Below are 55,946 nucleotides of genomic sequence, written 5' to 3' on the forward strand. Positions count from 1 at the left end.
GACTCTCTCGGCCGTCCTCTGCGGGCTGGCAGGTGCGCTATATGTGCCGCAGGTGGGCATCATCAACCCCAGCGAAATGTCGCCCACAAACTCCATTGAGGCCGCCATCTGGGTGGCGCTGGGCGGGCGCGGCACGCTCATTGGCCCGGTGATCGGGGCGGCGCTGGTCAACGGAGCTAAAAGCGTCTTTACCGTGGCGATGCCGGAATACTGGCAGCTGTTCCTCGGCCTGATTTTCATCGCCGTCACGCTGTTCTTGCCGCGCGGCGTGATTGGCCTGTTACGTAAGGGAGAAAAATAATGCAGCCCGCCGAAACCCTCTTTACCCGCCAGCTGCCGGGGGATCGCTTCCGCGACCAGACCGACCCGGTCCTGCAGCTGGAAAACATTACCGTCAGCTTCGATGGCTTTAAAGCCCTGAGCGATCTCTCGCTCAATATTGGCGTGGGCGAGCTGCGTTGCGTAATCGGTCCCAACGGGGCGGGCAAAACCACGCTGATGGATGTGATTACCGGCAAAACGCGCCCCCAGAGCGGGCGGGCCATTTATGATCAATCGACCGATCTCACCACCCTTGAGCCGATGATGATTGCCCGTCAGGGGATCGGGCGTAAGTTTCAAAAACCGACGGTCTTCGAGGCGCTTACCGTCTGGCAAAACCTTGAGCTGGCGATGAAGGGCGATAAAACGGTCTGGGCCAGCCTGCGGGCGCGTCTGAGCAGCGAGCAGGGGGACCGCATCAATGAGATGCTGGCGCTGCTGCGGCTGAACGCCGAGCGGGATCGTCTGGCAGGGCTCCTTTCGCACGGGCAGAAACAGTTTCTGGAGATTGGCATGTTGCTGGTGCAGGATCCGCATCTCCTTTTGCTGGACGAACCCGCCGCCGGCATGACCGATGCGGAAACAGAATACACGGCCGAGCTGTTTCGCACCCTTGCGGGGAAACACTCTCTGATGGTGGTAGAGCATGATATGGGGTTTGTTGAGACCATTGCCGATCACGTCACGGTGTTACATCAGGGGCGGGTCCTGGCGGAAGGATCGCTGCGTGACGTTCAGGCCAACGAACAGGTGATTGAAGTCTATCTTGGCCGCTAAGGAGCCAGCCATGCTACAGGTTAACGAACTGAATCAGTATTACGGCGGTAGTCATATCCTGCGCGGCGTGAGCTTCGAGGCGCATACCGGAGAGGTGACCTGCCTGTTGGGGCGTAACGGGGTGGGGAAAACCACTTTGCTGAAATGCCTGATGGGGCTGGTGCCCGCCCGCACTGGCGAGGTGTTCTGGCAGGGTAAAAAGATCACCAAAGCCTCGCCGCACCAGCGGGTACAGGCCGGGGTGGCCTATGTGCCGCAGGGACGGGAGATCTTCCCCCGCCTGACGGTGGAAGAGAACCTGCTGCTGGGGTTATCGCGCTTTCCGGCGCGTGAAGCGAAGCGGGTGCCAGACGATATCTGGCAGCTTTTCCCCGTTCTGCAGGAGATGAAACATCGCCGCGGCGGCGATCTCTCCGGCGGGCAGCAGCAGCAGCTGGCCATTGGCCGGGCGCTGGCCAGTCGGCCGCAGTTACTTATTCTGGATGAACCCACCGAGGGGATTCAACCTTCGGTAATCAAAGAGATTGGCCAGGTGATCCGCGAGCTGGCGAACCGGGGGGATATGGCCATTTTGCTGGTCGAGCAGTTTTATGATTTTGCCGCCGGGCTGGCGGACAGTTATCTGCTGATGTCGCGGGGAAGCATCATTCAGCGTGGCCGCGGCGAGAATATGGAGCAGGAGGGGGTACGCGGTCTGGTCGCCATTTAAAGGGCGTTGCGCTTAGTGATGTTATATTATAACATCCTCACTCTTTACAACGGAGTGAGGACATAAGAGTGGCTGGAAAGATTGGTAAACTTGCAATGACTTTGGGGGCGCTGTTAATGGGTGGGCAGGCCTGGGCCCATTCGCACGGTCATCAGATGACCGAAGCGGAACAGAAAGCGGCGAACGGCGTATTTGAAGATAAAGATGTGAAAGAGCGCCCGCTCTCCAACTGGGATGGCGTCTGGCAGTCGGTCTATCCGTTCCTGCTGAGCGGTGATTTAGACCCGGTATTCAAAAAGAAAGCGGAAAAAGAGAAGAGCAAATCTTTTGACGAGATTAAAGCCTATTACCGCACGGGTTATGCCACCGACGTAGAGACCATCGGGATTGAAAACAACGTGATGGAGTTCCACACCGGTAAGAACGTGAGCCGCTGCGAATACGTCTCTAACGGTTATAAAATCCTGACCTACGCGTCCGGTAAGAAGGGGGTACGTTATCTGTTCGAGTGTAAGGATGCCAGCAGCAAGGCGCCGAAGTTCGTTCAGTTCAGTGACCACACCATCGGCCCGCGTCAGTCAGCCCATTTCCATATCTTTATGGGCAACACCTCGCATGAAGCGCTGCTGAAAGAGATGGATAACTGGCCAACCTACTATCCGAACGAGATGTACAAAGAGCAGGTGGTTGACGAGATGCTGCACCACTAATTTCTACAAGGCGAGGGGATCCTCGCCTCTGTTTTATACGGTCTCAGGAACGTCACCCTGCCACGCCTTCACGTTCATCCCTCGCAGGATCATCAGCCAGGCAATAACGATCGCCACCATCATGATGGCAAACAGCGACCAGTGCGGCAGATGGGTGAGGATAATCCCGGTGATCATGGGGTTAAAGGCCGCGCCCAGCCAGCCCAGCGCCTGTGCGGAAAAGTAGCTGGCCTTCATCCCCGGCGGCGAGATATTGTCGATCAACATATATTCCCCCGGGGCATAGATAATCTCGCCGACGGTAAAGATCGCCGCCGCCACGCCCCAGTAAATCAGGTTATTGCCCGACACCATAAAGCCTGCCAGCCCCAGCACGAAAAAGAGCGTCCCCAGAGTCATTAGCGGGCGGATATTTTTACCCGTCAGCTTACGGCCAATCAGGTATTGCAAAGAGACCACCATCGCCGCGTTAACCGGCAGGACTACCGCCACCACCTGTTGGGCAAAGTCGCTGTCGTAATCGGCGGCCAGGACATACTGAGAGATACAGCTGGCGAAGGAGCCGCCCACGTAGGAGGCGAGCAGACCAGAGAGGGTATACCAGAACAGCGCCCGGTCTTTCAGCAGTATTGAAGGCTGCCAGGCGACGGGCGCGGATTCGCTGGCAGCGGCTTCGACACGCTGCACCCATAGCTGGATAAAGACCAGCGGCAGCGCGGCGCAGAGCGCCGCCAGCCAGAAGGGCAGTTGCAGGCTGTACATAACCAGCAGGGTGCCAATCGGCGGGCCGATGGTCCAGCCGATGTTAAGAAAGCTGTAATTGAGCGAGAAAATTTTCGCCTTTTGGCCAGGGGTAAGCACATCGGAAAACCAGGCCTTTAGCACGGTGGCGAAGACCGAGTAGGCGCAGTTAATCAGGGCAAAGAAGAGAACTACCAGGGTGACATTATCCACCAACGGAATGGCGATAAAGCCAAAGATAAATGCCGTAATGGAGACCAGCATATAGCGCTTTTTATCAAACTTATCCGCCAGGATGCCAAACCCCATACTGAACACCACGCCGATCGTCAGGGCCACCGTCAGCGCATACCCGATATTCTCCACGCTCATCGCATAGACGCGGGTGAGGTAGATGGTCATGAAAGGTAAGGTCGCGCCGCGTCCAATTGTTAATAACAATGACGAAGCCAGCAGCGCTGCGGTTGAGCGCCTGAGTGATGGTTTCATTATTCCTGCCCGACAATTGCTTATGATTATTTTGTTGTGTCTTATCAGGATTAACACGCCATAAGCGGCTTGTATAGCACCTAATTTATCCCTAAGTGCTTCGCCTGACTGCCAGAATTAATGATCTGTTCTTCACGCTTTTTTTTCGCTACTTTGGTTCTCTTTACAAAAATTTAATAAACAGGGGCAGAGTATGACGCGTAAAGACGGGCTGCTGGCGTTACTGGTGGTGGTCGTATGGGGGCTCAATTTTGTGGTCATCAAAGTTGGGCTGCACAATATGCCGCCCCTGATGCTGGCCGGGCTGCGTTTTCTGCTGGTAGCCTTTCCCGCGCTCTTTTTTGTCGCTCGCCCGCAGGTGCCGTTTCGTCTGCTGCTGGGCTACGGCCTGACCATCAGCTTTGGACAGTTCGCCTTTCTCTTTTGCGCGATTAACTTCGGTATGCCAGCCGGACTCGCCTCGCTGGTCCTTCAGGCCCAGGCTTTCTTCACCATTATTCTGGGGGCCGTAACCTTTGGCGAACGGCTGCAGGGCAAACAGCTGGCAGGGATCACGCTCGCGGTCTTTGGCGTACTGGTACTGGTAGAGTCCAGCCTGAATGGCCAGCACGTAGCGTTACTGGGCTTTATGCTCACCCTGGCGGCCGCCTTTAGCTGGGCCTGCGGAAACATTTTCAATAAAAAAATCATGCTGCTGGCGTCGCGCCCGCCGGTGATGTCGCTGGTGGTATGGAGTGCGCTGATCCCTATTCTGCCCTTTATGGTGGCCTCCTGGCTGCTGGATGGCCCACAGGCGATGCTGCAAAGTCTGGTGAATATCGATCTCACCACCATTTTGTCGTTGGTCTACCTGGCGTTTGTCGCCACCATTGTCGGATACGGCATCTGGGGAACGCTGCTGGGACGTTATGAGACCTGGCGCGTGGCACCGCTGTCGCTGCTGGTTCCTGTGGTAGGGCTGGCCTCTGCGGCGCTGCTGCTGGACGAGAAGCTGAGTGCACTGCAACTGCTGGGGGCGGTATTGATTATGGCGGGGCTTTATATCAACGTCTTTGGGTTTCGCTTTCGCCGGGCGGCGCAGGTAAGGGGCTAAAAAAAAACCCCGCAAGCGCGGGGCAAATACGAATTACAGGTCGTGGTTGTAGTACGGCACGCCTAATTCGTCGGATTTATCGCTGCCAGCGCCCATATGGTTAAAATCGAACGGCGACTGGTCATGTGCAGAAGGCAGGATCATCGCATCGCGATTATTCTGCTGCACAGCGCGGGGAGTTTGCTCCGCAAAGCTCTGGCCGGAGACCAGCACCAACAGGGTGAGGGCGGCGGAGATAAACAATTTCATGATTTCCTCGATACGTCTTGAAAGGCGATTAACAACTACAGTGGTTTAGCGGCATCAAATAACGAGATTCACCGTGCATATTGGTGATGCGATACTTGTGCGGCGGCACGTCGAAATAGTTTTTAAACGTGCGGGTCAGGGTCTGTTGCGATTCAAACCCATAACGCTCCGCCAGATACAAAATCGGCTCGTTGCTCTCTTTAAGCTTCTGGGCGATTTCCGTTAACTTGCGGCTGCGGATGTATTGACCTAATGAATGGCCTGTCTCTTTTTTAAACATCCGTTGCAGGTGCCACTTGGAATAACCTGAACGCTCAGACACCTTCTCAAGTGAGAGCGGCGATTCCAGGTTATCTTCGATCCAGTCCAAAATGCTATGAATTGTAATAGCGTCAGTATTGCGTCTGGACATCGTCATACCTCTTTCTGTTTACGGCAGGATTTTCTTAAGCAAATGCTCAAGAGTTGCCACTTCATCCGCCGTTAAGTTTTTTGTTAGTTCCTGGTGTAATTCTTGCCCTACTAATTGATGACATTGCTCACACATTGCTGCGCCGTCGCTGGTCAACTGCACCAGTACGCCGCGTTTGTCATTCGGGTTAGGGCGTCTTTCAATCCATCCTTTGCAGACCAGTCGATCCATCATGCGCGTCAGGGCGCCAAGATCGACGGATAAGACCTTTTTGAGCTCAACCGGCGTGATACACCCTTCGCAACGCACAGAACAAAGGACTTTGAACTGGGTGGCAGTGATGTCCAGCGGCGACAAATAGTCATTGAGCAAGCGGTCTTTTTTTTGGTTAACCATATAGATAAGGCGACCCAGTGGGATAATTTCGTTGAAGAGATCACTGGTGCTTTTCACAATGGTTGCCCTGGCAAGTAGTTTAATCACGGCAGATATTATTGCTCAGGCAAGTATAAGTCAACTGAATGTATTCCCCGATGCCACGATTTGCTAAAACGTTTCATGAACTTTTTTTTAGCTTTTTCAAATCAATTACATAACTGAAGATTATTTATCACCGGGCGTAAATAGTCAGAATTGGCGCGCCGTAGCCTAAACCCGCTTTAACACCGTATACTTCCAGAGTTGATGAATGGAAAAGGATGACACGCACTATGGTAGAGCTCTTACAAGCCATCGGTCTTGGGCTGGTGGTCCTGCTGCCGCTGGCAAACCCGTTAACGACCGTGGCGCTCTTTCTGGGTCTTGCGGGGGACATGAACAGCGCGGAACGTAACCAACAGTCTCTGATGGCCTCGGTTTACGTCTTTGCAATCATGATGGTGGCTTACTACGCCGGACAGCTGGTGATGAACACCTTTGGGATCTCGATTCCTGGCCTGCGTATCGCCGGGGGCCTGATTGTGGCCTTTATCGGTTTCCGTATGCTCTTTCCGGCGCAAAAAGCGCACGAAAGCCCGGAGGCAAGAAGCAAATCGGAAGAGCTGGAGGATAAACCTGGTGCGAATATCGCCTTTGTTCCCCTGGCGATGCCCAGCACGGCCGGGCCGGGTACCATCGCGATGATCATCAGTTCCGCCTCCACCGTGCGCGATAATACAACCTTTCCTGACTGGGTCATCATGGTGGCCCCACCGCTGATCTTTGCGCTGGTAGGCGTCATTTTATGGGCCAGCCTGCGCAGCTCGGGCGCCATTATGCGCTGGGTAGGTAAGGGCGGGATCGAGGCTATCTCGCGGCTGATGGGCTTCCTGCTGGTCTGTATGGGCGTGCAGTTCATCATTAATGGCGTGCTGGAAATTATTAAGACCTATCACTAATAAAAAAGGGTGGCTTGAGCCACCCTTTTTTTATCCGTGTTGCGGCCGCTCTTCCAGCGACACCGGCCACTTACGAAACACCAGCACTGACCAGATTAACGCCACCAGCGCCGGTATCGCCCCCAGGTAACCGATAGCGGACATCGAAAGATGCAGGCTGATTTGATTTCCAACCAGCGCGCCCGCACCAATGCCGATGTTAAAAATGCCGGAGAAGAGCGACATCGCCACGTCGGTGGCATCTGGCGCCAGCGCCAGCACTTTAACCTGCATGCCCAGGCCGATAATCATGATCGCCACGCCCCAGAAGATGCTCAGAATGGCAAGGTTCGACTCGCTCCCCGACGCCGGTAGCAGCAACAGCAGACACGCCAGCAGCAGGCCAATCGCGCCGCTAACCAGTAACGAGGCGTGGCGATTACCCAGCTTGCCAAACAACACACTGCCAACAATGCCCGCGCTACCCAATATCAGCAGCAGAACGGTGGCAAATCTGGCGCTAAAGCCGGCAACCGTCTGCACAAAAGGTTCGATGTAGCTATAAGCCGTGTAGTGGGCGGTCACCACGACAACGGTCAGCAAATAGATGCTCATCAGCGCCGGGCGACGGAAAAGCAGGGGCAGACTTTTCAGCGAGCCAGAGTGTTCGCTCGGCAGTTTTGGCAGTAATTTAATCAGACACAGCAGGGTGATCAGCGCGCCCATTCCGATGACAAAAAACGTGGTGCGCCAGCCAAAATATTGTCCTACGAGGCGGCCAATCGGCAGCCCAAGCACCATGGCCAACGCGGTGCCCGTTGCCAGCAGGCTCAACGCCTGAGCGCGTTTGCCCGCCGGGGCCAGACGAATGGCCAGCGAAGCAGTGATCGACCAGAAGATGGCATGTGCAAAGGCGATACCGATGCGGCTCACCACCAGCACGGTGAAATTCCACGCCAGAAACGACAGCACGTGACTGGCAATGAACAACACAAAAAGTGCAATCAGCAATTTACGCCGCTCCACCTGACTGGTGAGCAACATAAAGGGTAACGACATCATTGCCACCACCCACGCATAGATGGTCAGCATGATCCCGACCTGCGCGGTTTCCATGCCAAAGCTGCTGGCAATGTCGGAGAGCAGGCCAACGGGCACAAATTCGGTGGTGTTAAATATAAACGCTGCAATCGCAAGCGTAACCACCCGTAGCCACGCGACCCTGCGGGAATCAGTGTTGATTGTCATAATTTTGTCTGGGAATCGTTACGTAAAGAAGAGGAGGCGATCTTAAAACCATCGCTGGTGAAAAGACAATCATTTTGTGACGTAGATCTCAAAATCACCGTTAGAGAAAGGGTGGTGAAATCGGACAATTTCCATGAATATAGGATGCAACATCACATTAACAACCGGAAAAGCGATGCAGAAATATGATTATTATCTGGTAGATGCGTTCAGTGACGGCCCATTTAGTGGTAATCCTGCGGCGGTCTGTCCGCTACCAGACTGGCTGCCGGACGATACGCTCCTCAGGATGGCGCAAGAGCACAATCAGTCAGAAACGGCCTTCTTTGTCTGTCATAAAGAGGGCATCACGCTGCGCTGGTTTACCACCACCACGGAGGTGAATCTTTGCGGCCATGCGACGCTGGCGACGGCATATGTCCTGTTTAATGAACTGGGTTACCCCGATCCCCGCCTCCATTTTGAGACCGCCTCCGGCACGCTAACGGTGACCCGCGACGGCGACTGGCTCACGCTCGATTTCCCGGCCTGTCCGACAGAGAAGCAAACGCCGCCTTCGCAAATGCTGGCCGCGCTGGGGATTGAGCGCTACGTCGAGGCTCGTAAAGGCCGTGCCTGGGTCGTGGTGCTGGAAAATCGACAGCAGGTGGAAGCCGTCACTCCGAATATCAGCGCTATGATCCCCGGTGAACATAAAGTGTGTATTACCGCCCCGGGCGAGGGCGAGTATGACTTTGTCAGCCGTTTCTTTTCACCGGGCGTCGCACTCTGGGAAGATCCGGTCACCGGCTCGGCGCATACCATGCTTATCCCTTACTGGGCGGACAAGTTGGCTAAGACCACTCTGCTGGCGCGACAAGTCTCAGCCCGGGGCGGTGAGGTACGTTGTCAGTTGAACGGCGATCGCGTCATGATGGGCGGGAAGGCGTCGCTGTATATGAAAGGGCAGCTGTTTATTCGTGAATAACAAAGGGGTAACCCAATGAAAGAAATTGCATTTTATCTGGTCGATGCGTTTAGCGATCGCGCTTTTAGTGGCAACCCTGCTGCCGTCTGTCCGCTGGAAAGCTGGCTGCCGGACGACATTCTGTCAAAGATGGCACAGCAGCATAACCAGTCCGAGACGGCCTTTTTTGTCCGCACGGACGCAGGCTTTGAGTTGCGCTGGTTTACCACCCAGGATGAGATTAACCTCTGCGGCCATGCGACGCTTGCCAGCGCGCACGTCATTTTTGAATACCTCGACTACCCGGCAACGGAGATCCTCTTTTCCACCCGCTTTGTTGGCGACCTGAAGGTCTCGCGTAACGGCGACTGGCTCACGCTGGACTTCCCGGCCTGGAGCAGCGACGCGGTCGACAATCCACCCGCGCTGCTGTTTAGTGCGCTCGGTATTCCGGCGTCCAGCGCGGTGCGGGTCGGGCGTGATTATATGGTCGTGCTGGAAAACCAGCAGCAGGTTGAATCCCTGACCCCGGCTATCGAGGCGCTGAAACCACTGGGTAAAATGGTGTGCGTTACTGCGCCAGGCGATGAAGTGGATTTCGTTAGCCGCTTCTTCTGCCCGGGCGAATCGGTGGCAGAAGACCCGGTCACCGGCTCCGCGCACAGTATGCTGATCCCCTGGTGGAGTGAGCAACTCGGCAAAACCCAAATGACCGCACGTCAGGTTTCCGCCCGCGGCGGCGATCTGCGCTGTGAACTCAAGGGAGACCGCGTGCTGATGAGCGGCCAGGCGGCGCTTTATTTGAAAGGCACGGTGTTTCTTCGCTAACATCCCGCGGGCGGCGTGAAATTCCGCCCGCGTTAAAAGCAGCCAATCCCCCTCCCAACGTTTTCCCGGAAAGCGCCTCGCAGTTTTAAGCACGCTTGTTCGCGTTCTTTTTTAGAGGTGTACAGTGTACATGTAAATGGTGTACTGTGTACATAACAAGGCGCGTACGCGAATGACTCACGCGATAGAATTTATCGAGACTCGAACATTCACTCGACAGATAAAAGCGATTGCCACGGATGATGAGCTAAAAAATTTGCAAATAGCCCTCATCGAATATCCCGACCGGGGCGATGTTATTGAAAACACTGGGGGCTTACGCAAGATCAGGATGGCGCTCGGTTCGCAGGGGAAACGTGGATGCGCCCGGGTGATCTACTTTATTCCTAACGTTGAAGTTATTTGGTTCCTGATGGCTTACCTGAAAAGTGAGAAGGAGAGTCTCACTGACGCGGAAAAAGCAGAACTAAAGAAATTAACCAAATTGCTGAAAAATGAGGTATGACATGAGCTTTTATAACGACCTGAAATCTTCTCTTGAAGAGGCGGTCGATATCAAGAATGGGGTAACTGAACCCGCTCGAGTAACCCGCTATGAGATCGCAGATGTCAGGGCCATCAGAGCGCAGTTAAATGTTTCTCAGGCGGAAATGGCAAAAGCGCTGGGCACCAGCGTAGATACCATTAAAAGCTGGGAGTCCAAAAGACGTAATCCTACCGGGCTGGCAGCAAAAGTGCTGGCAGCGATTCAGGCCGATCCGGCGTTTTATGCGGTTCTTGCTGCGCATTAAAGAGTAAAGCCTGCAAGCGCAGGCTTTTTAATGACCTTAACCCAGCGACGCCCCACCGCAGAGCACCCACTCCTGACCGGTGATCGGGGCCGCTTCCTCACTCAGTAGAAAATTCACCGCAGCGGCCACCTCCTGAGGAAGGATCAAGCGACCCATGGGGGGGATCCTGGGTGGGGAAGAGACGCGTCCGGGGTCGCTAAGCATCGGCGTCTGGGTCGCGCCGGGCGCGACCACATTGGCGGTGATACCCCGTGGCGCCAGTTCCGCCGCCCAGCTGCGAATCATCCCTACCAGCGCGGCTTTGGTGGCGACATACTGCGATCGGCCCGCGGCACCCCGGGAGGTCCGGCTGCCGATAGCAACCAGCCGTCCACCGGGGCGCATTTGCGGTACAAAGTGGTTAAAAAGCTGCTCGGCAGCGTGAACATGCAGGCCCCAGAGCCGGGCGCTGATGGTCGGATCCAGTTCGCCGAGCGGGGCGGCGGCCATCATCCCGGCGGCGTGGACAATCGCCTGCGGTACAGGCAGGGTAGCGAGTGCGGCGGCAAGCGCGTTGCTGTCGCTAAGATCCACGCTCACGCAGCGATAGTTCGCATGATCCAGGGGTAAACCGCGCCGGCTCAGGCCGATAACCTGCCAGCCTTCATCAAGCAGGCGCTGCACAATGGCTTCGCCGATTCCTGAGCTTGCACCCGTTACGATGGCACTGGGCATGTCACACCTCCAGCAGGGCGCGCGGCACCTTGAATACCGCTTTGCGCACGGTCATGGATTCGTCTAAGGCGCACAACGCCTGATGCGGCTCGCCGGGCAGGAATACTGCAAAAGCACCGGGAGTTAACCTGATGCTGACCGGGAGCGCAGCGCCGGTGGCGATAAAGAGATCCGGTTTGCGCTCTTCATCCTGCGGCTGCGCCAGCGACTGCATACCTGCGTTGATCATCTCGCTGCCGGCCAGCATAACCTGAATATCCGCCCACTGGTGATGATACTCCGTATGGCGCTGGGTCTGCGGCTGGGTCTGCGCCGGGCCGATATGGCAAAACCATGCGCAACCTTCCGGCTGCCAGCGGCCGTCGTCCCGGGCGGCAAGCGCCGCCAGGGTGCAATCAGCGCGCGTCAGGATGGACAGCAGCGCGGTGGGGAGCCCTGCCAGCGGCAGGGCGTTCAGATGGCCGATAATCACTGTGATGACTCCTTAACCCATTCAGGCGAGACACGCACATATTTGATCGCCTGACGGAAATAGGTGTAAGCGATGTGTAGCGTGCCGTCGGCGCCCTGTTTAATACTGGGATAGGAGAACTCGCGGTTCAGCTTCTCCAGGGAGTTATTCGTCATGCAGTAGCCATCGCCTTCATCAAGATTGCGCTGCCACGCCCAGCTATTTCCGCCGTCGGCCGAAATAGCTACCGTCATCGGTGCGCGCGGGGCACCCCAGAAGGCGGTGCGTTCTCCGGTCGCTTCTGGCTCTTTACGATCATCACCATCGTCGATCTCGTCATACAGTGAGGCGCGACGCTCCAGCGCTCCGGCTGCGCTCATGTGGTTGAACACCAGCGCCAGCTCACCGCTGGCAAGGGTGGTGACCTGGATAGAGGAGTTATTGTTCGGCAGCGCCGTGGGTTCCGGTACAGACCAGCTTTCGCCCTGATCCTGCGACTGGCTGATATAGATATTATCCGCCCAGCGGCTACGGTAGAGCGCCACCAGATGCCCATTTTTCAGCGGCGTAATGTTCATATGGACGCAGCCCAGACTTTGCGGCACCTCGACATCGCGCCAGCTCTTCCCCCGATCGGCAGAGATTTTCACCGCGCTAATATCATCGTTTCCGACCCATTTCTCGCCCGGTCGGGTGCGGCAATAGAAGACCGGCAGCAGCCAGTTACCGTTTTCGAGAACGGTGATGGGCTGGCGGATAAAGGTACCGGGTTTATCCAGCAGAGTAGCAATCTCACCCCAGGTTTGGCCAAGATCATGAGACTGGCGGTAACGCACGATGGCGGTATCCTGGTTACCGGAGATCTGCGCGGTCCACAGCAGCCACAGTACGTTGTCCGGCGCAAGGAATAGCACCGGGTTCTGCTCGGAGCGGCTGGCATCGTCAGAGAGCTTTACCGCCTCGCTCCACTGGTTGCTACCGGGAGCCAGGCGTGACCCCCATACAGAAATATCAGCAATCCCTTCCTGGGTGCCGCCGAACCAGACGCACATCAGCGTGCCATCCGGCAGGGGCAGCAGGTTGGCGGCATGGTTCTGCGGACAGGAAGAGGGCAGCATGGCCGTTTCCACGCGGGCATCCTGCGGCAGCGGGCGAACAATCCCGTCACGGGTTACGGTTACAGACATATCAGACTCCATTATGTTGAACAGGGGCAGGCGCTTTGCGATCCGCTTTATTGGGGATCAAACGGTCGAGAACCATAATCACCGCCGGGGTGACCAGCGCAATATACATATTGTTAATCCCAAACGGATCGCCCAGCAGATACCAGACCGAGGTGACTACGCAGGCGCCAATCAGCCCGGCATTCGCCCCGCGGGCGCTTTTAAAGAACGGGGCGTAGAAGGCGATGATGGCCACAACTGTAATCGACAGACGAATAGCGCGAGTAAAGAACGATAGTTTCAGGACTTCCGGGACCAGCAGCACAAAGATTAACGGCAGGAAGCCAATCAACAACGACAGCCAGCGGGTCGCTTTAAACTCCTGCTCCGGGGTCGGGTTGCGGTAGGGCACGTAGAAATCTTTTACTACCAGCGAGGCGATAGCGAGCGCCACGGTGCTGACGCTGACAAAGATGGAGGCAACAAGTGACGTTGTCACCAGTCCCGCCAGCCACGGATTCATGTCCTGCAGGAAGATAGGCATTGCGTACAGGCTGTTAATCTCCGGATGCAGATACTTCGCCGCCACGCCAATTACCGCAATCGCCAGCGCGATGGGCAGGCAGAAGAAGAAGGCGATCCAGGTGGAACGTTTAGCTGACTTCACATCTTTCGTGGAGGAAATGGCCTGAATCACGAACTGGGTACAGAAAATGGAGCCGATGGTGCCAATCAGCCAGGCGACAATGGTGCTGGCGCCGATATTGCCGTCCCAGGTCCAGTAGTAAGATGGCATCTGTTCAATCATGGGGGTAAAGCCGCCGGTTTTAGACAAGGCGAAGCCCATAATCACCAGGATACCGAAATACTTCAGGGCGCTGTGCAGCAGGGTCACCCACGCCACCCCCTTCATGCCGCCAAAAGCGAAATAGAAGGTACTGACGATGGCGGTGATAAAGGCGGCAACAGGCAAGTTCACCTTCAGTACCGTCGAAATCGCCGCCGCGCCGCTCACGTAGTTACCCACGTTCACCAGCAGCAGGGCGTAGATCATAATGATGGAGATAATGTTTTTGGTGCTGGTGCCGTATTTTTCGGCAATCGCCCCGGAGATGGTGATCTTGCCGGTGCTGTAGATGCGTTTCACCAGCAGCAGCCCAAACAGCGGGAAGCCGATAGCCGCGCCAATCACTGACCAGGAAGCGGCAAAGCCATCTTCAAACGCCGCCTGTGCGGTACCGATCGTGGATTTCGCACCAATGTATTCCGACATCAGCAGGATCCCGACGATAAACGCCGGCATCGCGCGCGAGCCTTCCATAAAATCACCGGTGTTTTTACTGCGTAACCGGAACGTCAGCCAGGTAGTAAACAGAATGTAGACAATCACAATGCCTACGATGATGAGGGTATCTTCAGCGGTAAAGTTGTTCATCTTAGCCTCTCTTCAGGGCGTATGAATCCTGGGCGCAGAGGGCACCCGAATTCTTATGGACGAAAGCAAACGCCGGTTACTGCAGTGACTTCGTCACTATCTGGCGGATCTGTTCTGTTTGTTGCGCATCGAAAGCCACCGCGTAGCGGCTCTCTCCCACCTCTTCACCCATGACCTGCAGCGCTTTTTTCACGGCCGCAGGCGAAAAAGCGACGCTGTACAGTCGGGTACGTAGATCGGTCACGCTCTCCTGGGCCTGCCGCGAGCCCGCGATATCCCCGGCACGAAAACGCGCCCAGATGGCGTTGATCTCGTTCGGCGCCACGTTCGCCAGGCCAGAAATACAGGCGGAGCATCCCTCAACAAAGCCCTGATGAATGAGCGAATCCGGGCCATTCAGCACGTCAAAACCGTCAATATCTTCAACGGCTTTCAGAAAACCGCTCAGGCTCTCATGGCTCCCCGCGCTGTCTTTAATGCCGATAATATTGGGGTGAGCGGCCAGCGCCCGGGCCGTCTCAGGCGCGATGGTGTTGCCGGTTCGCGCCGGGATGTTGTAGATGAACACCGGTACGTTCAGCGCATCGGCAATGGTGGTGTAGTGGGCGATCAATTCAGCCTGGGTGAGCGGAACGAACCACGGAGTGATAACGGAGACCGCGTCCACCCCCAGCGCCTCGACCTGTTTACCCAGACGAATCGTTGCCCGGGTCGAAATTTCGCCAATATGTGCCACCACCGGTGCGCGCCCGGCCACCTCTTCCACGCAGGTGCGGGTGACGGCCACTTTTTCCTCTTCGGTCAGCACAAAGAACTCTCCGTTAGTACCGCCACAAAAGATGCCGTTGCCCGCCGCCAGCTGACGCTGGATCTGACGTTTTAGTCCCGGCAGGTGCAGCGCCCCGTCGTCGGTGAAGGGGGTGACGATCGCCGTCAGCACGCCCTCAATGTTGTTACGCATTACACACTCCTTTGAAGTTAACTGGCTGGAAACAGAGTCTGATAAATTCCTGCGACCTCGGCATGGCTGACCTGGCGCGGGGCATTATTCATCAGACGTTTTACGTTCAGGGCGGCATCGCTCAGAGAGGCGATGTCATCGCGCGGGACTCCCAACGTTTCGAGGTTGTCGGGTAAATTCAGGCGACGTACCAGGGCGGCGAAGTAGTCCACCAGCGCGTGCGACTTCTCTTCCAGCGCCAGGGAGGTGTCGGCGCCGGGAACCAGATCCCAAACCTGCGCAAATTTCTCAACGGCATCCGGACGAACCACGCGCATGCAGGGGGCCAGCAAAATGGCATTCGCCACGCCATGGGGCAGATGGTACGTCCCGCCCAGAGGATAAGAGAGGGCGTGAACCAGATGGGTGCCCGCATGGGCAATGGCGACGCCGCCGTAGTAAGAGGCCCACAACATCTCCAGCTTCGCGGCCAGGTTGTGCGGCTCGGCGCAGGCGGTTTCAATGTTGTTCAACAATTTGCGCAGCCCCGTCAGCGCCGCGTTATCGCTTACCGGGTTGGCCACGGTTGCGGTGAAACACTCAATCAGATGGCAGAGGGCATCAATACCTGTTGAAGAGGCAATATGCGGCGGCATGCTGGTCGTTAACTCCGGCAGCAGCGCGACATAATCTGGCAGCAGCACGGGGGAGATGATGCCAACCTTGGTGCTCTGCTCGGGAATCGCGAGAATCGCGTTTGGCGTTGCCTCGGAACCGGTGCCGGCGCTGGCCGGAATCAGCAACGAGGGGAGGCGAACCTGCGGTTTTTCGCCTGCCAGCAGGGCATCCAGCCCAGGGGAGTGGGGATGACACAGCACCGAAAGCAGTTTGGCCACATCCAGTACGCTGCCGCCACCTACGCCGACCACCAGATCGAAGGCGGTCTCTTTTGTTTCTGCCAGCAGGGCGCGCACGTCGTGGCTGGTGGGCTCCGGTGGCACACTGTCAATCACGCTGAGCTGGCGGCCATCGGCCTCCAGCAGGCTGCGGATGGCGCGGGCGGCGTCGAGACGGGCGATATTGCCGTCGGTGACCATTAATAGACGCGTTTTACCTGCCAGCAGGGGGGCAATAGCGGGGATAGCGCCCGCGCCGCTGATGATCGTACTGTTGATGGTTAACACATGAATCTCCTGTTGCTGTGTCTGTGATTGATTTCGCTCATTACAAGACAATCACAGTCATCGTGTCCTTAAATTTATAATTTATTCACAAACTGAATAACTTGATCTTGCTCACATATAATCAATCATGATTGAATATAATCATTAACAAGAAATACAAACCGGAGTGGGGATGAAAGTGAACAGCAAAAGAGAGGTCGTAGTCATTGCCGATGACTTTACCGGGGCTAACGATGCGGGGGTGAGCCTGGCGTTGCGCGGTAAAAAAGTTAGTGTGGCGTTTCAGACTCCCTTTACCGGTCATGCCGACGCGCTGGTTATTAATAGCGATAGCCGGGCGCTAACGGCATCAGAGGCCGCTGAAAAGGAGGCGGGCTATGGTGCTGAAATGCGCCAGGCACAGTGGCAGGTGAAAAAAATCGACTCCACCCTGCGGGGTAATCCCGGGGCGGAAGTGGAGGCGCTTCTGCAGGCGACCGGCCAGCGTCAGGCGATTATCGCGCCGGCGTTTCCGCAGGCCGGGCGTACCACCGAGCAGGGTGTCTGTCGCGTGTTCGGCCTACCGGTGACGGAAACCGAATTCGCCAGCGACCCCAAAACGCCCGTGCGGCATGCGCAGATTGCCGCAGTGCTGGCAGAGCAGACGGCGCTGTCGAGCCAGGTGGTTACGGCGTCGACCCTGGCCGCCGCCCTGACTGGCGACACCCGATTACTGATTGTGGATGCCCAGAGCGATGACGATCTGGATCAGATCATGGCCGTGGCCGCAGCCTGCGACCCGCGTCCGTTGCTGGTGGGTTCCGCCGGACTGTGTGATGCCCTGGCGCGTCACCTGGCGCGTCCGCGTCCTTTATTGGCGGTGGTTGGCTCGATGAGTGAAATCGCGCAAAAGCAGATTCTGCGAGTACGCCAGCAGCAGAACGTCCGCTCGATCTTTATCGACATCACCGATCTCTTTCGCGACGGAATAAGCGGTTATGCGCAGCAGATTAGTGTGGCGCTGGCGGCTGGAGAACACTGCGTGGTGCACACCTGTTCCGATCACGCCGCGCGTCATCAAATTGACGCGCTGTGCCAACAGTACGGGCTGAGTCGTGCGGCGCTGGGTGAGCAAATCAGCACATTTCTGGGCGCGCTCACGAGCCAGGTGCTGGAGAGCAGTAACCCGGCAGCGTTATATGTCTCCGGGGGGGATGTGGCAATGGCGGTAGCCAGTGCGCTTCACGCCGAAGGGTTTGAAATCACCGGGCAGGTGGCGCGCTGCGTACCCTTCGGTCGGTTTTTAGGTTGTCGCTGGCAGGGGCCAGTCATGACCAAAGCGGGCGGTTTTGGTAGTGAAACCACGCTGCTTGAGGTTCTGCATTTTATCGAGGAGAAGATGAGTGACTAATATCATTGCTGTAACGATGGGCGACCCGGCGGGCATCGGCCCGGAGATCATTATCAAATCCCTGACCGGGGGGGAACTCTCTGGTGCACCGATCGTGGTGGTGGGATGCGCAGTGACGCTGCAGCGCGTACTGGAGAAGGGCATTACACCTGCGGCCGAATTACGGATGATTACCCGCGTCAGCGATGCCCACTTTGGCCCGGCTATCATCAACGTGCTCGACGAACCCCTGGCCGATCCGCAGGCCTTGCAGCCCGGCGTGGTACAGGCTCAGGCCGGCGATCTGGCCTATCGCTGCGTGCGGCGCGCCACCGAGCTGGCGATGGCCGGAGAGGTAAAAGCCATTGCCACCGCTCCGCTAAATAAAGAAGCGCTGCATCTGGCGGGCCATCTCTATCCGGGGCACACCGAGCTGCTGGCACATCTGACCGACAGCAAAGACTACGCGATGGTGCTCTATACCGATCAGCTTAAGGTCATTCACATCACCACCCACATTGCGTTGCGCAAATTCCTTGATACCCTGAACCCGGAAAGGGTAAAAACGGTGATTGGCATTGCCGATACCTTCCTTAAGCGCGTAGGCTACACCAACCCGCGCATCGCCGTGGCAGGGGTGAACCCGCACGCGGGAGAGAATGGTCTTTTTGGCGATGAAGAGATCACTATCGTTGGCCCGGCCGTCGAGGCGATGAAAGCGCAGGGGCTGAATGTCTTTGGACCCTGCCCGCCGGACACGGTCTTTATGCAGTGCCATGAAGGTATGTATGACATGGTGGTGGCGATGTATCACGATCAGGGGCATATTCCCTTGAAACTGCTTGGGTTTTATGATGGTGTCAACATCACCGCCGGGCTGCCGTTTATCCGCACTTCCGCTGACCATGGCACCGCGTTCGACATTGCGTGGACAGGTAAAGCGAAGTCTGAGAGCATGACGGTTTCTATCCAGTTAGCGATGCAAATCACACGGGAATAATATGAAGGGATATAACCGGTTAGAGCAGATAATGGACTACCTGAAGGGGCACAATCTGGTGACGGTTGACCAGCTGGTAGCCGTGACTGACGCCTCCCCGGCGACCATACGTCGGGATTTGATTAAGCTCGATCAGGAGGGGGTTATCAGCCGTACCCACGGCGGCGTAACCCTGAACCGGTTTATTCCTTCCCAGCCCACCACCAGTGAAAAGATGCAGCGCAGCCTGGCTGAAAAACATGCCATCGCCTGCGCGGCGGCGAGCTTCGTTAAGGCCGGCGATGCGGTGGTGCTGGATGCCGGCACCACCATGATTGAACTTGCGCGACAGCTGACGCATTTGCCGCTTCGCGTCATTACCAGCGATCTGCATATCGCGCTGTTTCTTTCAGAGTTTAAGCAGATTGAGGTCACCATTATTGGTGGGCGCATCGATGACTCCAGCCAATCCTGCATTGGCGAACATGGCCGCCGTCTGCTGCAAAACATCTGGCCGGATATTGCGTTTGTCAGCTGTAATGGCTGGGATGTGGAGCGAGGCATAACCTCGCCAACGGAAGAAAAAGCGGCGTTAAAGCGCGATCTGATTGCTAACGCCCGCCGTCGTGTACTGCTGGCAGACAGCTCAAAGTATGGCGCCTGGTCGCTGTTTAACGTTGCGCACCTTCACTCGCTGACCGATATCGTGACCGACCGCCATCTGGATGAAGATGCGCAACAGACGCTAAGTCAGCTCGACGCCACCCTGACGCTGGCACCCTGAGCGTCAGGGCAGGCGAGCAATATTGGCTTTAATGACCTCTACCGACTGGCGGAATTTTTGTTGCTCCTCTTCCGCCAGTTTCAGTTCGATAATCTGCTGAACCCCGCTCTGCGCCAGTACGGCCGGTACGCCAATCGCCACCTCATCGACGCCATATTCCCCCTGCAGAATGCAGGAGATCGCCAGCGCCCGGTGGCTGCCAGTAAAGATATTGCGGCAGATTTCAGCGATGGTTCCGGCGATACCGAACTCGGTGCACCCTTTACGGGCGTAAATCTCAAACCCTTGCTTGCGCACGCGTTCGGCCAGGGCGTCGAAGTCCAGGGTATTGCCGGTATGGCGTTGATAAACTTCGGCGATAGGTGAGCCGTAGACCGATGAGTGCGACCACACCGGGAACTGGGTATCCCCATGTTCACCCAGAATAAAGGCATCGATGCTCTGGGCGCCAATATCCAGCGCTTGCGCAAGGGTGCGGCGCAAACGGGTGGTGTCCAGCCAGACGCCAGTACCGATCACCTGGCTGCGCGGCAGGCCGGAGAGTTGCCACACCTGCCAGGTGATGATGTCGCACGGATTAGTGGCGATCAGGAAAATGCCCTTAAAGCCGCCCGCCATCATCTGCGGCACAATACTTTTGACAATGTTAGCCGTCGCGGTCAGCTCATCGAGCCGGGTCTGGCCGGGCTTTAACGCGCCGCCGGAAACGGTGATCACCGCGATATCCACATCCGCGCAGTCGCTCACTTCGCGGGTGGAAATGGTCATCATCCCCGGCATATAGGCCGCGGCGTCGGCCAGATCCCAGGCGTGCCCCTCGCTGCGTGCCTTATCAAGATCCACCAGCAGTAGCTCTTCGCAGATATTCTGGTTTAACAGGGCGTAAGCGGCGGAGGTGCCGACATTACCGGCGCCGATAATCATCACTTTACGGGCTTTGGTGTGCATTGTTTTTCCTGAGGTTTTAACCGTTAACTGCCTTCAACGTTACGCCGCGGGAACGGGCGGCGCAACGGGCGCGGGTAGCTATAAGTTTAAAATATGAATAACCCGTCATAGTGAAGGGGTAGGGTAGAGAAAAACGACAAAAGGAGCCTGCTATGTATTCCATTACCTCTGAATCACCCGCTCATCCGGACATCGTTACGCTGATTGCCGCGCTTGACCGGTATCAAGGCGAACTCTACCCGGCTGAAAGTAACCACCTGCTCGATTTAACGGCACTGCCCGCCGACAGCCTGATTATGATGGCGATCCGCGATCTGCAGCTACGCGCCGTGGGATGCGGCGCCATTGTGCTGAACGGTGACGGTACCGGCGAGATGAAACGGGTCTATATCGATCCGACGCATCGCGGGCAGCACCTGGGAAATCGATTGCTGGCGGCGCTGGAGGATGAAGCCCTGAGCCGCGGCTGCCATACTCTCCGCCTTGAGACGGGCATTAAGCAGGATGCCGCCATTCGTCTTTATGCCCAGCAGGGATATCAGCTCTGCGAGGCTTTCCCGCCTTACGCCGCCGATCCGCTAAGCCATTTCATGGAGAAGGCGCTGGTGGCTGATGTTCGTTTAGCAGCGCTATAAAAGCCTCCAGTTGCCGGGTCATTGCTCCCCGGCGCCAAACCAGCCAGGTGGTGAGCCAGCGCCAGTTTTCGGCCAACGGCCAGGCCTCGACCTGATGATGTCCGGGCATACTTTCCAGCATCGAGCGCGGCATCAGGGCAATACCCGCCCCGGCAATCACGCAGGCCAGCATGCCGTGATAAGACTCCATCTCGTGAATCCGCCCGGGCGTGGCCCGGTCAGCATGGAACCACCTTTCTAAATGACGGCGATAAGAGCAGTTTGCGCGAAACGCGTAAACGTCCTGACCGCTCACCTCGGTGGCGCGCGCCACTTTTGCATGACCCGCCGGCACCACCAGCATCATCTCTTCCCGGTAGACCGGCATCCCTTCCAGCTCCGGATGCGTTAATGGCCCGTCAACGAAGGCCGCGCTGAGGGTCCCCTCCAGTACGCCGTCGATCATGGTGCCGGAGGGGCCGGTCGCCAGAGCGAACTGTATGCGCGGATAGCGCTGGTTGAATTGCGCCAGCGAGGCGGGAATGCGCACCGCAGCGGTACTCTCCAGCGCCCCCAGAGAAAAAAGTCCCTGAGGTACATCGCCGGCCACCACCATCCGCGCCTCATCCACCAGGGCGAGGATCTGCCTGCTGTAACGTAAAAAATTATGCCCGGCAGGAGAAAGCCGCAGGCGCTGGTTTTCGCGGATAAAGAGCGCCACGCCCAGGTCGGCCTCCAGCTGTTTAATACGGGTGGTGAGGTTAGAAGGGACGCGGTGCACCTTCTGCGCCGCCAGGGTGATGCTCCCCGTCTGAGCTACGGCGTTAAACATTTCCAGCTGCGTTAAATCCATACCATTCTCGATTCGTGAAAAAGGTGGTCAATATTATTCATTTTTCAGAAATAGCAGACCAGGCCACACTTAGGCAACTGTTATTCACTGGAGCACAAGATGAACTACTCCTCAGCTACTCATGCTTTTTCGGTCAATCCGACGACCGGTGAAACCCTTGCCCGCTGGCCGTGGGCCACGACCGCTGATGTTGAGACGGCGATCGCTAATGCTGATGCGGGCTACCGCCAGTGGCGTACCGTACCGCTGGCCGATCGCGCGCAGCTTCTGCGGGATCTCGGCGCGGCACTGCGCCAGCACGGCGAAGAGATGGCCCAGACCATTGTCCGTGAGATGGGGAAACCTCTTGTTCAGGCGCGGGGCGAAGTGGCGAAATCCGCCAGCCTTTGCGACTGGTATGCCGATCACGGTCCGGCGATGCTGAGCCCGGAAGCCACGCAGGTGGAAAAAGCGGTCATTGAGTACCGTCCCCTGGGGCCGATTCTGGCGGTGATGCCGTGGAACTTCCCGCTGTGGCAGGTATTACGCGGCGCGGTACCGATTATTCTTGCCGGTAACAGCTATCTGTTGAAACATGCGCCCAACGTGCTGGGATGCGCGGATCTGATCGCCCGGATATTTACCGCCGCCGGCTTCCCGCAGGGGGTATTCGCCCAGATCAACGCCACCAACGAAGGGGTGAGCCAGGCGATTAACGATCGGCGTATCGCCGCCGTGACCGTCACCGGTAGCGTACGCGCCGGGGCCTCCATCGGCGCCCAGGCCGGGGCGGCGCTGAAAAAATGCGTGCTGGAGCTGGGCGGTTCCGATCCCTTTATCGTGCTTAACGATGCCGATCTGGATCTGGCGGTCAAAGCGGCGGTCGCGGGGCGTTATCAGAACACCGGGCAGGTCTGCGCCGCCGCCAAGCGATTTATTGTGGAAGCGGGCATTGCCGGGGCCTTTACCGAGCGCTTCGTCGCCGCTACCGCCGCACTGAAGATGGGCGCGCCGGAGCAGGAAGAGACCTTTATCGGGCCGATGGCGCGTTATGATCTGCGTGATGAACTGCATCAACAGGTTCAGGCCTCCCTGGCCGAAGGGGCGACGTTGCTGCTGGGCGGCGAGAAAATAGCGGGCGAGGGCAACTATTATGCGCCAACCGTACTGGGTAACGTTACGCCTGCAATGACCGCGTTTCGCCAGGAGCTGTTCGGGCCGGTTGCGGCCATCACCGTGGCGAACGATGCCGCCCATGCCCTGGCGCTGGCTAACGACAGTGATTTTGGCTTGTCGGCAACGGTCTTCACCACCAGCGATGCCACCGCGCAGCAGTTTGCGGATGGGCTGGAGTGCGGCGGGGTGTTTATCAACGGCTTTAGCGCCAGCGATGCCCGCGTGGCGTTCGGTGGGGTGAAAAAGAGCGGCTTCGGTCGCGAGCTGTCCCACTTTGGTCTGCATGAGTTCTGTAACGTGCAGACAGTGTGGAGAGATCGTCTGTAACAAAACCCGGTAAAGGCCTGCGGATCGCAGGCCTTTGTCATGCTGCTGAAATAGTTCTGTCATTTATAAACCGTAGACTCGCTGGCGTCTAACGTCTTGTTACAGAACACAAATATGAACCTAACGCAAATTTTTCGTCCCCTTGTTCAGCGACTCAGGCCACGGCAGTTTGGCCTGCTGGCGGGGATCTTCTGTATTATTGCGCTTTTTTCCGCACTGCAAATCTCCTCTTCCGTGCTGCTTACGTTCTCGCTGAGCGACGCCCAGCGCAACGATCAACGAAATCAACTCGCCCTGACCCAGCAGGAAAAGCTCGACGAGGCGCGTATCGCTCTGCTGTCGGCAAGCGATCTGCTCAACCGTGCCGGGGTCTACTTTATGCAGGACAAAGAGACAGGTTCTGAAGGGAGCTGGCAAAGCCTGATGGACGAGGCACGGAGCGCCCTGGCGGCTTCGGGAAAGGCCTGGGCGAGCTGGCAGGCAATGCAGCCGCGACAGGACGACGCGCTGGTGAGCAGCTATAAACTCTTCTTCGGTGCGATTCAGGAGCAGGCGGAAGGGCTCGTGAAAACGCAGTCCATTGATGCCTTCTTCGCCGTACCGGCCCAGGCATTCCAGGCCGATTTTAACGACAACTATGCGCGCTATCAGCAGACCAGTAGCCAGCTTGCCGCCGAGGGGCGCCAGCGTCTGACCAGTAGCCTGTCGAATCTGCAGACGCTGTTTATGCTGGCTCCGCTATTGCTGGTGGCCATTGCCGTACTGGTCTGGTTTGGCATGTCGCGCTGGGTCATTACACCGCTGCGCGGCCTCATTGGCTGGATCAATCAGCTGGCCGCGGGGGATCTTTCAGGTACGCCGCCTGCGATAAAACAGGTCAACCGGGAGATTTCGCAGCTGGATGACAGCATTCATACCCTGCAATGCGGCCTGCAGCAGTTGGTGAGACAGGTAAGCGACGCCACCACGGCGATGGTGGAGAATATCGGCTCGCTGGCCGAGGGCAACCGGGCGTTATATCACCAGTCCACCCTGCAGGCGCGAGAGCTGAAAGAGGTCACCGCCCATATCGCTACCCTCGAGACGCACGTGGAGGGTAACACCGGCTATGCGAAGCTCGCCAGCTCCCGCGCCGACGAGGCCCGCCAGGTGGCGGCAGGCGGGGATCGCATGATGGCTACCGTTAATGCCTCGATGGCGGCCATCGTCGAGCGCTCGTCTGAAATGCGCGGCATCGTAGCAATGATTGATAACGTCGCGTTTCAGACCAATATTCTGGCGCTCAATGCGGCGATTGAGGCGGCTCACGCCGGCAATCAGGGGCGAGGATTTGCCGTAGTGGCGCGGGAAGTCGGGCTGCTGGCCCGCAAGAGCAGCCACTCGACCCAAACCATCCAGGAGCTGATTAACCGCTCCCTGCAGGGGATCGATGACGGTTCGCAGGCGGTGACCCGGCTGGAAGATAACCTGCAGCAGGTCATGAGCCTGGTGGGGAATCTCTGCAGCCTGTTGAATGATATCTCGGTGGCGACCCTGAGCCAGGGAGAGAGCATTCACCATATGACCCGCCAGCTGCAGGGGTTGAACAACGTGGCGCAGCAAACCGATCTCCTGGTGAACACCGCCACCGAAGCGTCTCAACGCCTGCATGATGAGTCGGGCTTGCTGATTCAGGCGGTTTCGCGTTTTCGACTTCCAGCCTGACGCAATACATTTGCCTCTGGTATACTCCCAGCCCGTTTTTGGGCTGTGAGCAAGGAGTAAGACGTGGCTGCGGTCATCGACAATCAGATGCTGGAAGAGATTCTGGCGCAGGTGCGCCCATTACTGGGGCAGGGTAAGGTAGCCGATTACATCCCGGCGCTGGCCTCGGTAAAGGGCAATAAGCTCGGCATCGCCATCTGCACCCTCGACGGACAGCAGTTTCAGGCCGGTGATGCCACCGAACGCTTCTCAATCCAGTCGATCTCCAAGGTGCTAAGCCTCGTAGCGGCCATGCGCCAGTACGACGAGCACGAGATCTGGCAGCGCGTGGGAAAAGACCCCTCCGGACAGCCCTTCAACTCGCTACTCCAGCTTGAGATGGAACAGGGAAAACCGCGCAATCCCTTCATTAACGCCGGGGCGCTGGTGGTGTGCGATATGCTGCAAAGCCGCCTCAGCGCGCCGCGTCAGCGGATGCTGGAAATTGTGCGCCAGCTCAGCGGCCAGTCGGATATCACCTACGACACCACCGTGGCCCGTTCGGAGTTTGAACACGCGGCGCGCAATGCCGCCATCGCCTGGCTGATGAAGTCGTTTGGCAATTTCCACAACGACGTGACCACCGTTTTGCAAAACTATTTCCACTACTGCGCGCTGCGGATGAACTGCGTAGAGCTGGCGCGCACCTTCCTGTTTCTGGCCCACCAGGGTTCGGCTCCCCATCTGGGGCAGGAGGTGGTGTCACCGCTACAGGCACGGCAGATTAACGCCCTGATGGCGACCAGCGGCATGTATCAAAATGCCGGGGAGTTTGCCTGGCGCGTGGGGCTGCCGGCAAAATCGGGCGTGGGTGGCGGCGTGGTAGCGATTGTTCCCCATGAGATGGCCATTGCCGTCTGGAGCCCCGAACTGGACGAGACGGGTAATTCACTGGCGGGGGTGGCGGCACTGGAGCAGCTCACCCACCGACTGGGGCGTTCTGTATACTAATGACTGATTTCACTCCGCTGTTTACCCGGCTGGCACGTTCGCCGTTTCGTTCCCGTTTTCGTCTGGGAGTGAAAGAGCGACAGTACTGCTGGGATAAAGGGGCAGAAACTATCGATCAGCACGCGGCCGATTTTATTGCCAAACGGTTAGCCCCGGCGCGCCCGGCGAAGGATGGCAAACAGACGCCGATGCGTGGACACCCGGTGTTTATTGCACAGCATGCTACCGCGACCTGCTGTCGGGGCTGTCTTGCCAAATGGCATAATATTCCGGAAGGGGTTGCACTGACCGCCGCGCAGCAGCACTATGTTGTGCAAGTCATTCATTTCTGGCTGGTGCAGGAAATGAACGCAAAACGTTGATGGGTACCGCAGTGTTACCTCTGTGTTATATATTGATGCTAATCTTTTAACACTTCCGCCAGCCGCTAGATCATTGTCTGTCACAAGCAGTGATATGGATAGAGATTGAATGTCAGCTTCTCCTTTCTTCAGATTTGCTTTCTTTGCAAAGAACAACCCGCTACGTAACGCGGTGTGGATCTTTTTGTTGACCACGCTGTTTTACTTTATCGGTGCGAAGTTACGTCTGATTGAAGCGCTGTCTGTCTTCTGGCCGCTTAATGGCGTGATGGCCGGGATTTTTGCCCGCTATATCTACCTCAACCGGTTGCGCTACTACGCCATCTCATACGTGGCGATGCTGGGTTACGATGCCATCACAACCAACTGGGGTATCGCCTCGCTGGTGATCAACCTCTCGAATATGGCGTTTATCGTTACCCTGGCGCTGCTGGTGATCCGCGATAAACGGCTCAATAAAGGTACGCCGGATCCGCTCAACGCCCTGCGCCTGTTTGGCTACTGTCTTGTTGCTGCGCTGTTTTGTGCGTTAATCGGGGCGGCGGGTGCTGTGGGTATTGCCAGCCAGACGTTCTGGCCGTCGGTGGCCGACTGGTTCAGTGAACAGTTCTCTACCGGGGTGCTGATTGTGCCCTGCCTGTTGACCATCCGGTGGCCTGAACTGACTCGTCAGGTTCGCCTGCAAAATTTGATGCCGGTGGCGGCGCTGATCGTCTCGGTCTTCGCCTCTGTCATGATCGGTGGTGCCGGGAGTCTTGCCTTCCCGCTGCCTGCGCTCATCTGGTGCGCGGTACGCTATTCAGTGCCGGCAACCTGTCTGTTGACCTTCGTGACTGGTGCCACAGAGATCACGCTAATCGCCAACTCGATTATTGATATCGCCGTGACGTCGCCCCTTACCACGCCGATGATGTTTTCGGCGCGTCTGGGGGTCGCTACCATGGCGATTTGTCCGGTGATGGTCGCAGTGAGCGTGGCGGCGATCAACTCGCTCATCCGCCAGGTCTCGCTGCGCGCGGACTATGATTTCCTGACCCGTGTTTACTCCCGGTCCGGACTGTACGAAGCGCTGAAACATGAGGAGTCGCACCGGCACCCTCGCTCCCTGACGGTGATGTTGCTGGATATCGATTACTTTAAAAGTATTAACGATAACTATGGTCATGAGTGCGGCGACAGGGTGCTTGCCGAGTTCGCCGAACAGGTGCAAACCACCGTGGGAGAGGATGGCCTGGTGGCGCGAATGGGGGGCGAAGAGTTTGCGGTGGTCGTCAACTCTTCTTCGGCACAGCAGGGCTATGCGCTGGCCGAACGCATCCGGGCCTCTATTGAGCAGCATCCCTTCCACTGGCGTGGGCAGACGCTCTTCATCACGGTCAGCATTGGCCTGGGAAGCGGTAAATCTGAATCCTGGCAACTCACCGAGGTCTTTAATCGCCTGCTGACCGAAGCGGATGATTATCTCTATCGTTCGAAAAAAGCAGGACGAAATCGTACCAGCGGTCGGCTGGACGAAAGGGTTCAGCCTGCCGGGAATACCACCGCGCGTGAACAGGTATAACCGCGCAGACCAGTCTGGCTGCGGGGTTTATATCCTTGTTTAACAGATAAATATCTTGCTACGTATTTTTAACGCCAATAATATAACAGGGTGATTGTATCGGAAAAAACGTGTGATGAACGGAACTGACCAAATCAGTAAGCCCCCCCGCATACCAGGAAGTCGGTTCGTCAAACGCATGTACTTGATGCGGATCCTTGGCACCTTTCTTTGCTTTATCCCTATCTGCTCCGTCTTGTTAGAGCAACACCGCTCCGGCTGGCTAATTGGCCTGCTGGCGCTGAATGCCTTTGTCTGGCCAACTCTCGCCTGGATGCGCTCACGTCACTCCGCAACGCCGCTTACAACCGAGCACCAGAACCTGATACTCGATGCAGGGGCCGGCGGTTTCTGGATTGCGATGATGGCCGCCAATCCGCTTCCTTCGGTGACCATTGCCACCATCCTGCTGGCGGATCGCCTTTCAGCAGGCGGTGTACCCTTAATGAAAAAGGCGCTGGGGCTGATGGTGGCCGTATTTCTGGCGACGTGGTTGACTCAAGGTATGGCACTGGTTGCTGAGGTGTCTCAACGTACCATGTACGCCACGCTGCCGCTGATCGCCGTCTATTCCCTGGCGCTGAGCGTGCTGACCGACAGCATTGCCATTCGCCTGCGCCTGAAATCCCGTGAGCTGGAACGCATCGCGATGATGGATCCGCTGCTGGATATCGCTAATCGCCGCCTGCTGGAAACACGCATCGATCATGAACTGAACAAGCTGCGTAAAAGCTGTCATGAATCGGCGCTGATGTTTATCGACATTGATAACTTCAAAGAGGTGAATGACCGTTTCGGCCACAAGGTAGGGGATATGCTTTTGGTGACAGTGTCACATATTCTGCATGTTGCTACCCGGACAACCGACACTCCCGCGCGGCTGGGCGGGGATGAGTTCGTCATTTTACTCCCTGACACCTCCCTCGAAGAGGCCCGGAGCGTGGCTACCCGTATTATGGATGCCGCTGCTATTATTGATGAAGTTGCCGATGAGCCGGTGCTGTGTACCGTAAGTATCGGTATTGCCAGCGCCACGAGAGAGATGAAGAGTGTCACTGACTGGTTACAGGCTGCAGACACCGCGCTCTATCAGGCGAAACGGGAAGGTAAAAACCGCATTTTTGCCCATTGATTCACTGCAAGATGCGCTAAGCTTTTAAAAAGGACGCCCTCCGGAGACGACATGAAACCACCCATATTCCCTGCCAACGAAGCGGAGCGTCTTTCATCGCTGCGCGATTCAGGTCTCCTTGAGGCCAATTTACACCCAACCTGCGATCGATTGACCAGGCTGGCGAAACGGTTATTTGATGTGCCCATGGCGATGGTGAATCTGGTGAGCGAGCATACCGTCCTGGTGAAGTCGGCCGTGGGCATGTCCGAGGCTGCCCAGCCACGGAACATCTCTTTTTGCGGGCATACCATTCTTTCATCCTCGGCGCTGATCGTGCCCGACACTCTGAAAGATGAACGTTTCCTCGATAACCCCCTGGTAACCGATGACCCGCCGGTCCGCTTTTATGCCGGTTATCCTCTCAGCCTGCCGAACGGGGCGGTCGTGGGTGCTTTGTGCCTGCTGGACAACCGGCCGCGACAGTTTAGCGAGCAGGATATCGCCAGTCTGCGTGACCTGGCGGCGCTGGCAGAAGTGGAGTTTTCAGCCGTGAGTTCGGCCATCACCGACGACCTGACCGGGCTCTATAACCGCCGTGGCTTCCACCATATGGCGACCTGGGGTATCAATAACGCACGTCGTCGCGCCGAACCCCTGACCCTGGCCTGGCTCGATCTGGATCGTTTTAAGCAGATCAACGATCGTTATGGTCATGCGGATGGCGATGCGGCCCTGAAGGCCATGGCCGATTTGCTGAAAGCCACCTTCCGGGAGGCCGACGTGCTGGCGCGCTATGGTGGAGATGAGTTCGCCATTCTCTTTACCAACAGTGATGAGAAGGGCGCATGGATTGCAATGCAGTTTCTAACGGAACAGGCGGCAGTCTGGAATGAGCACGCCCAGCACCCGTGGGCGCTCTCCTTCTCGTGGGGGGTGAGCGAGTTTGATCACGATCGCGATGACCTGCATAGCTGGTTACGCACCGCCGATGAGAAGATGTACTCCATGAAACAGCAGCGCGGTACCGGGCGCGTATCATAAGTAAATCCTCTTGTGTTAATAAAACGTTAAGAGCAAGCTGATGTGGTTGATTATGGAGAAAATAATGACCACATCACTCGCTATTTCACCTCTCTCGCGTGAACAGATCCTTACGCATCTTCCCGCTTTAGCCGACATTCTGCACAACTGTGTACAGGGTGGCGCATCGGTAAGCTTTATGTTGCCCTTTACCCAGGATCAGGCCTGCGATTTTTGGCGCGGCGTTGCCGATAGCGTGGGGCGTGGCGAACGCGTTGTACTGGCCGCGGCCCGCGCCGATGGCGAACTGATCGGTACGGTGCAGCTCATTACCGACCAGCCGCCAAACCAACCCCATCGCGCGGATGTCGCCAAGTTGCTGGTCCATGAAAATGCGCGTCGTCTCGGGGCCGGTCTACAGCTGATGCAGGCGCTCGAGCAGCACGCTCGTTCCCACAATAAAAGCGTGCTGGTGCTGGATACCGCCACCGGCAGCGGGGCGGAAACCTTCTATACCCGTACCGGCTGGCAAAAAGTGGGCGAGATCCCGCGCTATGCGCTGATGCCTGGCGGCGAAATGACGGCGACCTCGGTGTTCTACAAATTTTTATAGTCTTTAGCAAAACTGCTACAAGCTTTGATCAAAACGGGGGTTAGTGGTCGTAAAGTTTTGGTAAGTTATTACACCAATCTTATCAGGCTGTATGACTAATCATAAAAGGAACCCCCTAGTGAACACACTCAACCGTCGTGATTTCCCCGGTGCCCTCTACCCTGAACGTATCATCCAGTTTGGTGAGGGCAACTTCCTGCGCGCGTTTATCGACTGGCAGATTGACCAGCTAAACGAGCATACCGACCTCAATGCCGGCATTGCGATTGTGCGTCCGATTAAAAGTGATTTCCCTCCGTCACTCAGCACTCAGGACGGTCTGTATACCACCATCATTCGCGGCCTGAATGAGCAGGGTGAAGCCGTGAGCGACGCGCGCCTTATCCGCTCTGTTAACCGCGAGATCAGCGTCTACGAGCAGTACGATGAATTCCTGAAGCTGGCGCACAACCCGGAGATGCGCTTTGTCTTTTCAAACACCACCGAAGCGGGGATCAGTTACCACGCCGGAGATCGCTTCGACGACGCGCCTGCCGTCAGCTACCCGGCCAAACTGACCCGTCTGTTATTTGAGCGTTTCAGCCATTTTAACGGCGCCAGCGATAAAGGCTGGGTGATTATTCCTTGTGAACTGATTGACTATAACGGCGAGGCGCTGCGTGAGCTGGTGCTGCGTTATGCCCAGGAGTGGGCGCTGCCGGCGGCCTTTACTCAATGGCTGAACGAGTCCAATAGCTTCTGTTCCACCCTGGTTGACCGTATCGTCACGGGCTATCCGCGTGACGAAGTGGCGGCGCTCGAGAAATCTCTGGGTTATCACGACGCCTTCCTCGACACCGCCGAACACTTTTACCTGTTTGTGATTCAGGGGCCTAAATCTCTGGCCGCCGAGCTGCGTCTCAACCAGTTGCCGCTTAATGTGCTGATTGTGGATGACATCAAACCCTATAAAGAGCGCAAAGTGGCCATTCTGAACGGGGCGCATACCGCGCTGGTGCCGGTGGCCTTCCAGGCCGGGCTGGATACCGTTGGCGAAGCGATGAATGATGCGCAGATCTGCGCCTTTGTTGAGAAAGCCATTTACCAGGAGATTATCCCGGTGCTGGATCTGCCGCGCGATGAGCTGGAGTCATTCGCCCGCGCGGTGACGGGGCGTTTCCGCAATCCGTACATTAAGCATCAACTGCTGTCGATTGCGCTCAACGGCATGACCAAATACCGCACCCGTATTCTGCCGCAGTTGCTGGCAGGGCAGCAGGCGAGCGGTAAACTCCCGGCGCGCCTGACCTTTGCGCTGGCTGCGCTGATTGCCTTCTACCGTGGTGAACGTAACGGCGAATCCTACCCGGTGCAGGATGATGCCCACTGGCTGACCCGTTTCCAGCAGCTCTGGGCTCAGCATCGTGATAAGCAGATCGCAACCAGCCAACTGGTCACTGCGGTTCTGAGCGTGAGCGAACACTGGGAGCAGGACCTGACGCAGGTGAAAGGTCTGGTCGAGCAGGTGACGCTGGACCTGGATGCGATTTTGCACCAGGGGATGCGTGCGGCGGTGGAGCCACTGTGCTAATTCTTCTGCCTTAACTGGGGTCAGTTTGGATATCGAAAATTATTGTACGTTAAGGTTTTTTTTTGTACACCTGAGCTGTGGTATGGGGACTAGGTTGACAGGCAGTGTTGAGCGAAAAACGGACGCTGGCGTTCTTTGTAAAAATCCGGTTTATGTCGTGTTGCATTAGTTTAGGAACGAAAAATATTGCGTCGGTAATTTCCCCTGCGCTTTTCTGAACATGCTAATAAACGCACTTACCGAATCATAACCCAGTATACCGGTAACGCTCTGTACAGACAGACCTTCAGTCAGATGGCTCAGGGCAATCATTAAATGCAGTTGCTGACGCCAGCGACAGCGACCAAAGCTCAGCCCTGTGGCATTTTTACCAGTCTGGCTAGAATCGTTCACTGGTTGCCAAGTGTGCAGCCTACTGTTTTAACGTCCTCCGGTCATCAGGATGGAGTTTTAGGGGGCTGACGCTCAGTGGAACGAAAGCGCACGTTAAACGAACCGCTTCCGGTGCTTTCCGGGGGCTGTCAGATTTTCAGCGTATCAATAACCACCCTTAGGGCTGGTGACACGTCGCGATGAGGGTAATACAGGTATGACCCTTCAAGTGAAATGCTGTAAGGCTGTAATACCCTGATTAATTTTCCACTTGTAAGGTCGTCGGTGACCAACTCTTCCGGAACATAGGCCAGCCCCAGTCCCCGTCTGGCCGCTTCAGCCTCCATGTAGCTGTCAGAAAATACCCACTGTCCCTGTGGCCGGTGGGTGACTTTTTTATTGTCTTGATTAAGCTCCCACTGATAAAGGCTACCGTCGGCAAACTGATACGCAATACAGGGGTGTGCCACCAGGTCATCCGGGGTGTGCGGAAAACCATAGCGCCGGAAATGGTCAGGTGTTCCGACCACCGCCATTTCCATGCCGGAGGTGATCCGCACGGCGACCATTCCCTCCCCGACATCCGACCCAAGACGAATCCCGGCATCAAACCGCTTATCAATAATATTCACAAACCGGTTTTCTGTGATTAGCTCCAGGCGGATATCCGGGTAGCGCAGCTGAAACACGGCAAGCCTGGGGAGCAGAACTTTATCAATGCTGTGCTGGCTGACATTGATCCTAACGGTTCCGGACGGAGTGTTGCGGTAATATGCCAGGGTGGCCAGCCCCTGATTCAGGGAGTCAAATCCCGACAGGGTCGCCTGGTAGAGCTGTTCACCAGCCTGAGTCAGCGATAATTTACGAGTGGTGCGAACCAGCAGTCGCACGCCCAGCCTGGCTTCCAGCTCGCGGATTGCCCGGCTTATGCCGGACTGTGCCAGACCCAGCCGCTGAGCTGCCGCGGTAAAACTCCCTTCCCGAACAACCAACATGAAAAAATAGAGGTCGTTATAGTTTCCCCTTTTTGCCATCACTTCCCCCTGGAGGCATAAATTCGCTCTGTGGCCATACCGTGACCATTAGATTAATAACTATATGATATAAATGTTATCTAATCCTCCCCTCTAATCATCTTTTTTATGCTGAGTATAATGGGCACATTGAAACGAAACAGCATCCGGTTGTCCGCCGGAAACTTCGTTTCCCGTCATTTAATTTACTCAGGAATACGACCATGAAATCCATTAAAACACTTGTAGCCATCAGCGTTTTCTCCATGTTGTCTTTCGGCGCGTTTGCCCAGAGCATCAGTGTGACCGCTCCGACTCTGGATCATGCCGAAGCCCAGATTGCTGCTAAAGCGGCAGAGAAGGGGATGTCATACAAAATCGTCAGTGCACAGTTCAATAACCGCGTCCACATGACGGCCAAGCTGACTAAATAAGTCACGTTGTCCGCCGGTTGTTCTGTATCCACAACCTGTGTTTCAGGAGATGTTTTATGATTACGTTCGCCCCCAAAAAACTGACAGCAGCTATGTTGCTGTGTACCGCATTAAGTGGAGTCGCCAGTATGAGTCATGCAGCACCAACTAATCCCGCCGCCCCTGTGTCGGTGATTGACAAATGGGACAAGACGTTTGCACAAAGCGACAAAGTCGATCACCGCAAAGTGACTTTTCAGACCCGCTATGGCATCACGTTAGTCGGCGACCTTTACATTCCCAAAGACCGGGGCGATCGTAAACTGGCGGCGATTGCCGTAAGCGGTCCTTTTGGTGCTGTCAAAGAACAATCAAGCGGACTGTATGCGCAGACGCTGGCTGAGCACGGATTTGTGGCACTGGCTTTCGACCCATCTTATACCGGTGAAAGCGGTGGTTACCCGCGTAATGTCGCGTCTCCGGACATCAATACTGAGGACTTCAGTGCTGCGGTTGATTTCCTGGGATTACAGAAAGAAGTGGATCGCACCCGCATCGGTTTACTCGGGATCTGCGGCTGGGGTGGGATGGCGCTCAATGATGCAGCTATGGATACCCGCATTAAGGCCGTGGCGACCAGCGTGATGTATGACATGAGCCGCGCAATGGGCCACGGTGTGGGCGATGGCAAGGACCGTTATTCCACCACCGATCGTCGTGCTGTGTTGCAGTACCTGAACAACCAGCGCTGGAAGGATGCAGAAACGGGTTCTTTCGCCCCTGGTAGCCATGATATCAGCGTGGACGAGAAGGGTAATGTCAGTGCATCTGACCGTATTCTTCCTGAAACATTGCCGGCAAATCCTAACCCGGTACTGAAAGAGTTCTTTGATTATTACCGGATGCCGCGCGGTTTCCATGAACGCTCCGTTAACTCTGCCGGTGCCTGGAATGCGACAATGCCGTTGTCATTTATGAACATGCCGCTGCTGAGCTATGCAAACGAAATTACTATCCCTACACTTATCGTAACAGGAGAAAAAGCACACTCACGCTATTTTGCTGAAGATGCATATAAAGCCGTCGGTAGTAAACAAAAAGAACTCGTGATTATCCCCGGGGCTAACCATGTGGACCTCTATGACAACGCTGCGGGCAAAATTCCGTGGGCAAAATTCGATCAGTTCTTTAAGACTAATTTGAAATAATGAACTCCGCTGACATCCTCCTGTTAATGGGGGATGTCATTAAGCATTCATTAGCTAGTCATGATGCACCTTGCGTGTAAAATTTCCAACAATAGATGAGTCAGTGATGGTGAATTAATGCCGTTGCCTTTTTTCATCGTGCTTCACCTTTCATTTTCTGACGTTATTCCTGTGAATAGCGTCCGGCCCCGGCTTACCTGAAAACTGCCGGGGGGATTCGGAGTCAGCAATTTATGTCCACATCGTCGAGAGACTCATATCTTCACAAAGAGCGCGCGTACTGGAGCGGCGTATTAGCAATGACATTATGCGTCTTTGCGCTAATTGCTTCAGAATTTATGCCTGTCAGTCTGCTAACACCTATATCGGGAGAGTTAAGTGTCAGTGAGGGACTGGTTGGCCAGGGGATCGCCATTTCCGGCGTGTTTGCGGTAATAACGAGTCTCTCTATATCTACACTGGCCGGGGGGCTCAACCGCAAGATATTGCTGTTGAGTATGACTGCATTGATGGCGATTTCCGGCGCTATTGTCGCGTTAGCGCCCAGTTATCTGATTTACATGGTGGGTCGTGCGCTGATCGGTATTGTTATTGGTGGATTCTGGTCGCTGTCTGCCGCCACGGCTATTCGCCTGGTTCCTCAGCATCAGGTTCCCCGTGCACTGGCTATTTTTAACGGGGGCAACGCGCTGGCAACTGTTATAGCCGCCCCGCTGGGGAGTTATCTGGGATCCGTCATCGGCTGGCGGGGTGCATTCTTGTGTATCGTTCCAATCGCGATGATTGTTTTTATCTGGCAGTGGTTCAGCCTGCCGACAATGCCAGCGGATAAAGAAGCTAAACGTACCGGCACTGTTTTTCGCCTTTTTGCTAACCCTGTTGTGGCCGTTGGTCTTGCAGCCTGCGGATTATTCTTTATGGGGCAGTTTTCTTTGTTTACATACCTGCGTCCGTTCCTTGAAACAGTAACACAGGTGGATATCACCACGTTGTCGTTCATCTTGCTGACCATCGGTGTCGCTGGCTTTATTGGTACCCTAATGATTGGCATATTTTTGAAATCCGGCTTTTATTCCACGCTTATTGCTATCCCTTTCCTGATGGCGGTCATTGCCGTGGCCCTGATCGCTTTTGGCCACAGCATATGGATCGTTGCACCGCTGCTTGGCTTATGGGGATTAATCGCCACTGCCGCGCCTACCGGTTGGTGGACATGGATCGCCAGAACTTTGCCGGAAGATGCGGAGGCTGGCGGTGGTCTGATGGTTGCCGTGGTGCAGTTGTCCATCGCACTTGGCTCCACAGTTGGTGGATTAGCATTTGACCACAGCGGCTATCAAAGCACGTTTACCATCAGTAGCTTCTTATTAGTGATAGCGGCTGCCTTAGCTTTAATGACGTCATGTAAAGCCCCCCACCACACCCGATGAGGAATTCCCTTATGAGAATATTTACCTTGCTGTTAGGACTGTTGATCAGTTCATTTGCTGCCACAGGAGCCGATATGTCTAACGGAGCAGATAATTTTTACAAAAGCGATAAAGTCACCCAGAAAAAGGTGACTTTTAAGAACCAATACCAGATGAATGTAGTCGGCAATCTGTTTATGCCTATAGGGATGGATCAGAACGCTAAAAAACCGGCGATTGTCATTGGCCACCCAATGGGAGCTGTAAAAGAGCAAAGCTCAAACCTGTATGCACAGAAACTGGCGGAACAAGGGTTTGTCACTCTGGCGATTGATCTTTCCTTCTGGGGAGAAAGCGGTGGAAAGCCAGGACATCTGGTTTCCCCGGAGATTTATTCAGATGATTTCAGTGCCGCAGTCGATTATCTGAGTACTCAGCCTTACGTAGATCCGGATAAAATTGGCGTGCTGGGTATTTGTGGGAGCGGAAGTTTTGTTATCAGTGCAGCCAAAATTGACCCGAGAATGAAGGCTATTGCCACGGTCAGCATGTATGACATGGGGTCTGCTTTCCGAAACGGACTTCATCATTCGGTTACGCCTGAACAACGTAACGCGATTATTAAATCCGCAACGGAACAACGTTTTGTCGAGTTCAAAGGCGGAGAAATTGCCTATATTCCAGGTACTGTCAACAAGCTTGATGACTCAACGCCTGCAATACAGCGAGAATTCTTCGATTTCTACCGTACAACCCGTGGAGGCTATACGCCTCAGGGTGAGAAAGAAGAGATGACCACAAAACCGATGTTGAGCAGTATTGGGAAATTTATGAACTTCTATCCGTTCAACGATATCGAAACCATTTCACCCCGCCCGATGTTGTTCGTCACCGGCGATCAGGCGCATTCGAAGGAATTTAGCGAAGATGCTTACAAACGTGCCGGACAACCGAAAGAGTTGTACATCGTGCCAGGCGCAGGCCATGTCGATCTGTATGACCGTACCGATCTCATCCCTTTTGCTAAGCTGACATCGTTCTTTAAAGCTAACCTCAAATAATGTCTGAAGTCGCATCCTTCTGGGTGCGACTAATTTTCGCGGGGATCACCATATGAAATATCTGTATGCCTTAATATTTTACCTGCTTCTGGCAGGTACCTTTGCAAGCCATGCCGATACCTCAACCCCGCCGTTTAAGGTGAGCACAATGATCATTAAAATGAACATTAACGGCCAGCAATTTTATGTCAGACTTCTCGACAACCCTGCGGCTAAAGCATTTGTTGATATTTTACCTTTGCAACTGGGAATGGATGAGCTGAATGGTAATGAGAAGTTCGCTGACCTTCCTCATGCGTTGCCTGCCAGCCCGGTACACCCTGGCTCCATTCAGGCTGGCGATCTCATGCTGTACGGTAAGCAAACGTTGGTTTTGTTCTATTCATCATTTGAATCCTCATATCGCTATACACCGATTGGGAAAGTTATTAACCCAGAGAGCCTCTCCGCTGCAATGGATAAAAAGAAAGTATGGGTTGAGTTTGATAACCATTCTTGATAACCATTAAAGCAACGATATTTAGTTCGTGGGCTCATGCAGATAGAGAGACTGAATCCTGCATATTTGAGAACAACTGTATCCGGTAGCCTCAGATGTTTCTTTGATACTGAGTTTTTTTACCTGCCGGTAGTACATCACTTTCTGGTGTCGTTCATAATCGGCCTGTTTTCCCCGATATTTACCCAGCGTATGTGCCCGCTCGATCCCCTGTTTTTGCCGCTGGCGGCGACTCAGCCAGTCCTTATGCGACATTGCGGCCATCAGGTCAATAAGCATATTGTTGATAGCAGTAATGACGGCACGGGTAATTGGGTCGCTTTGTGAAAGCTCTTTATCTGACAGTGCCTGCCATGATGTGGGCACATCCAGACTGACAATCCGCAGTTCATGTTGTTCTATCTGCTTTTTCAGCGTCATCCAGTCACTGTTGCTGAGACGGGTCAGGCGGTCTATCTGCTCGACCAGCAAGATATCATTGTGGTGACTGTCCATCAGTAAGCGCCCCAGCTCCGGGCGGTCAAGTTTTGTACCGCTGATATTCTCCCGGTAGTAGCTGGCGATTTTATGCCCTCGTTCCTGAACGAACTGCTCCAGCATCTCTTTTGCCCGATCAGCGAACTGATCTTCCGTCGATGCCCTCAAATAAGCTCTGATGAACATTTTTCCACCACATTCTCGCATTTAGGTTATTGCATTTACTCTATCGCATATAGGTTATGTCATTCATCGTGTGCCGTCACGTTTTGATTATAGCCTCAGGGTGTACCCTTATGCGATAACCATTTTTGTTAAAAATTCCGCATCAAATAATTTATGAGGGAAACTATATGGCAAGGAGGCAGATTCTTTCTCTGTCGGAAAGAGAATCATTACTGGCATTACCGGACGATGAGTTAACGCTGACCCGAATGGCCTATTTCAGTGAGCATGATCTGGCGCTTATCAGTGCTCACCGTAAACCCGCCAGCCGCTTTGGTTTTGCCGTCCTTCTTTGCTATCTGAAAAATGTTGGCTTTGCCCCGGATAAAAAAATCCCACCCTCTGATGCGTTGCTGAAGCATATCGCCAGCAGGCTAAAGCTTACCGGGGATCTCTGGCCTGCTTACCTTTCCGGCCGGGATACGACCCGGCGTGAGCATTTAACCGAACTGTACCGCTATCTTGGCGTAAAGGCGTTCACCGGCAAAATACAGCAGGACTGTATTACACACCTGTTGTCGATGGCGACGCGCACCGATAAAGGTATTCTCCTGGCCGAAGAGTTACTGGTCTGGCTCCGGCAGAACAACGTGATAATCCCCGCGATTGATGTCGTGGAACGTACCTGTGCTGAGGCCATGGCAGGCGGCGATAAAATCGTATTTCAGACCCTGAATGCCCCGTTAACTCCGGCGCACAGGGATGCCCTGGATCGTTTACTTGAGTCATCAGATAATCAGCCTTCCAGGCTGACATGGCTTCTGCAACCGCCGGGTAAAATCAATGGTAAGAACGTGCTGCAACATCTTGATCGGCTCAGTAGCATTGAATCGCTGGCATTACCTGAAGGTATAGATCGTGCCATTCACCAGAACCGGTTGCTGAAACTGGCGCGGGAAGGCCGAAAGATGAGTAGCCGGGATTTGACCCGATTTTCAGCAGCCCGCCGTCATGCGATCTTGGTCTGCGTGCTGGAAGAAGCCAGAGCCACACTGACAGACGAAGTGATTGAGCTGCATGAGCGAATGCTGAACAGCCTTTTCAGCAAAGCCAAAAGAACACAGGCTGAGCGCCTTCAGCAGACCGGAAAGCTGATCCAGTCCAAACTGAGGCAGTACATCGATGTCGGTCAGGCGCTATCTGATGCCCGTGATTCCGGTGGCGATCCCTGGCTCGCAATAGAAAACATACTCCCGTGGCCTGAATTTGTCGCCAGTCTGGAGGAAACACGCCATCTCGCCAGAAAAAATAATTTTGACCCGCTGCATATTATTACTGAGAAATACAGCACATTACGGAAATATGCCCCGCGCATGTTGTCCGCTTTACAGTTAGTCGCAACCCCGGCAGCGCAACCTTTGGCTGATGCACTGGTTGTGATCAAGGAGATGTACCGGAAGCAGTCACGTAAAGTTCCGGCGGCAGCGCCGCTTGATTTTGTCCCTGAAAGCTGGCGCAAGGTGGTGATTACACCTGCGGGTATTGACCGGCAGTACTATGAATTTTGTGCGCTCAGCGAGCTTAAGGGGGCGTTGCGCTCCGGGGATATCTGGGTTAAAGGCTCGCGGCGCTACAAAAATTTTGATGATTACCTCATACCCGAAAAGGACTTTGACAAACTCACACCGGCGCTGCCACTGCCCGTATCTGCTGATTATCATGAGTACATTACCAGCCGTATGACTCTGCTTCAGTCCAGACTTGAAGAGGTCAATGCCATGGCTGCCCTTGGTGAACTGCCCGATGTGGAAATATCCGACAGGGGCGTAAAAGTCTCTCCGCTGGATAACTGCGTTCCGGCGCAGGTTTCACCGCTGGCAGAGCTGGTTTATAGCATGCTACCGCGACCTAAAATCACGGAAATTCTCGATGAGGTAAACAGCTGGACGACGTTTACCCGACATTTTTCGCATATAAAAAATGACATTACCCGTCCCGATACCCGCCTGCTCCTCACCACCATTCTTGCGGATGGCATCAATCTTGGCCTGACCAAAATGGCAGAAGCCTGCCCCGGGAGCACCAAATCATCACTCGAAGATATTCAGGCATGGTACATCCGTGATGAAACCTATTCAGCCGCTCTTGCAGAGCTGGTAAATGCGCAGGGGAAAAGACCGTTGGCGGCATTCTGGGGTGACGGGACAACGTCATCATCAGACGGACAAAATTTTAGAACAGGCAGCTCAGGCCGCTACGCAGGGCAGGTTAACCCGAAATATGGGCAGGAGCCTGGACGTCAGTTTTATACCCATATTTCGGATCAATACAGCCCGTTTTACACCTGCATAATCAGTCGGGTCAGGGATTCAACCCACGTTCTCGATGGCTTGCTGTATCATGAAAGCGACCTGGAAATCAGGGAGCATTACACCGATACCGCTGGTTTCACCGATCATGTCTTTGCCCTGATGCATCTGCTAGGATTTGCGTTCTGTCCGCGAATCAGGGATCTCCATGACAAGAAGCTGTTTATCAAAGGGAAAGCTGACCAATACCCGGCGCTTCAGTCACTGATATCAACAACCAGCCTGAATCTGAAAGAGATCGAAATTCACTGGCGTGAAGTGCTGCGTCTGGCAACCTCGATAAAGCAGGGAACCGTGACGGCATCCCTGATGCTGAAAAAGCTTGCCAGCTACCCCAAGCAAAACGGACTTGCCAAAGCATTGAGGGAAATTGGCCGTATTGAACGAACGCTGTTTATGCTCGACTGGTTCCGCGATCCGACACTGCGTCGGCGGGTACAGGCGGGACTGAATAAAGGAGAAGCCCGTAACGCGCTGGCGCGTGCGGTATTCCTGCATCGGCTGGGTGAAATCAGGGACCGAAAACCGGAAAATCAGAGCTACCGCGCCAGTGGACTGACGCTGCTGACGGCGGCTATCTCGCTGTGGAATACCGTCTATATGGAAAGAGCGGTCGATGCCCTGAAGCGTAAAGGGGTGAAGATCAACGAGCAACTGTTGTCGCATTTGTCCCCGCTAGGCTGGGAACACATCAATCTGACAGGCGATTATATCTGGAAAAGCAACCGGATACCGGCTTCCGGTAAATTTCGTCGGCTGAGGCCAGCTAAAGTGGAAAGGTCAAAAAATAACCTTAACGTACAATAATTTTCGATATCCAAACTGACCCCTAACTGTACCCGGCTGCGGCCGGGTTTTTCAGCAAGCCAATTAGTTACAACATACTATTTCGCTTTTTTGATTAAGGTCAGGCATCGTGCGCACTGTCAGAAGTCTGGCAAGGGCGCAATACTTCTTTAACATACTTGCAACCGTGACAACGATCACGTTTAATAGTCGCCGCTCTTAATTCTTCAGAAGTTGACTATGATCGTTCGTCCTCAACAGCACTGGCTGCGGATGATATTTGTCTGGCACGGTTCGGTGCTGGTCAAAATTTCCTCCCGCCTGTTTCTTAATTTTTTGCTCTCTATTGCCGTCATTATCCTGTTGCCCTGGTATACCTCACTCGGCATCAAACTGACCGTAGCGCCATTCAGTATCCTCGGCGTGGCGATAGCGATCTTCCTCGGGTTTCGTAACAACGCCTGTTACTCACGCTATGTCGAGGCGCGGCAACTCTGGGGCCAACTGATGATTGCTTCCCGCTCGCTGTTCCGCGAGGTGAAAAACACGCTACCCGATGATCCGGCACTGGGTGAATTTGTGCGTCTGCAGATTGCCTTCGCCCATTGCCTGCGTATGTCGCTCCGCCGCCAACCGCAGGCCAGCCAGCTGGCGAACTACCTGTCACCCGAAAACCTGCGCCACACGATGGATTCCAGTACACCGGCAAATCGCATTTTGTTGATTATGGGGGAGTGGCTGGCCGTACGGCGCCGGGAAGGGCAGTTGTCCGATATCCTCTTTCACAGCCTCAATAACCGTCTGAATGATATGTCTGTGGTGCTGGCCGGATGCGAGCGTATTGCCAATACACCGGTACCGTTCGCTTATACGCTGATTTTGCATCGCACGGTCTATCTGTTCTGCATCATGTTGCCCTTCGCCCTGGTGGGGGATCTGCATTACATGACGCCGTTCGTTTCGGTGTTGATCTCCTATACCTTTATCTCTCTCGATGCGCTGGCAGAAGAGCTTGAAGAGCCATTCGGCACTGAAAACAATGACCTGCCGCTGGATGCTATTTGTAATGCGATGGAAAGAGACCTCCTACAAATGAACGACGAGCAAAAGATCCCGCCGCGCATCCTGCCTGATAAGTACTACCAGCTAACCTGAAACGGTTCGGGGCGGTTGGCAACGCTGGCACGCCTCGACGTTTATTATCCCATCGGTAAACGCGACCAAGCCGCCAGCCAGGCCTTGCGCGCAGGACTAACCTGCAGTAGCGTCGTTATCCTGTCCGCTATCTGGAAAGGAATCATGAATATCACCATTACGCCCGCGCAGCCTGAACAGTTTGCCGCGTTGCGCGCCATTGAATTGGCGGCATTTGATACATTACGGCTCGCCGGCGCGGTCAGCGGCGAGGCCTCTGCGGCAAGCCTGGACGAACTGGGTGCCTTGCGCGAGGAAGGGGTGTTACTGACGGCTTTGACGCCGGAGGCGGTGCCGGTCGGTTTTGCAGCAGGCAGCGTGGAAGAGAACTGGCTGCATATTGCTGAAGTGGATGTGCACCCTGACTGGCAGCGTCAGGGCGTGGGGACTCAGTTGATGCGGGCGATACTTGATACCGGGCGAGCCCGTGGTCTTGTTGGGGCAACCCTGACAACCGATCGCCTGGCAGCATTTAATGCGCGTTTTTACGCCACGCTGGGTTTTGAAATAATCGAAGGGTCAGCAAGGCCGTGTCATTTGGCGGATCGGATCACCGATGAAATCAACAGCGGGTTCGATCCCGCCCGACGTGTCGCTATGTTGATGCGCTTTTAATTGATGTAAAACCCGCCAGGCGATTCCCGGCGAGTTATCTCACAGGCTGGGATATTTCCCATCCTCATCCACCAGGTAAATCTGTGTTAAATACCATTTTTGCTTCTCCTGCTTAAAATGGTACTCATACACGGGCGAATAGTACTCAGCCGACAGCTGGGTGGTGATAACCGCCTCCTGCTGTTGAATGTTTTTGCCGATAATTTTCTCCCGCGCCGGGTCGTGCGAAGCGTCAGAACCATAAGCGACGGGCTCACCGTGAAAGTCAGGTTGGGTATATTTTTTTAGCAGTGCGGCATAATTTTGCTCCGCCGTTTTCATCGCATTGACATCATCTGGACGACGATTCTGGAAGGATTCATCGTTCCAGATTTTATAATCATGCTGAAATGCCACTACCATCTGCTCTGGTGATGTAGCCATTGCCTCAGTCATACATAGCACTCCCGAAAGGAATAAAAGCAGAGAAATTAGCCTGTTTTTCATCGTGTCTTATCCGCCTGCGCAGACAGGGATAAACGTTGCCATCCGGTCAAAAGGCCCGTTCCGGCCAACATGTATGCTCCATGATCTTCTCTCTTTTGCCACCAGCGCGGGAATAAACACGATTTTCATCTCTCATTACTCCTTAAATTCAAACAGTTCAGAACATAGCCAGTGGACTACGCTTGCGCCAATCGTCTCGTGAAAGAGTAAAGAGCAGGCTCGGGGGCGCGTTCTTCACGTCGTCAACTTCACGGCTATAGGTCAGCCCCGTTTTCATCAGCACCTTTTGCGATGCGAGATGGTTACCCCGTACCACGGCAGAAATTTCACTCAGTCCGAGCGTCTCAAAGCCGTAATGCACGACAGAGAGAGAAAACTCTGTTGCCAGTCCTTTACCCCAGGCGTCGGTGGCAAAACGATATCCGAGATTATTGATAGTAATGTCGGCATAACGGCTGATGCTTAATCCCCCAAAGCCAATGATCTGTTCAGGATTTTCGCGTAACGCGATCGCCCAGTTGCCGAATCCCTTATCGCGCCAGTGCGTGAGCCAGCGTTCAAGCACCGCTTCTGCATGCTGGAGAGAGGGATAGGGGCCTGCGGGGTTAAATTGATTGGTCGCCGGGTCACCATAAATGCTGAACAGCGTTTGTGCATCGGTCTCTGTGACAGGCCGAAGTTGCAGGCGTTTCGTTTCTACTATCACACTCTTCTCCCGGAGTTTATGGTCAGATGCTGCCAAGAAAAGCATTGAACATTTTTAGCCCTGCGTAAAGCGCTAATAACAATGGTAAATGAGTACAAGGCTATGACGTTTCACCGGCCCTCCAGGCCATGACTCACTCCCGGATTGCCTCTTCTAAGAATTCGATAAACGCTCTGACCTTCGCATTCAGCGCCGATCGTTCATGAACACAGGCGAAAATCGTCATCGGCACGGATTCCGTATCGTGACAAAACAGAGGGACCAGCTGTCCATTATCAATAAAGGGCTGTGCGACAAAGCTTGCCAGACGCGCTATCCCGCCGCCGTTGACGGCAATTCTGGCAATAATATCAATATCATCACTGATAAATTTTGGGTTGAGTTTGGCGTTAACCTGCTGGCCGTTGACGGCGAATGTCCAGGGAAGGAAACGTCCATCTGTGGGATAACGAAATACCAGACAGGCGTGATGGCTCAGTTCATCCGGCGAGCTGGGAGTTCCGGCTAGCGCCAGATAGGCCGGTGCTGCGCAGAATACAAAGGGGAGGGAGGCGATTTTACGGGCGATAAGCTGATCGTTAAGTTGCGCCTCGATGCGGATACTCACATCCACCCCTTCGAGGCGATGATCGACGTTACGGTCGGTTGCGATCAGTTCCACCTCAATATCGGGAAAAGCCTGATTAAAAGCCGGCATGAGCGGGGCGATAACATGGCGACCAAACGCGGCCGTGGTGGCTATGCAGAGCGGGCCCTGCGGTCGACTCTCCGTGGCCGCGGCCTGCGAAGCGATCTCAATATCCTGCGGAATATGTCGAACTTTCTCGAAATAACGTTTTCCGTTTTCGGTTAACGTCATGCTCCGGGTAGTGCGCGAAATCAGACGCACCCCTAAATGCGACTCCAGCCGGGATAAGCTCTGGCTCACCGCCGCTGGGCTCATCCCTTTTGCCCGCGCCGCGGCAGCGATGCTTCCATTCTCGACCACCCGAATAAAATTGCTGATTAGCCCTAACACGTCCATCGCGTCTCCGAGGTTCTATTCATCACATTCTCTTAATAATGATTAAAGCACAGCCGCTCTACTGAGAGAACGCTTAACTTGTTAGTTTAGCGGCTGTTTTCACCTGACAAAATCAAGAAGGACGGTTCATGAACGACACCATCGCAAACAAAACTCCCCGTATTCGCTTGCCAAAGCACGCCTCACCTTACGTTTTCGCACTCTATATGGCGACCATTATGGCCTTTCTGATGAGCCTGGTTATTACCCTGGCTGAATTCGGCGCCGGCCCGCATTACATGGAAAATGTGATGAATGCTTATCAGGTTGCCATGCCGGCGGCCTTTTTCTGCATCCTCGTGGTCCGTCCGGTGGTGAGCCGTCTGGTCGGATTGACGGTTCACGGCTGAAAACGGCTCGTTGTGCTATGACAAACAGAGGGATATCCTTTTATCTCTTACGGATATCTCTTTGTTTAGCTTCGCAACCTTTGCAGGTTTCACGCTTATGCCAGACACGACTATCGAAACGCTTCTGGAAGCCCAGGGCCCCTGCGGTATGCTCAGGGGAACGTTACTCTCGCCGGTCCCTTCTCCTCAACAGGTCGTTTTCATTCTTCCCGGATCCGGACCCACCGATCGGGACGGCAATAACCCGCTGGGCGTGAGTGCGTCTACCTATCGACATTTGGCCCAGGCGCTGGTCGCGTACGGCATTGCTACGCTCCGTATTGATAAGCGCGGGATGTTCGCCAGCGCATCCGCCGTGCCTGATGCCAATGCGGTAACAGTGCAGGACTACGTTGATGATGTTCGTGCCTGGATAGCAGTGCTAAAACGCGAAGTGCCTACCGCCGCCGTCTGGCTACTGGGCCACAGCGAAGGCGGCGTCGTGGCGCTCGCTGCGCAGGAAGAGGAGGTAAAAGGGGTCATGCTGGTCGCAACGCCAGCGCGTCCGCTGGGTGAAATCTTGCGTCAGCAGCTGGCAAACGCCGCGCTTCAGGAGGAGGGCAGCGCTATTATTGCCGGGCTCGAGCAGGGTTGCCGTGTCGATGTTGCACACGCCCATCCGGCGTTGCAAAGCCTCTTTAATCCCGCTGTTCAAGGCTTTCTTATCGATCTCTTTTCCCGCCATCCGCAGGCCATGATCGCTACCGTGCGCAAACCGCTGCTGATTTTACAGGGCGAGCGCGACCTGCAGGTAGAGCCGGAGGAGGCCCGGCGCCTCAGCGCGGCTAACCCCAATGCCACTCTGGTCCTGCTCCCGGATACCAATCATGTACTGAAGTCGGTTCGCTCCGATAGCCTGCAAGAAAACATGGCGGCTTATTCCGATGCCTCGCTTCCGCTGGCGCCCGGGGTGGTTGCTGCCATTACGCAATTTCTTGCCCGGCACTGAATATTGGCTCTGACATCCTGCCGCCTTTTCATGTTAAAAGATTATTACGCGTCTCGACGCGGATCACGCGATGTTCATTTGAAACCGCACATCGCAAACGCCTGTATTTCATAATCAAAAATAACAACAATAAGGAGAGACGATGCAGTTGAGAAAAGCGCAGGCGCATGAAGCCGAAGCGTTGTGGAATCTGCGTAATCTGGCGATCCGCCACGGTTGTGTCAGCAGTTATAGCCCGGAGATTATCTGTAACTGGACCCCTGAGGCCATGCCCGAACATTACCGTAAGATGATTATCGATAACCCGTTTTATGTTATTGATGCCCAGGGCGTACTGGTCGCCAGCGGTTATCTCGATCTGAATGCTGCGAGCGTAGAAGCGATTTTTACCCTGCCAGGCTACACCGGCAAAGGGCTGGCATCGCAAATTATTGCGGCTATTAAAGATGAGGCGATCGCGCGGGGTATAGCCCGGCTGACGCTCGAAGCGACACCGAATGCCGCCGATTTTTACCTGCGCCACGGGTTTGAGTGGCTGGGTGAGAGTATGCACCCGTCGGCAATGGCCCGCGCCGAGCTGCGCTGCGTCAATATGGCCATCACCCTCTAAATTTTTCCCTTGTTTGTATCACAGTGTATATAGCGCCGGGTCCGATACGCAGGCATGCAGTTCGGCCCGGTTGTGCACACATTATCCTTACACTGGCATGTTGTTATGTCCGGGTAAACACAACCCGGAGACAGACAAATGAAAAACAAACTGGCTTATTCAACCCTGGTCGCAGCCCTCTCTCTTTCAACCGTGATGGCCTGTCAGGCCGAAGCGGCAGGGACGGATTACCATGCCGCATTTAATCAGCTGAATCAGATCAACGCCGGTGACCTGAACGTCGGTTACGTTGACATCGGCCCAAAAAATGGCGAACCGGTGATTTTGCTGCACGGCTGGCCCTACGACATTAGCAGTTATGCCGAGGTAGCCCCGGCGCTGGCGGCGAAAGGTTATCGCGTCATTGTTCCTTATAACCGCGGGTTTGGTACCACCCGTTTTCTCTCCTCGAAAACTCCGCGAAATGGGCAACCTGCCGCCATGGCGAAAGATGTCATTAATCTGATGGATGCGCTTAACATCAAACAGGCGGTTTTCGCAGGTTACGACTGGGGCGCCAGAACGGCGGATATCGTGGCGGCGCTGTGGCCTGAGCGGGTCAAATCGTTGGTTTCGGTGAGCGGTTATCTGATTGGTAACCAGCAGGCGGGTAAAAAACCGCTGCCGCCGCAGGCCGAATTACAGTGGTGGTATCAGTTCTACTTCGCTACCGAACGCGGCGAGAAGGGCTATGCCGCAAACACCCACGACTTTGCGAAGCTGATCTGGACTCTGGCCTCACCGGGCTGGAAATTTAGTGATGCCACCTTTAATCGCAGCGCCAAAGCGCTGGATAACCCGGATCATGTGGCGGTCACCATCAGCAACTACCGGTGGCGTCTGGGTCTTGAGCGCGGCGAGCAAAAATACGACAACTACGAGCAAAAACTGGCGGCGGCGCCCGTTATCACTGTGCCTACCATTACCATCGAAGGGGATAACAACGGCGCGCCGCATCCGCTGCCGGCCGCCTATGCCGCCAAATTTACCGGCAAATATGAGCACCGCACCTTTAGGGGCAATATAGGGCACAACCCGCCGCAGGAAGATCCGCGCGATTTTGTTCAGGCCGTGGTGGATGCGGACCATCTTTAAGCAAACTATGCTAATTTCTGCGTATCGCTTATTAACAGGAGCTTACCGTGGATGCAGCTGACCATATCCTTGTCGTCGATGACGACAGGGATATTCGTGAACTGATTGTTGATTACCTGCATAAGTCGGGCTACCGCGCGACCGGGGCGGCCAACGGCAAAGAGATGCGCGCCGTGCTTGATAAACAACATATCGACCTGGTGGTGCTGGATGTCATGATGCCCGGCGACGACGGTTTGACGCTCTGCCGCCAGCTGCGTAGCGATAAGCACCAGGACCTGCCGGTATTGATGCTCACCGCCCGCAGCGACGATATGGACCGCATCCTTGGGCTGGAGATGGGGGCCGATGACTACCTGGTGAAACCCTTTGTTGCCCGGGAGTTGCTGGCGCGCATTAAAGCGATTCTGCGTCGTTTTCGTACCCTGCCACCTAATTTGCAGGTGACAGAAGCCGGGCGGATCATTGCCTTTGGGGAGTGGCAGCTGGACACCAGCGCCCGCCATCTGCTGGATGCCGCAGGGACGATTGTGGCGCTGAGCGGGGCGGAGTACCGTCTCCTGCGGGTGTTTCTGGATCATCCCCAGCGCGTGTTAACCCGCGACCAGCTTCTCAACTTCACCCAGGGGCGAGACGCCGAGCTGTTCGAGCGCTCTATCGACCTGCTGGTGAGCCGGGTGCGACAACGCCTGAACGAGGATGCCCGTACCCCGGCCTATATCAAAACCGTGCGCAGCGAAGGCTATGTCTTCTCCATGCCGGTCAGCATCGTTGAGGCGCGAGAATGAAGTTCTGGCCACGTTCGCTCCTCTATCGGTTGCTGCTGATTGTGCTGCTGGGACTGCTGCTGGCCAACGGTCTGAGCCTGACGCTGGTGATGATCGAAAGAATGAGCAGCGCCCGTAACGTGATGCTGGGTAACCTCGAGCAGGATGTTGCCACCAGCGTGGCGATCCTCGACAGGCTGCCTGCCGATGAGCGGGCGGAGTGGCTGCCCCAGCTGGCGCGGGGCAATTACCGCTACCTTTTGGGCGAGGGGGAGCCCGGCAACCCGCCGCACGACGCCCGATCCCGGGATGCCATCCGCACCATTACCGACACCCTTGCGGGCCGCTACCCGCTGCGCTTTACCGCCGTACCGGGGCCAGTGTCGCACATTCAGGCCCATGTCACCCTGCACGACGGCGCGCCGCTTACCATCGATTTGATCCCGCGCATGCCGCCGGTTGCCCGCTGGTTACCGGTGGTGTTTATCCTGCAGGTATTGCTTGTAGCGCTCTGCTCCTGGCTGGCGGTACGGCAAGTGGTGCGTCCGTTTACCCGATTCACCCGGGCGGTGGATGCGCTGGAGCCAGCCAGCCAGACCCTGACGCTGGCCGAACAGGGGCCGCTGGAGGTGCGCCAGGCTGCGCGGGCCTTTAACGCCATGCAGCAGCGAATCCAGGCATATTTACAGGAGAGGGCGCAGATCCTGGCCGCCATCTCCCACGATTTGCAAACCCCGATTACCCGTATGAAACTGCGTGTCGAAATGGCCGATCAGCCAGAGCTGCGCGATAAGCTGACCGCCGATCTGGATAATATGACCCGACTGGTGCGGGAGGGGATCGCCTTTGCCCGCTCGTCCGGATCGTCTGAAGAGACGCCCCGGCGTCTGGATCTGCACGCTTTTATTGACACCCTGGTGTGCGACTATCTCGACATTGGGAAAAACGTGCAATTTCGTGCAAACGGCGTCGGACAGCCGCTGACGACACGTCCGCAAGCCCTGCGCCGGGTGGTGACTAACCTGCTGGATAATGCCCTGAAATTTGGTGATGCCGCCGACGTGACGCTCAACTTTGCTCCTCGTGAGGTCAGTATCGTTGTGGCTGATAACGGACCGGGGATCCCGCAGGATGAACTGGCCGCCGTGCTGCAACCTTTTTATCGAGTGGAATCTTCCCGTAATCGCGAAACGGGCGGTACGGGGTTAGGGCTGGCGATTGCCGCCCAGCTCACCGGCCAGATGGGCGGAAAACTGCAGCTCGTTAACCGCCCGGAGGGAGGACTGGCAGTAACCGTGACTTTACCTGCTACGCAAATGTAGTCTTTTGTATCCGCCTGGGTCGTAGATACCCAGGCTGACAAATCTCGCCTTTCTGCACATATCCCGCACACATCACTCCGCTGTAATAGTCCCACTGCGCCGTTGCAGATAACTGCTTAGTGAGGTCGATATGACGCTGTTAATCGCTTTTTTTGGGGGCATGGTGAGCCTGCTCAGCCCCTGCACGCTGCCGGTGATCCCGCTGCTCTTTGCCGGATTTCGTGGCCAGCCCCGGCAGATAGCCGCCATGCTGGCTGGCATGGTAATGATGTTTACCCTGGTTGCCGGGCTTATCACCGTCGCCAGCGACTGGGTAATTGATGCGACGCTGGTGGGGCGCTGGCTGGCCCTTGCGGTGCTGGCAATGGCCGCCGTGTCGCTGATTTTTCCGGGCGTAGCCCTGCGCGTGGCGGGCCCTGCGCTGAAGCTGGGAAATGTGCTTAATGACCAGAGCCATAAAACGCGCGGACTGGTCTCCGCCGGGCTCGCAGGCATGGCGGTAGGGTTACTGTGGTCACCCTGCGCCGGGCCGATATTAGGGGCGATCCTCAGTCTGGGGCTGGCGGGTGAAAGTGCCCTGACCACCGGAGCGCTTCTGGCAGCCTATGGCAGCGGTTGCGCTGTGATGCTGGCGCTGTTGGCCTTTTGTGGTCAGCGGGTGTTAACTCGCCTGAAAGCCAGCGGAGGAGTGATGGAAGGGCTGCGCAAAACCGCCGGTGTGATGATGCTGGGCACCGTAGTACTCACCGCCAGCGGGATGAACAGCTTGTTACAGGGGGCAAATGGCGTGGCCGATCGGGTCGAGCAGCGCCTGTTACAATGGGCTCCCGATATCACACGACCGGCGAAGTTACAGCCGGTGGTAGATACGGCCCCGTCCAGCGCGATGCCTTCCCTCAGCGGTGGCACGGCATGGATTAACGGTGAGCCGGTCACGCCCGCGTCGTTAAAGGGCAAAGTGGTATTGATTGATTTCTGGACCTGGGACTGCATCAACTGCCAGCACACGCTCCCGCATGTCCGGGAGTGGGCAAAAAAATATGGTGACCAGGGGCTGGTAGTCATTGGCGTACATACCCCGGAGTACCCCTGGGAAAAACCGCTCGACTCGGTGAAAAAGGCGGTAGCGAAGTGGCAACTCCCTTACCGCGTCGTTACAGATAATAACTACAAAATCTGGACGGCGTTTGGTAATCAATACTGGCCCGCACACTACTATTTTGATGCCAAAGGGCAACTCCGTTACACCGCGTTTGGTGAAGGAGATTATGCAAAACAGGAGCAGGTTATTCAGCAATTACTTAAAGAGGCCAGAACCTGATTGTTTAAATAAACACCCCTGATTTTTTAATTTACGGTTTTATATCATGACGGCGCACATTATCCATATGTGCGCTTTTCGCGTGAATTTATTTCAAGAAAAATTAACGATCCGTGCGCTAATGCTTTTACTGTTTTACATACATTTACAGGAGTGATAACAATAATGCCCTGCAACCTTATTCAGGTTGTATTTTGGCAAGTGGCAGATTATCAGGGTATAAAAAAATGAAAATTAATCAACTGAGCATGCTGATTAGCGCAGCCATGCTCTGCACAACCGCACACGCAGCAGAGATTTATAATAAAGACGGCAACAAACTGGATCTTTATGGTTTAGTTTCCGCAGAGCATTATTTTTCTAACAGCAGTGATAACGATGGCGACCAGACTTATATGCGTCTGGGTTTCCGCGGTGAAACTCAGGTTAACGAGCAGATTACCGGGTATGGCCAGTGGCAGATGCACATCGATGCTTCTAAATCCGAAGGCGAAAGCAATAACCCGCGCACCCGTTATGCGTTTGCGGGGCTGAAATTCGCCGATTATGGCTCTATTGATTACGGCCGTAATAAGGGCGTGGTCTATGATTCGCTGGCCTATACCGACATGCAGCCAGAGTTCGATGGCATGACCTACGGTTCCGATCAGTTCCTTTTCAGCCGTACCAATGGTGTGCTGACCTACCGCAACACCGACTTCTTCGGTCTGGTTGATGGGCTCAACGTTGCGCTGCAGTATCAGGGTAAAAACGATGGCGGCGGGGAGCCGGGCGTGCGTGACGTACTGCGCCAGAATGGTGACGGCTTCGGGGCCTCTGTTACGTACGACATCGGTGCGGGCTTTAGCGTAGCGGGCTCGATGATGAGTTCCGACCGTACTAATGAACAAAATACCGCCGCCGGTATTATGGGTAGAGGTAAACGGGCCGAAGCGTATTCTGGCGCCATTAAGTATGATGCGAATAATGTCTATTTAGCGGCGATGTTTACCCAGGCCTATAATGCCTCCCGATTTGGTTCTCGCTCCAGTGACAGTGCCTATGGTTACGCCAATAAATCACAGATTATGGAATTCTACGCCGGTTATCTGTTCGATTTTGGGCTGCAACCTTTCGTCGCTTATGATGTATTAAAAGGTAAAAATCTCGGCAGGGCGGTATCCGGAAATACCTACGGTGACGAAGATCTGATTAAATATGTCGATTTTGGTGCGACCTATAACTTCAACAAAAATATTAACGTATTTGTAGATTATATGGTTAACCTGGTTGATGAAGATCGGTTTACCCGTGAAGCTGGTATTAATACCGACGACGTGGTCGCCGTCGGCGTGGTGTATCAATTCTGATTCACCTCAGGGTTCGCGTCTGGCAACAATAAACAGGCGCGGATAGGCAAGCAATATCTGGCCGTTCTCCTGTAGCGGATAGTGCTCTTCCAGTAGCTGATGATAGCGGAGCAGATAATTTTTCTGTTCGCTCTCATTCAGCTCCTGTAGCCATGGGCGTAAGCCCGTGGCGCTCACCCAGTCTATAATCGCCTGGTGCGACGCCATCTGATGGTAATAGGTGGTTCGCCACAATGTCACGTCACATCCCGCTTCGCTCAAAATATCATGATAAGCATGCACCCCCGGTAACGCTTCCCGTCCCCGATCCGGGTAACCTTGTTCCCAGGCCACTTCGCGCATCAGGACGTGGGTCGGCTCTTGCCAGTTATCCGGCATCTGTACTGCCAGCACGCCGTTCATTTTTAACAGCGAGACCAGTTTCGGCAGCAGATCGTAGTGGTCGGGTACCCACTGTAACGAGGCGTTAGCAAAGATCAGATCCAGGGGGCGATCCGGGCGGTAGTGACGCATATCTTCCTGCAGAAAGTGACAGTCGGGCAGGGTGCGGCTGGCTTCTGCAATCATCGCGGATGAGCTATCGACCCCGGTGATATGGGCCGTGGGCCAGCGCTGATGCAGCAGGGCGGTGCTGTTGCCCGGGCCACAGCCGAGATCGACAATCTGATCAGCGGCTTCGACGTTTACGCGGGAAAGCAGATCGATGGCCGGGCGGGTACGCTCCGAGCCATAGTGCAGATATAAGGTGGGGTTCCAGTCATCCATCGTAGCGCCTCCTGTTTTTATGAACACAGCAAGTGTAGATGATTCGGACAGAACTCCCGTTCTGTCCGCCTTATTATGCCTGCGGGATCGCGTCAAGCTCGGTATAAACGGTCAGACCGTGCTCCCGGGCGACTTCAATATCCAGATCCGCCCCTCGCGATGCGCCGGCGATACGATAGAGGGCATCGCAGCGGGTAATTAACCGGTGCGCCACCGGATAGAGCATCGCTTCGCTTATCTCATCTCCCAGCTGCTGCGAACCGGCGGCCTTTGCCAGCGGCAGCGCCAGCCACTCGCCGATCAGCGGTATGTGCCCACGCTCCCACACCGCTAGCGCCGCGGCCTCCAGTTTCGCCAGGTTAGCCTCAATACGGACAGGGTCGCCATCGGTGCCGCTACGATAGGGACCGGCAATCAAAATCAATTTTTTAGACATCATTTCCTCACAAAATGCCCTTCAGGGCGAGATGGTAAATCAGCATGATGGTTTTGCCATCGACAATCAGGCCGTCATCAATGGCGCGTAGCGCCGCCTCAAACGGCATTTCCAGAACCTCGATATCTTCGCCTTCGTCTTTAATGCCCCCACCGTCGCCGGTGCGATCCTGAGGCTGATATTCGGCAATATAGAAATAGAGTTTTTCGGTCACCGAGCCCGGGCTCATAAAGGCTTCGAACACTTTTTGTGGGCGTGCGACCCGATAGCCGGTCTCTTCTTCGGCTTCGGCTTTGATGCGGTTTTCGGGGTCCATGTTGTCCAGCAGTCCGGCGGCGGTTTCGATGAGATAGCCGTCATGCCCGTTGAGAAAAACAGGAAAGCGGAACTGTCGGGTCAGGATTAGGGTGCGTTTTTCACGGTTATAAAGGAGGATGGTGGCACCGTTACCGCGATCGTAAGCTTCGCGATTTTGCCGTTGCCACTCCCCATCATGACGCTGCAGTT

The 55,946-nt window shown here is 55.3% G+C and carries 61 protein-coding genes (2 of these 61 only partly in view); 39 read left to right on the forward strand and 22 right to left on the reverse strand.

Translation table 11 applies throughout. The features are described from left to right. From urtC to zinT, 4 genes are all read left to right on the forward strand, one after another. Positions 1–301 carry the 3' portion of an urea ABC transporter permease subunit UrtC gene (gene urtC, locus B3511_RS09210; RefSeq protein ID WP_286781905.1) on the forward strand. 773 nt of this gene lie to the left of the window's left edge, so only the last 301 of its 1,074 coding nucleotides appear in the window; the start codon falls outside the window, past its left edge; it ends in the stop codon at positions 299–301. Further along, positions 301–1,098 carry an urea ABC transporter ATP-binding protein UrtD gene (gene urtD, locus B3511_RS09215; protein WP_286781907.1) on the forward strand — a complete coding sequence of 266 codons (798 nt, stop codon included), beginning with the start codon at positions 301–303 and terminating at the stop codon, positions 1,096–1,098. Before urtC ends, urtD begins: the two co-directional genes overlap by 1 nt. A gap of 10 nt (positions 1,099–1,108) precedes the next feature. Beyond that, positions 1,109–1,807 carry an urea ABC transporter ATP-binding subunit UrtE gene (gene urtE, locus B3511_RS09220; RefSeq protein WP_040075764.1) on the forward strand — a complete coding sequence of 233 codons (699 nt, stop codon included), beginning with the start codon at positions 1,109–1,111 and terminating at the stop codon, positions 1,805–1,807. A gap of 68 nt (positions 1,808–1,875) precedes the next feature. Beyond that, positions 1,876–2,517 carry a metal-binding protein ZinT gene (gene zinT / locus B3511_RS09225; RefSeq protein WP_286781909.1) on the forward strand — a complete coding sequence of 214 codons (642 nt, stop codon included), beginning with the start codon at positions 1,876–1,878 and terminating at the stop codon, positions 2,515–2,517. Positions 2,518–2,550: 33 nt separating this feature from the next. On the opposite strand, the gene ydeE is transcribed toward zinT, so the two are convergent. Further along, a complete protein-coding gene (gene ydeE / locus B3511_RS09230; protein WP_286781911.1) occupies positions 2,551–3,747 on the reverse strand; it encodes an efflux MFS transporter YdeE in 1,197 nt (398 codons plus the stop codon). 193 nt (positions 3,748–3,940) lie between these two features. On the opposite strand from ydeE, the gene eamA reads away from it, so the two are divergent. Beyond that, a complete protein-coding gene (gene eamA / locus B3511_RS09235) occupies positions 3,941–4,840 on the forward strand; it encodes an O-acetylserine/cysteine exporter (RefSeq protein WP_046885599.1) in 900 nt (299 codons plus the stop codon). Positions 4,841–4,873: 33 nt separating this feature from the next. Here eamA and marB read toward each other — a convergent pair whose 3' ends face one another. Genes marB through marR form a run of 3 tightly spaced genes read right to left on the reverse strand, consistent with a single transcriptional unit; the run spans position 4,874 to position 5,954 of the window. Beyond that, positions 4,874–5,089 (reverse strand): multiple antibiotic resistance protein MarB, encoded by a 216-nt coding sequence (gene marB / locus B3511_RS09240; RefSeq protein WP_046885600.1) that lies wholly within the window; start codon positions 5,087–5,089, stop codon positions 4,874–4,876. A gap of 28 nt (positions 5,090–5,117) precedes the next feature. After that, positions 5,118–5,501, reverse strand: a complete 384-nt coding sequence (gene marA, locus B3511_RS09245; RefSeq protein WP_154298843.1) for an MDR efflux pump AcrAB transcriptional activator MarA — start codon at positions 5,499–5,501, stop codon at positions 5,118–5,120. 18 nt (positions 5,502–5,519) lie between these two features. After that, positions 5,520–5,954 carry a multiple antibiotic resistance transcriptional regulator MarR gene (gene marR, locus B3511_RS09250; protein WP_046885601.1) on the reverse strand — a complete coding sequence of 145 codons (435 nt, stop codon included), beginning with the start codon at positions 5,952–5,954 and terminating at the stop codon, positions 5,520–5,522. 257 nt (positions 5,955–6,211) lie between these two features. Between marR and B3511_RS09255 the strand changes: the two genes are divergently transcribed. Then, positions 6,212–6,877 (forward strand): MarC family NAAT transporter, encoded by a 666-nt coding sequence (locus B3511_RS09255; RefSeq protein WP_286781914.1) that lies wholly within the window; start codon positions 6,212–6,214, stop codon positions 6,875–6,877. Positions 6,878–6,907: 30 nt separating this feature from the next. Here the strand turns inward: B3511_RS09255 and B3511_RS09260 are convergent, their stop codons facing one another. Next, positions 6,908–8,104, reverse strand: a complete 1,197-nt coding sequence (locus B3511_RS09260; RefSeq protein ID WP_207291777.1) for a sugar transporter — start codon at positions 8,102–8,104, stop codon at positions 6,908–6,910. 175 nt (positions 8,105–8,279) lie between these two features. On the opposite strand from B3511_RS09260, the gene B3511_RS09265 reads away from it, so the two are divergent. The 4 genes from B3511_RS09265 (at position 8,280) to nadS (ending at position 10,669) form a co-directional block, all read left to right on the forward strand. Continuing rightward, the gene (locus B3511_RS09265) at positions 8,280–9,071 is read left to right on the forward strand and encodes a PhzF family phenazine biosynthesis protein (protein WP_286781917.1); all 792 of its coding nucleotides are present in this window, start codon (positions 8,280–8,282) and stop codon (positions 9,069–9,071) included. Between the two features lie 15 nt (positions 9,072–9,086). Next, the gene (locus B3511_RS09270) at positions 9,087–9,878 is read left to right on the forward strand and encodes a PhzF family phenazine biosynthesis protein (protein WP_286781918.1); all 792 of its coding nucleotides are present in this window, start codon (positions 9,087–9,089) and stop codon (positions 9,876–9,878) included. 172 nt (positions 9,879–10,050) lie between these two features. Beyond that, on the forward strand, positions 10,051–10,383 hold the full coding sequence (locus B3511_RS09275; RefSeq protein WP_286781920.1) for a type II toxin-antitoxin system RelE/ParE family toxin: 333 nt from the start codon (positions 10,051–10,053) through the stop codon (positions 10,381–10,383). Between the two features lies 1 nt (position 10,384). Continuing rightward, entirely contained in the window at positions 10,385–10,669 is a 285-nt protein-coding gene (nadS, locus tag B3511_RS09280) for a NadS family protein (protein ID WP_207291775.1), read from the forward strand. Positions 10,670–10,705: 36 nt separating this feature from the next. On the opposite strand, the gene B3511_RS09285 is transcribed toward nadS, so the two are convergent. The 6 genes from B3511_RS09285 to B3511_RS09310 form a co-directional block, all read right to left on the reverse strand. Then, on the reverse strand, positions 10,706–11,383 hold the full coding sequence (locus B3511_RS09285) for an SDR family NAD(P)-dependent oxidoreductase (protein ID WP_286781923.1): 678 nt from the start codon (positions 11,381–11,383) through the stop codon (positions 10,706–10,708). Between the two features lies 1 nt (position 11,384). Beyond that, positions 11,385–11,855: a YhcH/YjgK/YiaL family protein gene (locus B3511_RS09290; RefSeq protein ID WP_286781925.1), complete on the reverse strand. Its 471-nt coding sequence runs from the start codon at positions 11,853–11,855 to the stop codon at positions 11,385–11,387. Beyond that, complete coding sequence (locus B3511_RS09295; protein WP_286781927.1) at positions 11,852–13,021, reverse strand: sialidase family protein; 1,170 nt, start codon at positions 13,019–13,021, stop codon at positions 11,852–11,854. Before B3511_RS09295 ends, B3511_RS09290 begins: the two co-directional genes overlap by 4 nt. A 1-nt stretch (position 13,022) precedes the next feature. Next, positions 13,023–14,435, reverse strand: coding sequence for a sodium:solute symporter family protein (locus B3511_RS09300; RefSeq protein ID WP_040075745.1), 1,413 nt, complete (start codon positions 14,433–14,435; stop codon positions 13,023–13,025). A 76-nt stretch (positions 14,436–14,511) separates the two neighbouring features. Then, positions 14,512–15,396, reverse strand: coding sequence for a dihydrodipicolinate synthase family protein (locus tag B3511_RS09305; protein WP_286781928.1), 885 nt, complete (start codon positions 15,394–15,396; stop codon positions 14,512–14,514). A gap of 17 nt (positions 15,397–15,413) precedes the next feature. Beyond that, positions 15,414–16,559 carry an iron-containing alcohol dehydrogenase gene (locus B3511_RS09310; RefSeq protein ID WP_286781929.1) on the reverse strand — a complete coding sequence of 382 codons (1,146 nt, stop codon included), beginning with the start codon at positions 16,557–16,559 and terminating at the stop codon, positions 15,414–15,416. Between the two features lie 172 nt (positions 16,560–16,731). Between B3511_RS09310 and dtnK the strand changes: the two genes are divergently transcribed. The 3 genes from dtnK to B3511_RS09325 are packed head-to-tail and all read left to right on the forward strand — an operon-like array spanning position 16,732 to position 19,691. Further along, positions 16,732–17,949, forward strand: a complete 1,218-nt coding sequence (gene dtnK / locus B3511_RS09315; RefSeq protein ID WP_286781931.1) for a D-threonate kinase — start codon at positions 16,732–16,734, stop codon at positions 17,947–17,949. Further along, positions 17,942–18,928, forward strand: a complete 987-nt coding sequence (locus B3511_RS09320) for a D-threonate 4-phosphate dehydrogenase (protein ID WP_207291768.1) — start codon at positions 17,942–17,944, stop codon at positions 18,926–18,928. The genes dtnK and B3511_RS09320 overlap by 8 nt, the downstream gene beginning before the upstream one ends. Position 18,929: 1 nt before the next feature. Further along, positions 18,930–19,691 carry a DeoR/GlpR family DNA-binding transcription regulator gene (locus B3511_RS09325; protein ID WP_040075740.1) on the forward strand — a complete coding sequence of 254 codons (762 nt, stop codon included), beginning with the start codon at positions 18,930–18,932 and terminating at the stop codon, positions 19,689–19,691. 3 nt (positions 19,692–19,694) lie between these two features. Here the strand turns inward: B3511_RS09325 and B3511_RS09330 are convergent, their stop codons facing one another. After that, positions 19,695–20,639: an L-lactate dehydrogenase gene (locus B3511_RS09330; RefSeq protein WP_207291767.1), complete on the reverse strand. Its 945-nt coding sequence runs from the start codon at positions 20,637–20,639 to the stop codon at positions 19,695–19,697. A 152-nt stretch (positions 20,640–20,791) separates the two neighbouring features. Here B3511_RS09330 and B3511_RS09335 point away from each other — a divergent pair, with 152 nt between their 5' ends. Then, complete coding sequence (locus B3511_RS09335) at positions 20,792–21,274, forward strand: GNAT family N-acetyltransferase (protein WP_263617750.1); 483 nt, start codon at positions 20,792–20,794, stop codon at positions 21,272–21,274. Here B3511_RS09335 and ptrR read toward each other — a convergent pair. Beyond that, a complete protein-coding gene (gene ptrR / locus B3511_RS09340; RefSeq protein WP_286781935.1) occupies positions 21,228–22,106 on the reverse strand; it encodes a putrescine utilization regulator PtrR in 879 nt (292 codons plus the stop codon). The genes B3511_RS09335 and ptrR overlap by 47 nt on opposite strands. A gap of 99 nt (positions 22,107–22,205) precedes the next feature. Here ptrR and sad point away from each other — a divergent pair, with 99 nt between their 5' ends. The 9 genes from sad to B3511_RS09385 all read left to right on the forward strand — a co-directional run bounded on the left by sad (position 22,206) and on the right by B3511_RS09385 (position 32,561). Beyond that, positions 22,206–23,588, forward strand: a complete 1,383-nt coding sequence (gene sad / locus B3511_RS09345; RefSeq protein ID WP_286781937.1) for a succinate-semialdehyde dehydrogenase — start codon at positions 22,206–22,208, stop codon at positions 23,586–23,588. 114 nt (positions 23,589–23,702) lie between these two features. Next, positions 23,703–25,292: a methyl-accepting chemotaxis protein gene (locus B3511_RS09350; protein ID WP_207291763.1), complete on the forward strand. Its 1,590-nt coding sequence runs from the start codon at positions 23,703–23,705 to the stop codon at positions 25,290–25,292. Between the two features lie 63 nt (positions 25,293–25,355). Beyond that, positions 25,356–26,282 (forward strand): glutaminase B, encoded by a 927-nt coding sequence (glsB, locus tag B3511_RS09355; RefSeq protein WP_040075734.1) that lies wholly within the window; start codon positions 25,356–25,358, stop codon positions 26,280–26,282. Continuing rightward, on the forward strand, positions 26,282–26,644 hold the full coding sequence (locus B3511_RS09360) for a DUF4186 domain-containing protein (RefSeq protein WP_207291761.1): 363 nt from the start codon (positions 26,282–26,284) through the stop codon (positions 26,642–26,644). Before glsB ends, B3511_RS09360 begins: the two co-directional genes overlap by 1 nt. 109 nt (positions 26,645–26,753) lie before the next feature. Then, positions 26,754–28,205 carry a GGDEF domain-containing protein gene (locus B3511_RS09365; protein WP_286781941.1) on the forward strand — a complete coding sequence of 484 codons (1,452 nt, stop codon included), beginning with the start codon at positions 26,754–26,756 and terminating at the stop codon, positions 28,203–28,205. Positions 28,206–28,383: 178 nt separating this feature from the next. Beyond that, positions 28,384–29,376 (forward strand): sensor domain-containing diguanylate cyclase, encoded by a 993-nt coding sequence (locus B3511_RS09370; RefSeq protein WP_286781943.1) that lies wholly within the window; start codon positions 28,384–28,386, stop codon positions 29,374–29,376. A 51-nt stretch (positions 29,377–29,427) separates the two neighbouring features. Next, positions 29,428–30,399 (forward strand): sensor domain-containing diguanylate cyclase, encoded by a 972-nt coding sequence (locus B3511_RS09375; RefSeq protein ID WP_286781945.1) that lies wholly within the window; start codon positions 29,428–29,430, stop codon positions 30,397–30,399. A 64-nt stretch (positions 30,400–30,463) separates the two neighbouring features. Continuing rightward, positions 30,464–30,991 (forward strand): GNAT family N-acetyltransferase, encoded by a 528-nt coding sequence (locus tag B3511_RS09380; protein ID WP_040075729.1) that lies wholly within the window; start codon positions 30,464–30,466, stop codon positions 30,989–30,991. 118 nt (positions 30,992–31,109) lie between these two features. Further along, positions 31,110–32,561 carry a tagaturonate reductase gene (locus B3511_RS09385; RefSeq protein WP_286781947.1) on the forward strand — a complete coding sequence of 484 codons (1,452 nt, stop codon included), beginning with the start codon at positions 31,110–31,112 and terminating at the stop codon, positions 32,559–32,561. Between the two features lie 165 nt (positions 32,562–32,726). On the opposite strand, the gene B3511_RS09390 is transcribed toward B3511_RS09385, so the two are convergent. Together B3511_RS09390 and B3511_RS09395 are read right to left on the reverse strand one after the other, a co-directional pair. Beyond that, the gene (locus tag B3511_RS09390; protein ID WP_252867573.1) at positions 32,727–32,873 is read right to left on the reverse strand and encodes a helix-turn-helix domain-containing protein; all 147 of its coding nucleotides are present in this window, start codon (positions 32,871–32,873) and stop codon (positions 32,727–32,729) included. 209 nt (positions 32,874–33,082) lie between these two features. Further along, positions 33,083–33,967: a LysR family transcriptional regulator gene (locus tag B3511_RS09395; protein WP_286781949.1), complete on the reverse strand. Its 885-nt coding sequence runs from the start codon at positions 33,965–33,967 to the stop codon at positions 33,083–33,085. A 203-nt stretch (positions 33,968–34,170) separates the two neighbouring features. On the opposite strand from B3511_RS09395, the gene B3511_RS09400 reads away from it, so the two are divergent. The 5 genes from B3511_RS09400 (at position 34,171) to B3511_RS09420 (ending at position 38,536) form a co-directional block, all read left to right on the forward strand. Continuing rightward, entirely contained in the window at positions 34,171–34,380 is a 210-nt protein-coding gene (locus B3511_RS09400; protein ID WP_286781951.1) for a YdgH/BhsA/McbA-like domain containing protein, read from the forward strand. Positions 34,381–34,439: 59 nt separating this feature from the next. After that, complete coding sequence (locus tag B3511_RS09405; RefSeq protein WP_286783673.1) at positions 34,440–35,567, forward strand: alpha/beta hydrolase; 1,128 nt, start codon at positions 34,440–34,442, stop codon at positions 35,565–35,567. A gap of 233 nt (positions 35,568–35,800) precedes the next feature. Next, on the forward strand, positions 35,801–36,997 hold the full coding sequence (locus tag B3511_RS09410) for an MFS transporter (protein WP_286781953.1): 1,197 nt from the start codon (positions 35,801–35,803) through the stop codon (positions 36,995–36,997). An 11-nt stretch (positions 36,998–37,008) separates the two neighbouring features. After that, entirely contained in the window at positions 37,009–38,037 is a 1,029-nt protein-coding gene (locus B3511_RS09415) for an alpha/beta hydrolase (RefSeq protein WP_286781955.1), read from the forward strand. A gap of 52 nt (positions 38,038–38,089) precedes the next feature. After that, a complete protein-coding gene (locus tag B3511_RS09420) occupies positions 38,090–38,536 on the forward strand; it encodes a cyclophilin-like fold protein (protein WP_286781957.1) in 447 nt (148 codons plus the stop codon). A gap of 21 nt (positions 38,537–38,557) precedes the next feature. Here B3511_RS09420 and B3511_RS09425 read toward each other — a convergent pair whose 3' ends face one another. Then, on the reverse strand, positions 38,558–39,199 hold the full coding sequence (locus tag B3511_RS09425) for a recombinase family protein (RefSeq protein WP_286781959.1): 642 nt from the start codon (positions 39,197–39,199) through the stop codon (positions 38,558–38,560). Between the two features lie 167 nt (positions 39,200–39,366). Between B3511_RS09425 and B3511_RS09430 the strand changes: the two genes are divergently transcribed. From B3511_RS09430 to B3511_RS09440, 3 genes are all read left to right on the forward strand, one after another. After that, the gene (locus B3511_RS09430) at positions 39,367–42,354 is read left to right on the forward strand and encodes a Tn3 family transposase (protein ID WP_286783674.1); all 2,988 of its coding nucleotides are present in this window, start codon (positions 39,367–39,369) and stop codon (positions 42,352–42,354) included. Positions 42,355–42,573: 219 nt separating this feature from the next. After that, positions 42,574–43,488 carry a bestrophin family protein gene (locus tag B3511_RS09435; protein WP_212476152.1) on the forward strand — a complete coding sequence of 305 codons (915 nt, stop codon included), beginning with the start codon at positions 42,574–42,576 and terminating at the stop codon, positions 43,486–43,488. A gap of 144 nt (positions 43,489–43,632) precedes the next feature. Then, on the forward strand, positions 43,633–44,142 hold the full coding sequence (locus B3511_RS09440; protein WP_233802459.1) for a GNAT family N-acetyltransferase: 510 nt from the start codon (positions 43,633–43,635) through the stop codon (positions 44,140–44,142). Between the two features lie 39 nt (positions 44,143–44,181). Here the strand turns inward: B3511_RS09440 and B3511_RS09445 are convergent, their stop codons facing one another. From B3511_RS09445 to B3511_RS09455, 3 genes are all read right to left on the reverse strand, one after another. Then, positions 44,182–44,628 carry a hypothetical protein gene (locus B3511_RS09445; RefSeq protein WP_233802458.1) on the reverse strand — a complete coding sequence of 149 codons (447 nt, stop codon included), beginning with the start codon at positions 44,626–44,628 and terminating at the stop codon, positions 44,182–44,184. A gap of 157 nt (positions 44,629–44,785) precedes the next feature. Then, on the reverse strand, positions 44,786–45,334 hold the full coding sequence (locus B3511_RS09450) for a GNAT family N-acetyltransferase (protein ID WP_286781962.1): 549 nt from the start codon (positions 45,332–45,334) through the stop codon (positions 44,786–44,788). Between the two features lie 133 nt (positions 45,335–45,467). Further along, positions 45,468–46,358, reverse strand: coding sequence for a LysR family transcriptional regulator (locus tag B3511_RS09455; RefSeq protein ID WP_212476144.1), 891 nt, complete (start codon positions 46,356–46,358; stop codon positions 45,468–45,470). Positions 46,359–46,486: 128 nt separating this feature from the next. On the opposite strand from B3511_RS09455, the gene B3511_RS09460 reads away from it, so the two are divergent. From B3511_RS09460 to ompC, 8 genes are all read left to right on the forward strand, one after another. After that, positions 46,487–46,747, forward strand: a complete 261-nt coding sequence (locus B3511_RS09460; RefSeq protein ID WP_040075719.1) for a DUF2798 domain-containing protein — start codon at positions 46,487–46,489, stop codon at positions 46,745–46,747. A 97-nt stretch (positions 46,748–46,844) separates the two neighbouring features. After that, entirely contained in the window at positions 46,845–47,735 is an 891-nt protein-coding gene (locus B3511_RS09465; RefSeq protein ID WP_233802456.1) for an alpha/beta hydrolase, read from the forward strand. Between the two features lie 142 nt (positions 47,736–47,877). Further along, the gene (locus B3511_RS09470; RefSeq protein ID WP_233802455.1) at positions 47,878–48,345 is read left to right on the forward strand and encodes a GNAT family N-acetyltransferase; all 468 of its coding nucleotides are present in this window, start codon (positions 47,878–47,880) and stop codon (positions 48,343–48,345) included. A gap of 138 nt (positions 48,346–48,483) precedes the next feature. Beyond that, positions 48,484–49,479: an alpha/beta fold hydrolase gene (locus tag B3511_RS09475; RefSeq protein WP_286781967.1), complete on the forward strand. Its 996-nt coding sequence runs from the start codon at positions 48,484–48,486 to the stop codon at positions 49,477–49,479. 47 nt (positions 49,480–49,526) lie between these two features. After that, positions 49,527–50,267: a response regulator gene (locus tag B3511_RS09480; RefSeq protein ID WP_040075715.1), complete on the forward strand. Its 741-nt coding sequence runs from the start codon at positions 49,527–49,529 to the stop codon at positions 50,265–50,267. After that, positions 50,264–51,568, forward strand: a complete 1,305-nt coding sequence (locus B3511_RS09485) for an ATP-binding protein (RefSeq protein ID WP_286781969.1) — start codon at positions 50,264–50,266, stop codon at positions 51,566–51,568. Before B3511_RS09480 ends, B3511_RS09485 begins: the two co-directional genes overlap by 4 nt. A gap of 130 nt (positions 51,569–51,698) precedes the next feature. After that, positions 51,699–52,889 (forward strand): cytochrome c biogenesis protein/redoxin, encoded by a 1,191-nt coding sequence (locus B3511_RS09490; protein ID WP_286781971.1) that lies wholly within the window; start codon positions 51,699–51,701, stop codon positions 52,887–52,889. A 227-nt stretch (positions 52,890–53,116) separates the two neighbouring features. Beyond that, positions 53,117–54,238, forward strand: a complete 1,122-nt coding sequence (ompC, locus tag B3511_RS09495) for a porin OmpC (protein WP_286781973.1) — start codon at positions 53,117–53,119, stop codon at positions 54,236–54,238. A 6-nt stretch (positions 54,239–54,244) separates the two neighbouring features. Here the strand turns inward: ompC and tam are convergent, their stop codons facing one another. From tam to B3511_RS09510, 3 genes are all read right to left on the reverse strand, one after another. Continuing rightward, positions 54,245–55,003, reverse strand: coding sequence for a trans-aconitate 2-methyltransferase (gene tam, locus B3511_RS09500; protein ID WP_286781975.1), 759 nt, complete (start codon positions 55,001–55,003; stop codon positions 54,245–54,247). Between the two features lie 73 nt (positions 55,004–55,076). Next, on the reverse strand, positions 55,077–55,439 hold the full coding sequence (locus B3511_RS09505; RefSeq protein WP_212476130.1) for a DUF4406 domain-containing protein: 363 nt from the start codon (positions 55,437–55,439) through the stop codon (positions 55,077–55,079). Positions 55,440–55,446: 7 nt separating this feature from the next. Then, positions 55,447–55,946: the 3' portion of an NUDIX domain-containing protein gene (locus tag B3511_RS09510; protein WP_286781977.1), read on the reverse strand. Its footprint extends 85 nt past the window's final position; 500 of the gene's 585 nt are visible here — the last part of the coding sequence; its start codon lies beyond the right edge, outside the window; the stop codon is at positions 55,447–55,449.

The organism is Leclercia sp. UBA1284 (assembly GCF_002308415.1).
GTDB classification, from domain to species: Bacteria; Pseudomonadota; Gammaproteobacteria; order Enterobacterales; family Enterobacteriaceae; genus Enterobacter; species Enterobacter pneumoniae.

What these genes read in the sequence shown, in the direction of transcription:
- B3511_RS09255 (WP_286781914.1), top strand. Translation starts at nt 6,212, where the DNA reads ATGGTAGAGCTCTTACAAGCCATCGGTCTTGGGCTGGTGGTCCTGCTG.
- B3511_RS09300 (WP_040075745.1), bottom strand. Translation starts at nt 14,435, where the DNA reads ATGAACAACTTTACCGCTGAAGATACCCTCATCATCGTAGGCATTGTG.
- marA (WP_154298843.1), bottom strand. Translation starts at nt 5,501, where the DNA reads ATGTCCAGACGCAATACTGACGCTATTACAATTCATAGCATTTTGGAC.
- B3511_RS09325 (WP_040075740.1), top strand. Translation starts at nt 18,930, where the DNA reads ATGAAGGGATATAACCGGTTAGAGCAGATAATGGACTACCTGAAGGGG.
- B3511_RS09395 (WP_286781949.1), bottom strand. Translation starts at nt 33,967, where the DNA reads ATGGCAAAAAGGGGAAACTATAACGACCTCTATTTTTTCATGTTGGTT.
- ydeE (WP_286781911.1), bottom strand. Translation starts at nt 3,747, where the DNA reads ATGAAACCATCACTCAGGCGCTCAACCGCAGCGCTGCTGGCTTCGTCA.
- B3511_RS09440 (WP_233802459.1), top strand. Translation starts at nt 43,633, where the DNA reads ATGAATATCACCATTACGCCCGCGCAGCCTGAACAGTTTGCCGCGTTG.
- B3511_RS09380 (WP_040075729.1), top strand. Translation starts at nt 30,464, where the DNA reads ATGACCACATCACTCGCTATTTCACCTCTCTCGCGTGAACAGATCCTT.
- B3511_RS09430 (WP_286783674.1), top strand. Translation starts at nt 39,367, where the DNA reads ATGGCAAGGAGGCAGATTCTTTCTCTGTCGGAAAGAGAATCATTACTG.
- B3511_RS09465 (WP_233802456.1), top strand. Translation starts at nt 46,845, where the DNA reads ATGCCAGACACGACTATCGAAACGCTTCTGGAAGCCCAGGGCCCCTGC.
- B3511_RS09365 (WP_286781941.1), top strand. Translation starts at nt 26,754, where the DNA reads ATGTCAGCTTCTCCTTTCTTCAGATTTGCTTTCTTTGCAAAGAACAAC.
- B3511_RS09455 (WP_212476144.1), bottom strand. Translation starts at nt 46,358, where the DNA reads ATGGACGTGTTAGGGCTAATCAGCAATTTTATTCGGGTGGTCGAGAAT.
- B3511_RS09470 (WP_233802455.1), top strand. Translation starts at nt 47,878, where the DNA reads ATGCAGTTGAGAAAAGCGCAGGCGCATGAAGCCGAAGCGTTGTGGAAT.
- dtnK (WP_286781931.1), top strand. Translation starts at nt 16,732, where the DNA reads ATGAAAGTGAACAGCAAAAGAGAGGTCGTAGTCATTGCCGATGACTTT.
- marB (WP_046885600.1), bottom strand. Translation starts at nt 5,089, where the DNA reads ATGAAATTGTTTATCTCCGCCGCCCTCACCCTGTTGGTGCTGGTCTCC.
- B3511_RS09415 (WP_286781955.1), top strand. Translation starts at nt 37,009, where the DNA reads ATGAGAATATTTACCTTGCTGTTAGGACTGTTGATCAGTTCATTTGCT.
- B3511_RS09420 (WP_286781957.1), top strand. Translation starts at nt 38,090, where the DNA reads ATGAAATATCTGTATGCCTTAATATTTTACCTGCTTCTGGCAGGTACC.
- B3511_RS09260 (WP_207291777.1), bottom strand. Translation starts at nt 8,104, where the DNA reads ATGACAATCAACACTGATTCCCGCAGGGTCGCGTGGCTACGGGTGGTT.
- B3511_RS09350 (WP_207291763.1), top strand. Translation starts at nt 23,703, where the DNA reads ATGAACCTAACGCAAATTTTTCGTCCCCTTGTTCAGCGACTCAGGCCA.
- B3511_RS09375 (WP_286781945.1), top strand. Translation starts at nt 29,428, where the DNA reads ATGAAACCACCCATATTCCCTGCCAACGAAGCGGAGCGTCTTTCATCG.
- B3511_RS09335 (WP_263617750.1), top strand. Translation starts at nt 20,792, where the DNA reads ATGTATTCCATTACCTCTGAATCACCCGCTCATCCGGACATCGTTACG.
- B3511_RS09485 (WP_286781969.1), top strand. Translation starts at nt 50,264, where the DNA reads ATGAAGTTCTGGCCACGTTCGCTCCTCTATCGGTTGCTGCTGATTGTG.
- B3511_RS09305 (WP_286781928.1), bottom strand. Translation starts at nt 15,396, where the DNA reads ATGCGTAACAACATTGAGGGCGTGCTGACGGCGATCGTCACCCCCTTC.
- B3511_RS09330 (WP_207291767.1), bottom strand. Translation starts at nt 20,639, where the DNA reads ATGCACACCAAAGCCCGTAAAGTGATGATTATCGGCGCCGGTAATGTC.
- nadS (WP_207291775.1), top strand. Translation starts at nt 10,385, where the DNA reads ATGAGCTTTTATAACGACCTGAAATCTTCTCTTGAAGAGGCGGTCGAT.
- B3511_RS09435 (WP_212476152.1), top strand. Translation starts at nt 42,574, where the DNA reads ATGATCGTTCGTCCTCAACAGCACTGGCTGCGGATGATATTTGTCTGG.
- ompC (WP_286781973.1), top strand. Translation starts at nt 53,117, where the DNA reads ATGAAAATTAATCAACTGAGCATGCTGATTAGCGCAGCCATGCTCTGC.
- ptrR (WP_286781935.1), bottom strand. Translation starts at nt 22,106, where the DNA reads ATGGATTTAACGCAGCTGGAAATGTTTAACGCCGTAGCTCAGACGGGG.
- eamA (WP_046885599.1), top strand. Translation starts at nt 3,941, where the DNA reads ATGACGCGTAAAGACGGGCTGCTGGCGTTACTGGTGGTGGTCGTATGG.
- B3511_RS09370 (WP_286781943.1), top strand. Translation starts at nt 28,384, where the DNA reads ATGTACTTGATGCGGATCCTTGGCACCTTTCTTTGCTTTATCCCTATC.
- B3511_RS09505 (WP_212476130.1), bottom strand. Translation starts at nt 55,439, where the DNA reads ATGTCTAAAAAATTGATTTTGATTGCCGGTCCCTATCGTAGCGGCACC.
- B3511_RS09285 (WP_286781923.1), bottom strand. Translation starts at nt 11,383, where the DNA reads ATGCCCAGTGCCATCGTAACGGGTGCAAGCTCAGGAATCGGCGAAGCC.
- B3511_RS09390 (WP_252867573.1), bottom strand. Translation starts at nt 32,873, where the DNA reads ATGATTGCCCTGAGCCATCTGACTGAAGGTCTGTCTGTACAGAGCGTT.
- B3511_RS09400 (WP_286781951.1), top strand. Translation starts at nt 34,171, where the DNA reads ATGAAATCCATTAAAACACTTGTAGCCATCAGCGTTTTCTCCATGTTG.
- B3511_RS09475 (WP_286781967.1), top strand. Translation starts at nt 48,484, where the DNA reads ATGAAAAACAAACTGGCTTATTCAACCCTGGTCGCAGCCCTCTCTCTT.
- B3511_RS09445 (WP_233802458.1), bottom strand. Translation starts at nt 44,628, where the DNA reads ATGAAAAACAGGCTAATTTCTCTGCTTTTATTCCTTTCGGGAGTGCTA.
- tam (WP_286781975.1), bottom strand. Translation starts at nt 55,003, where the DNA reads ATGGATGACTGGAACCCCACCTTATATCTGCACTATGGCTCGGAGCGT.
- B3511_RS09425 (WP_286781959.1), bottom strand. Translation starts at nt 39,199, where the DNA reads ATGTTCATCAGAGCTTATTTGAGGGCATCGACGGAAGATCAGTTCGCT.
- B3511_RS09460 (WP_040075719.1), top strand. Translation starts at nt 46,487, where the DNA reads ATGAACGACACCATCGCAAACAAAACTCCCCGTATTCGCTTGCCAAAG.
- urtD (WP_286781907.1), top strand. Translation starts at nt 301, where the DNA reads ATGCAGCCCGCCGAAACCCTCTTTACCCGCCAGCTGCCGGGGGATCGC.
- B3511_RS09360 (WP_207291761.1), top strand. Translation starts at nt 26,282, where the DNA reads ATGACTGATTTCACTCCGCTGTTTACCCGGCTGGCACGTTCGCCGTTT.
- B3511_RS09295 (WP_286781927.1), bottom strand. Translation starts at nt 13,021, where the DNA reads ATGTCTGTAACCGTAACCCGTGACGGGATTGTTCGCCCGCTGCCGCAG.
- B3511_RS09275 (WP_286781920.1), top strand. Translation starts at nt 10,051, where the DNA reads ATGACTCACGCGATAGAATTTATCGAGACTCGAACATTCACTCGACAG.
- sad (WP_286781937.1), top strand. Translation starts at nt 22,206, where the DNA reads ATGAACTACTCCTCAGCTACTCATGCTTTTTCGGTCAATCCGACGACC.
- B3511_RS09490 (WP_286781971.1), top strand. Translation starts at nt 51,699, where the DNA reads ATGACGCTGTTAATCGCTTTTTTTGGGGGCATGGTGAGCCTGCTCAGC.
- urtE (WP_040075764.1), top strand. Translation starts at nt 1,109, where the DNA reads ATGCTACAGGTTAACGAACTGAATCAGTATTACGGCGGTAGTCATATC.
- B3511_RS09265 (WP_286781917.1), top strand. Translation starts at nt 8,280, where the DNA reads ATGCAGAAATATGATTATTATCTGGTAGATGCGTTCAGTGACGGCCCA.
- B3511_RS09270 (WP_286781918.1), top strand. Translation starts at nt 9,087, where the DNA reads ATGAAAGAAATTGCATTTTATCTGGTCGATGCGTTTAGCGATCGCGCT.
- B3511_RS09410 (WP_286781953.1), top strand. Translation starts at nt 35,801, where the DNA reads ATGTCCACATCGTCGAGAGACTCATATCTTCACAAAGAGCGCGCGTAC.